This window comes from bacterium, assembly GCA_020444325.1.
GTDB lineage: Bacteria > Bacteroidota > Ignavibacteria > SZUA-365 > SZUA-365 > BM516.
The window spans coordinates 115,344-173,014 of the sequence record JAHLLD010000009.1; the positions used below are offsets into that span (position 1 = coordinate 115,344).

The 57,671-nt window shown below is 55.7% G+C and carries 43 protein-coding genes (2 of these 43 cut by a window edge); 14 read left to right on the forward strand and 29 right to left on the reverse strand.

Annotated elements, in window-relative coordinates; translation table 11 throughout:
* On the reverse strand, window positions 1-775 hold the 5' portion of the coding sequence (locus tag KQI65_12650) for a hypothetical protein (protein MCB2205585.1). 389 nt of this gene lie to the left of the window's left edge; 775 of the gene's 1,164 nt are visible here — the first part of the coding sequence; its start codon is at window positions 773-775; its stop codon lies off the left edge, out of view.
* Window positions 776-1,027: 252 nt separating this feature from the next.
* Here KQI65_12650 and KQI65_12655 point away from each other — a divergent pair, with 252 nt between their 5' ends.
* The gene (locus KQI65_12655; protein ID MCB2205586.1) at window positions 1,028-2,998 is read left to right on the forward strand and encodes a TIGR03790 family protein; all 1,971 of its coding nucleotides are present in this window, start codon (window positions 1,028-1,030) and stop codon (window positions 2,996-2,998) included.
* A gap of 27 nt (window positions 2,999-3,025) precedes the next feature.
* Here KQI65_12655 and KQI65_12660 read toward each other — a convergent pair whose 3' ends face one another.
* A complete protein-coding gene (locus KQI65_12660; protein ID MCB2205587.1) occupies window positions 3,026-3,622 on the reverse strand; it encodes a DUF2179 domain-containing protein in 597 nt (198 codons plus the stop codon).
* A gap of 155 nt (window positions 3,623-3,777) precedes the next feature.
* Here KQI65_12660 and KQI65_12665 point away from each other — a divergent pair, with 155 nt between their 5' ends.
* From KQI65_12665 to KQI65_12685, 5 genes are all read left to right on the forward strand, one after another.
* A complete protein-coding gene (locus KQI65_12665; protein ID MCB2205588.1) occupies window positions 3,778-6,006 on the forward strand; it encodes a TonB-dependent receptor in 2,229 nt (742 codons plus the stop codon).
* A gap of 8 nt (window positions 6,007-6,014) precedes the next feature.
* Complete coding sequence (locus KQI65_12670; GenBank protein ID MCB2205589.1) at window positions 6,015-6,887, forward strand: hypothetical protein; 873 nt, start codon at window positions 6,015-6,017, stop codon at window positions 6,885-6,887.
* A 128-nt stretch (window positions 6,888-7,015) separates the two neighbouring features.
* Window positions 7,016-8,953, forward strand: a complete 1,938-nt coding sequence (locus KQI65_12675) for a CocE/NonD family hydrolase (protein ID MCB2205590.1) — start codon at window positions 7,016-7,018, stop codon at window positions 8,951-8,953.
* Between the two features lie 49 nt (window positions 8,954-9,002).
* A complete protein-coding gene (locus KQI65_12680) occupies window positions 9,003-9,611 on the forward strand; it encodes an antibiotic biosynthesis monooxygenase (protein ID MCB2205591.1) in 609 nt (202 codons plus the stop codon).
* A 206-nt stretch (window positions 9,612-9,817) separates the two neighbouring features.
* Window positions 9,818-11,560, forward strand: coding sequence for an amidohydrolase family protein (locus tag KQI65_12685; protein MCB2205592.1), 1,743 nt, complete (start codon window positions 9,818-9,820; stop codon window positions 11,558-11,560).
* Window positions 11,561-11,573: 13 nt separating this feature from the next.
* Here the strand turns inward: KQI65_12685 and KQI65_12690 are convergent, their stop codons facing one another.
* From KQI65_12690 to KQI65_12725, 8 genes are all read right to left on the reverse strand, one after another.
* Window positions 11,574-12,527: an alpha/beta hydrolase gene (locus tag KQI65_12690; GenBank protein MCB2205593.1), complete on the reverse strand. Its 954-nt coding sequence runs from the start codon at window positions 12,525-12,527 to the stop codon at window positions 11,574-11,576.
* A 33-nt stretch (window positions 12,528-12,560) separates the two neighbouring features.
* Complete coding sequence (locus KQI65_12695; GenBank protein ID MCB2205594.1) at window positions 12,561-14,126, reverse strand: hypothetical protein; 1,566 nt, start codon at window positions 14,124-14,126, stop codon at window positions 12,561-12,563.
* A 123-nt stretch (window positions 14,127-14,249) separates the two neighbouring features.
* Window positions 14,250-15,032 (reverse strand): IPT/TIG domain-containing protein, encoded by a 783-nt coding sequence (locus KQI65_12700; GenBank protein MCB2205595.1) that lies wholly within the window; start codon window positions 15,030-15,032, stop codon window positions 14,250-14,252.
* Window positions 15,033-15,099: 67 nt separating this feature from the next.
* Window positions 15,100-15,519 (reverse strand): MaoC family dehydratase, encoded by a 420-nt coding sequence (locus KQI65_12705; GenBank protein ID MCB2205596.1) that lies wholly within the window; start codon window positions 15,517-15,519, stop codon window positions 15,100-15,102.
* Window positions 15,509-17,035, reverse strand: a complete 1,527-nt coding sequence (locus KQI65_12710; GenBank protein ID MCB2205597.1) for a long-chain fatty acid--CoA ligase — start codon at window positions 17,033-17,035, stop codon at window positions 15,509-15,511. The genes KQI65_12705 and KQI65_12710 overlap by 11 nt, the downstream gene beginning before the upstream one ends.
* Entirely contained in the window at window positions 17,032-18,510 is a 1,479-nt protein-coding gene (locus tag KQI65_12715) for a sodium:solute symporter family protein (protein MCB2205598.1), read from the reverse strand. Before KQI65_12715 ends, KQI65_12710 begins: the two co-directional genes overlap by 4 nt.
* A 12-nt stretch (window positions 18,511-18,522) precedes the next feature.
* A complete protein-coding gene (locus KQI65_12720; GenBank protein ID MCB2205599.1) occupies window positions 18,523-19,566 on the reverse strand; it encodes a ketoacyl-ACP synthase III in 1,044 nt (347 codons plus the stop codon).
* The gene (locus tag KQI65_12725) at window positions 19,544-20,038 is read right to left on the reverse strand and encodes a MarR family transcriptional regulator (GenBank protein ID MCB2205600.1); all 495 of its coding nucleotides are present in this window, start codon (window positions 20,036-20,038) and stop codon (window positions 19,544-19,546) included. The genes KQI65_12720 and KQI65_12725 overlap by 23 nt, the downstream gene beginning before the upstream one ends.
* A 149-nt stretch (window positions 20,039-20,187) precedes the next feature.
* Between KQI65_12725 and hutH the strand changes: the two genes are divergently transcribed.
* Both hutH and KQI65_12735 read left to right on the forward strand, forming a co-directional pair.
* Window positions 20,188-21,720, forward strand: a complete 1,533-nt coding sequence (gene hutH, locus KQI65_12730; protein MCB2205601.1) for a histidine ammonia-lyase — start codon at window positions 20,188-20,190, stop codon at window positions 21,718-21,720.
* Window positions 21,721-21,747: 27 nt separating this feature from the next.
* A complete protein-coding gene (locus KQI65_12735; GenBank protein ID MCB2205602.1) occupies window positions 21,748-22,326 on the forward strand; it encodes a CBS domain-containing protein in 579 nt (192 codons plus the stop codon).
* A 77-nt stretch (window positions 22,327-22,403) separates the two neighbouring features.
* Here the strand turns inward: KQI65_12735 and KQI65_12740 are convergent, their stop codons facing one another.
* From KQI65_12740 to KQI65_12790, 11 genes are all read right to left on the reverse strand, one after another.
* The gene (locus tag KQI65_12740; GenBank protein ID MCB2205603.1) at window positions 22,404-24,278 is read right to left on the reverse strand and encodes a glycosyltransferase family 39 protein; all 1,875 of its coding nucleotides are present in this window, start codon (window positions 24,276-24,278) and stop codon (window positions 22,404-22,406) included.
* 28 nt (window positions 24,279-24,306) lie between these two features.
* Window positions 24,307-25,530 carry a T9SS type A sorting domain-containing protein gene (locus KQI65_12745; protein MCB2205604.1) on the reverse strand — a complete coding sequence of 408 codons (1,224 nt, stop codon included), beginning with the start codon at window positions 25,528-25,530 and terminating at the stop codon, window positions 24,307-24,309.
* Between the two features lie 160 nt (window positions 25,531-25,690).
* On the reverse strand, window positions 25,691-29,467 hold the full coding sequence (locus KQI65_12750; GenBank protein ID MCB2205605.1) for a T9SS type A sorting domain-containing protein: 3,777 nt from the start codon (window positions 29,465-29,467) through the stop codon (window positions 25,691-25,693).
* A 303-nt stretch (window positions 29,468-29,770) separates the two neighbouring features.
* Window positions 29,771-31,507 carry a T9SS type A sorting domain-containing protein gene (locus tag KQI65_12755; protein ID MCB2205606.1) on the reverse strand — a complete coding sequence of 579 codons (1,737 nt, stop codon included), beginning with the start codon at window positions 31,505-31,507 and terminating at the stop codon, window positions 29,771-29,773.
* 42 nt (window positions 31,508-31,549) lie between these two features.
* Complete coding sequence (locus tag KQI65_12760; GenBank protein ID MCB2205607.1) at window positions 31,550-32,047, reverse strand: NADH-quinone oxidoreductase subunit I; 498 nt, start codon at window positions 32,045-32,047, stop codon at window positions 31,550-31,552.
* A 27-nt stretch (window positions 32,048-32,074) separates the two neighbouring features.
* A complete protein-coding gene (nuoH, locus tag KQI65_12765) occupies window positions 32,075-33,100 on the reverse strand; it encodes an NADH-quinone oxidoreductase subunit NuoH (protein MCB2205608.1) in 1,026 nt (341 codons plus the stop codon).
* Between the two features lie 14 nt (window positions 33,101-33,114).
* Complete coding sequence (locus KQI65_12770) at window positions 33,115-34,818, reverse strand: (2Fe-2S)-binding protein (GenBank protein ID MCB2205609.1); 1,704 nt, start codon at window positions 34,816-34,818, stop codon at window positions 33,115-33,117.
* Between the two features lie 9 nt (window positions 34,819-34,827).
* On the reverse strand, window positions 34,828-36,039 hold the full coding sequence (locus KQI65_12775; GenBank protein ID MCB2205610.1) for a pyridoxal phosphate-dependent aminotransferase: 1,212 nt from the start codon (window positions 36,037-36,039) through the stop codon (window positions 34,828-34,830).
* A gap of 144 nt (window positions 36,040-36,183) precedes the next feature.
* Window positions 36,184-37,479 carry an insulinase family protein gene (locus tag KQI65_12780; GenBank protein ID MCB2205611.1) on the reverse strand — a complete coding sequence of 432 codons (1,296 nt, stop codon included), beginning with the start codon at window positions 37,477-37,479 and terminating at the stop codon, window positions 36,184-36,186.
* 23 nt (window positions 37,480-37,502) lie between these two features.
* Entirely contained in the window at window positions 37,503-38,354 is an 852-nt protein-coding gene (locus tag KQI65_12785) for a PAS domain S-box protein (GenBank protein ID MCB2205612.1), read from the reverse strand.
* Between the two features lie 154 nt (window positions 38,355-38,508).
* Window positions 38,509-40,719, reverse strand: coding sequence for an ATP-dependent RecD-like DNA helicase (locus KQI65_12790; GenBank protein MCB2205613.1), 2,211 nt, complete (start codon window positions 40,717-40,719; stop codon window positions 38,509-38,511).
* Window positions 40,720-40,735: 16 nt separating this feature from the next.
* Between KQI65_12790 and KQI65_12795 the strand changes: the two genes are divergently transcribed.
* Window positions 40,736-41,149: a secondary thiamine-phosphate synthase enzyme YjbQ gene (locus tag KQI65_12795; GenBank protein ID MCB2205614.1), complete on the forward strand. Its 414-nt coding sequence runs from the start codon at window positions 40,736-40,738 to the stop codon at window positions 41,147-41,149.
* A gap of 12 nt (window positions 41,150-41,161) precedes the next feature.
* Here the strand turns inward: KQI65_12795 and KQI65_12800 are convergent, their stop codons facing one another.
* From KQI65_12800 to KQI65_12835, 8 genes are all read right to left on the reverse strand, one after another.
* Complete coding sequence (locus tag KQI65_12800) at window positions 41,162-42,529, reverse strand: OmpA family protein (protein MCB2205615.1); 1,368 nt, start codon at window positions 42,527-42,529, stop codon at window positions 41,162-41,164.
* Between the two features lie 141 nt (window positions 42,530-42,670).
* Entirely contained in the window at window positions 42,671-44,392 is a 1,722-nt protein-coding gene (locus KQI65_12805; GenBank protein MCB2205616.1) for a hypothetical protein, read from the reverse strand.
* A 14-nt stretch (window positions 44,393-44,406) separates the two neighbouring features.
* Window positions 44,407-46,434: a hypothetical protein gene (locus tag KQI65_12810; protein MCB2205617.1), complete on the reverse strand. Its 2,028-nt coding sequence runs from the start codon at window positions 46,432-46,434 to the stop codon at window positions 44,407-44,409.
* 66 nt (window positions 46,435-46,500) lie between these two features.
* On the reverse strand, window positions 46,501-48,105 hold the full coding sequence (locus tag KQI65_12815) for a hypothetical protein (protein MCB2205618.1): 1,605 nt from the start codon (window positions 48,103-48,105) through the stop codon (window positions 46,501-46,503).
* Window positions 48,106-48,150: 45 nt separating this feature from the next.
* Window positions 48,151-48,987, reverse strand: coding sequence for a hypothetical protein (locus KQI65_12820; GenBank protein ID MCB2205619.1), 837 nt, complete (start codon window positions 48,985-48,987; stop codon window positions 48,151-48,153).
* Between the two features lie 239 nt (window positions 48,988-49,226).
* On the reverse strand, window positions 49,227-50,735 hold the full coding sequence (locus tag KQI65_12825; protein MCB2205620.1) for a hypothetical protein: 1,509 nt from the start codon (window positions 50,733-50,735) through the stop codon (window positions 49,227-49,229).
* A gap of 50 nt (window positions 50,736-50,785) precedes the next feature.
* Entirely contained in the window at window positions 50,786-51,550 is a 765-nt protein-coding gene (locus KQI65_12830; protein ID MCB2205621.1) for a hypothetical protein, read from the reverse strand.
* Between the two features lie 413 nt (window positions 51,551-51,963).
* The gene (locus tag KQI65_12835) at window positions 51,964-52,893 is read right to left on the reverse strand and encodes an NAD-dependent epimerase/dehydratase family protein (protein ID MCB2205622.1); all 930 of its coding nucleotides are present in this window, start codon (window positions 52,891-52,893) and stop codon (window positions 51,964-51,966) included.
* A gap of 110 nt (window positions 52,894-53,003) precedes the next feature.
* Here KQI65_12835 and KQI65_12840 point away from each other — a divergent pair, with 110 nt between their 5' ends.
* The 5 genes from KQI65_12840 to scpB form a co-directional block, all read left to right on the forward strand.
* Window positions 53,004-54,476 (forward strand): polysaccharide biosynthesis C-terminal domain-containing protein, encoded by a 1,473-nt coding sequence (locus KQI65_12840; GenBank protein MCB2205623.1) that lies wholly within the window; start codon window positions 53,004-53,006, stop codon window positions 54,474-54,476.
* A 120-nt stretch (window positions 54,477-54,596) separates the two neighbouring features.
* Complete coding sequence (locus KQI65_12845; protein MCB2205624.1) at window positions 54,597-55,100, forward strand: HNH endonuclease; 504 nt, start codon at window positions 54,597-54,599, stop codon at window positions 55,098-55,100.
* Window positions 55,101-55,183: 83 nt separating this feature from the next.
* A complete protein-coding gene (trpS, locus tag KQI65_12850; GenBank protein MCB2205625.1) occupies window positions 55,184-56,176 on the forward strand; it encodes a tryptophan--tRNA ligase in 993 nt (330 codons plus the stop codon).
* A 2-nt stretch (window positions 56,177-56,178) separates the two neighbouring features.
* Window positions 56,179-56,952, forward strand: coding sequence for a segregation/condensation protein A (locus KQI65_12855; protein MCB2205626.1), 774 nt, complete (start codon window positions 56,179-56,181; stop codon window positions 56,950-56,952).
* A protein-coding gene (scpB, locus tag KQI65_12860; GenBank protein MCB2205627.1) for an SMC-Scp complex subunit ScpB crosses the window boundary here: on the forward strand, window positions 56,936-57,671 show its 5' portion. It continues 659 nt past the right edge of the window; 736 of the gene's 1,395 nt are visible here — the first part of the coding sequence; the start codon lies at window positions 56,936-56,938; the stop codon falls past the right edge of the window. Before KQI65_12855 ends, scpB begins: the two co-directional genes overlap by 17 nt.

The following is a 57,671-nucleotide window of genomic DNA, read 5'->3' on the forward strand; positions in this document are numbered from 1 at the left end:
CTTCATACGTCAGGGCCATGACCGACTCGCCGTAATTGCGCCAGAACCAGCTTTCGGGATAACGGTCGGGGGTACCGCCTGTCCAGCTCACAAAATAATCATATGGCTCGATTCCCCCGGGAAACGCTGTGCGCACGGCATTGATGAACTGCTGCTGCAGCTGTGTAAAAAGTATGGAACTCCCCTCGGCGGCATGATAGACGAAATACCGTTTGCAGTCGTACGCGGAATGAAGATTCAGCGCAATCTCGATCGGCATGTCTGATTGCATCAAGCTGCGCAGCCGGTTGCGAAGCGCATTCACTTCCGCCTCGGGTGTGGACGAGCCCCAGTTGCTCTCGAGGTCAACTCCATTTGCATTTTCCCGCGGGTAACGCAGCACGACTCCATCCGGATTGACCATGGGAAGGATGTCGATAACACAATGGTCCAGCACCCGCTCCGCGAGCGGCGAATCCGACAGCAGCTCGTCTATGAGCGCGCGAAGTACTTCAGACGATTCACTCTCGATGGGATGCGTGCGAGCATGAAGCCAGATTCGGCGTTTCGGGATGTGAGATGCGGGATTCGTGATCTGCAGATGGAACAGAGGACGACGCTGCACGCTGTACCCGAGCAGCTGCGCATCCACTGACGGATGCAGGTTCCACGCCTGCACATTCGCCAGCATATCCGCAAAATCATACCCCCAGCGCTGAGCCTCACTTTTACGACCGAGCCCCTGTTCACTGGCAAAACCACACGGGTCCCGTTCCTGCGCCTGGAGTCCTAGCATCGGAAACAGGTAGGAAAGCCCCACAAATAAGAGGAAAGCAGGTATTGTTTTGTACGGATACTGATGTTTCATGTGTATTAGATTACAAAATTTTCATGATAATCAGGGATGAAAAGCGCGTCTATTTTTTGATCCACGTACAGGAATACGCTACTTTTTCTGAGACCGCTGCAGGAACAACTCATCTCTACCCTTCCGCCTGAATACCCTGTTGCGGCATTCCACTTCGCCAGCCATATTTGGAGCGTCGTTATGAAGTTGCTGCGTCTGCTTTTCCTCGTCAGCCTGCTGCCCATCACTGTTTTCGCCCAGGCCCCTGTCAACTATGACGATGTGGGACTGATAATCAACACGAACGATACGAATTCAGTTGCGATCGGTGAATATTTCATGCTCAGACGGGATATTCCACAGCGCAACGTGATCTATATCGATGCGCCGGCGACGGAAACCATCACAGGGGAGAAATTCACCGATGTGCGCGCACAGATTGAGGACTATCTTGCATCGAGCGGACTGGTCGACACACTGAATTACCTGGTGACGACGAAAGGCGTTCCCCTGCGCGTGACATACGGTGGAGACCTTTACAAACCGGATCCGCGGAATGCAGCGTTTGACGCTGAAATCATGTTGGTGCTTGGATATTTCTCGGCGCATATAGGACGTAATACGCTCATCATCCCTCCCGGCTCGATCCGCACGCAGGCCTATTTCATGAAGGACGAACACTACAACCGGAAATCCATTATCCCGGGCAGCAGTCCCGCCCAGCCGTATGACATGTTCCTCACCACCAGGCTGACGGGATTGACGAAGGAGGATGTGTTCAGCATGATTGATCGCAGCGGACCGTTTACGTTCGTGAACAAAGACAGTGCGCTGTTCGTTTTCGACCGGGATCCGATTCCCATCACGCTCGATCCGTATGACAACAATCTCGGCGAGGCGGGAACAGTCGTTGAAGGATTCGGCTGGAATGCACTGGTCAACACAGACTCCGTCTATGTAACCGAACAGCGGAATGTCATGGGCTATGCGAGCTGGGGATCCAACGACCATTTTGATCATTATTTCACCAGCCACGCCCGCCCCCAGAACACCTGGCTCCCCGGTTCACTCGCGGAAACCTATGTATCGACGTCCGCTCGTAATTTTACTCCCGGACAAACCGGGGGACAATCCCGCATCGCCGACCTCTTCGCGGAAGGCTGCACCGGGGCGAGCGGGTACGTGTTTGAGCCATATGACATCGCACTGACATGGGTGAACGTGCTGTTCAATCGCTATCTGCGCGGGTACAATCTCGCGGAGAGCTATTATATGACCAATCCGACGATTTCCTGGATGGCCACCATCGTCGGGGACCCGAAAACTTCCATCATTACGGAATATCCTCCCCTCCCCTCTCCCACCGTCAGTGGTCCGGATGTAATTTGCGAGGGCAGTAATCTCTCCCTTACCGCAGCCGATTCTGAAGAGGGCTGGATGAACTGGTTCGAGGGTGATTCGGTCTCAGTGAAAGCAGCAGGACCTCCCTTTGACGACACGCACCCGCTCTGGGTCGCAGAGGGAAGCGACTGCCTGCTGCAGGCGGGCGATGCCGGGACAAAAACCTGGACTTTCGTCAACGAAAATTTTGTCGGCAGAGGCTTTGCCGAGTTCACGGCCGAGGTGCTTCCCGGACTCCAGGCTGAGATTACGTCTTCCGCTGATACCGTCTATCTCGATACCGATCCTGAAGTGCATTTTTCCGTCTCTGCACAGGGAGTCTACTCCTGGGACTGGGATTTCGGTGACGGTGGAAATAGCAGTGATCCCTCTCCGTTGCATCGCTATACGGCAACCGGTGAATACACGGTGACGGTGGAAGTCTCGAACGGAACCTGCACTGCAACAGCACAGACCACCGTGGTCGTTCTCAACAGCACGGGCACAGAGAATTCGCGACCGCTGGCAGGTCGTATCCAGCTGCTGCAGAACTATCCGAATCCCGTCGCACCCACAACGGCAATTCCCTTTTTCCTGCCATCCCGCATGCAGGCGCGCATCACGGTCACCGATCTGCTCGGGCGTGTCGTGGCGACAGTCTTGGATGCGGAAATGGATGGCGGGCAGCACACCGTGCTGTGGGAGAGCGATGGACTGGAGCCCGGGACCTATCACTGCGTTCTTGAAGCTGACGGCCAGCGGAGCATCCGGCGCCTGCAGATTCTGCGCTGAGGCAGCTGCTACTTCCCGACGCTGCTGCTACTTCCCAACGCGCTTCATCATCCCAAAACGGGATGAACGGCGACCTACACGCTGTGTCGGGAATGTCGCCTGACTGACGGAGCGGACATCTTCGACAGTGTAGAACGCGTCATGGTCAATTTTCCGTATGACAGTGGTGATGTTTCGCACGTCCTTGCGCTTGACAACAGCGAAAACGATAACGCCCGGTCCCTTTTCCCCATGCGCTTCCACATATGTCGTTCCGTATCCCATGCTCTGAATGGCGATTACGATTTCCATGAAATTGTTCTGCGTGATGATACGCAGAATGGCGAGTCCCATCGCCAGGCGATTTTCAATCCAGATCCCGACATAATTTCCGACGGCGAATCCGCTCGCATATGCGATGTAATTGATCGGATCCGTAAGACGCTGCATGATCTGTCCCAGCGCAATAAGCCAGACGAGGATTTCAAAAAATCCCATGATGGAGGCGACGAGCTTGAGTCCGCGGGAGATCAGGATAATCCGTATGGTCTCAAGCGTCACGTCGATCACGCGCGCCAGAAAAATCAGCAGCGGAAATACAATGTATTGCAGTACCGAGTCGGACTGCAGGAAACCAAATTCCATAATTCGTGTCTAGTCAATAACCCACATGCCGTCAAAATAGAGCAATCGGCGTTATGGACCAATGTTCCGTCGTCAGAAGATCACACAATGTTTGTAAGCGTACGGTTTATCGTGTAGATTCCGGCATGATGCCTGCATCACATCATAGGGCATTCATGGGGCTGAGGATTTTTGGGCTCACGCTGTTTCTCCTCTGCACTGTTCCCCCGCTGTTCGCACAGAGCATCCTGCTCGAGGGAACGGTGAGAGACAGGAACTCGTATCGACCCATCCCCGATGTCGCAATCACCGTTACGGGGAAGAACATTGGAACGACGACGGATATCTCCGGGAGGTTCTCCCTGCGCCTTGAAGACCTCCCGCTCAATACTGATCTGATGTTCCGGCATGTCTCTTACGATGAATTGCATATCACACTCAAGGACCTTCGCGGGAAGAAGGAGGTGCTGCTCCAGCCGCGTATCATTCCCCTTCAGAGCGCAGAAATCACCGGGGAACGCCGTGAGGATCTCGCGCATCGCGAGCTGCCGCAGCGCGTGGAGACCATTGAAGCACGCGAATTTGAAATCCGCGGGTATGTGGATGCAGGGGATTTGCTCCGTACCGATCACAGCGTGCAGGTCGATGAAGAGATCAGCGGCACGAAGCGTATCTCCATCCGCGGTGGCAACACCGACGAGGTCATCATCCTCTACGACGGCATCCGCCTCAACAGCAACTACTCCAATACCTTCGATATGTCGCTGATCGATCTGGCCGACATCGAGCGCTTCGAGATCATCAAAGGAAGCAATACGGTGCTCTTCGGTTCGGAAGCTTTTTCCGGGGTGATCAACATCGTGCCGAAAGAGGATCGGGATTATTCGCTGCGGGCAACGCAGCAGATCGGCAGCTACGATTCCGGAATCTGGGGATTGCAGCTGTTCCAACGCTACGGCCATATGACCGGGAGCTACAGCGTGCGCAATGGTGGACAGAAGCGCGCCTTTTCGGACATGCCTGAGTACAAGCTGACGAACAACAGTCTGCACCACAGCGCAAATGTGGGATGGACCTTCGGCGGCAGTGATGGAACGAAGAATGAACTGCGTGCACAGTGGCGCTACTCCTCCGTTGAATATGTCAACGAACGCGATGTCGAAAACCTCGACGACCTGGATCAACTTGCCGGATTACAGTACAACGGAAGCATCGGGGGCGTTGACGACCTGACACTGGCACTCTCGTGGAATAACCTGTCGCAGGATATCACCATTCGCGATCAGGCAGTCGCGCTTGCGCGCAGTACTGCGGAAGATGCGTTCAACGTTCGCCTCGAAAAGGGGTGGGACACGGGATTGCTCGACTTGCGCTTTTCCTATCAGTTCAGTTCAGCGGACCTCGATCTGGAGGATCAACTCCTGGCGTACAACATGGAACCGGTCGGCGTCGCGGCTGCACGCCTTCAGCGGGAACGACATGGTTTCGTCGGCATTGGCAAGATGCATGGCGAAACGGGTTCGGATTTCTTCCAGACATTCAATGTGGATATGAGCCTGCGCCAGGATATCGTCACCGATGCGCGTGTCGATGCGACACTTCGCGAAGACTCCCGTCTCGATGGACTATTCGACAATCATGATTGGAGCCACACGCTTTTCAAATTCGCCGTGAACCTGCGTGGACTGAAAGAGGATTTCTTGCTGGACGTCTTTCTCACCTACGGCAATAATATCAAGTATCCGACCCTGCAGCAGCAGATTCTTACACCCGCACTCCTGTACGACAATCAGGAGTACAGCAGCCTCGACCCGGAACGCAACCGCAGCGTGGAACTCGGGGCGACACTCGCACGCGAGATATCCTCGGGCGCCGTCAGCGGCTGGGAAATTACCGGCAGCTTCTTCCAGAACAGCTACGTGAACAAGTTTCGTCCGATCGCCTCCCCGGGCATTCCCCTCATGATTTATGACAATGTGGACGACGCCCAGATTTCCGGACTGGAGGGCAGCATAGGTGTGTATTTCTTCGGGAAAAAACTGCTGGCAGAATTCGGGAATTCCCGCTATTTCATTTCCGAACAGGCGGCGTTTCCGTTCAAGAGCGACAGTAAACAGACACTGAGCCTGTCAGTCGACCATGAAGGATATTCCCTGCAGCTGTTTCACTTCAGTGAGAGCGAACAGATCGGCTTGCTCCGCAGCACCGATGGAGGATGGACGGAAGTGACCCTGCCTTCATTTTCCAACCTGGATATCCATGCCAGCAAGCATTTTCCGATCGGCAGGCTGCGCTTTTTCCTGAACGTGAGCCTGCGCAATATTCTCAATGACAGCGAAACGACACTCTCCGGTCTCGCCATTCGCGATAGAAGATACTATGTCACGGGAGGCGTGCAGTTCTGATGGAAAACATGAAAACAAGACGTGCACCCGCGCCACATCGCCTGATACTTCTCGTCCTTCTACCCATGTTTCTCGTGGCATGCACGGACAATCCCTTCGAGAGCGAAGCAGAAATCGCACCCACGCAGCGCACGATCAAAGGCAAGGTTCAGCTCAGTGACGGCAATGACAACAGCGGCGTATACCTCTGGCTGTCGGGATTCAACCTTTCGACGTATTCCGACGCGGATGGCGCGTTCAGCTTCACGCTGCCTCCGGCAGCAGTACAGGGGGGAAATGGCGGCCTGAGCGGCATCTTCACCCTGTACGCATTCCTCGGAAATTACTCGCTGCGCTCGGTTTCACTCGCCGTGCGTGATGGACTCTTCGTTTTCGACAACGATGTCGTTGACAGGGACGGCGCACTTCGACAGAACCTTTACTTGCAACAGCAGTTTTCCATCACCACGACGCTGAGCAGAACCGTCATCGAAGCAGACAGTCCGCGCGTGCTCACAGTGGTCGTCGAGCTCCAGGCCCCCGGCGCACCGACGGAAGTGTATTTTCCCCGCATGCTCGACGGGGTGGAAGGTCCCATGTTTCTGCACAACATCGATACGGACGGGGTGGAGTTGTTCTCCACGACAGTCACCGGGATTGAGCTGAGAGATTTCGTGCAAATCGGTCAGATTCCACATACACGATCGTTCATACTCAACATCCCCCAGTATAAGCTCAAAGCAGGTCGATACGAACTCATCCCCTATATTCTTCCTCACGGCGTTACCATCCCCCTGCCACTGCTTCGCAGCCTGGGAAATGAAGTATCCGGACTGAACGCCGAGTATGTCCGGTACCCATTCCGTCGCCGGGGAGGACGTCTCGACGTAATTCCAAATTGAGCGGTCCCAACCTGATACGTTCAGCGTTTCAGTGCCTTGAAAAGATTCGAACCGCCTGATAAACCTTGCCGCCACCGCGGTGTCTATGTACCAGAAGTGCATCCCCATCGAACATTCACAGAGACGCCATGCGATATAGATACATCTGGATCCTTCTCGTTATTCTCTTTTCCACAGGACAGCTTTCCGCGCAGCTCCCCTATGTCGAAACCGCTGTCACCATGCGTGACGGGAAAGAAATTGCCACGGACATCTACCATAACGGTGGAATAGCAGCAAAACCTGTGATCCTGGTGCAGACACCGTACAACAAGCGGTTGTACAGGGTGTCGCTGAATCTCCCGAAAACTGTTTTCCCCCTCGATACCAGTGCGTATCACTATGTTTTCGCGGACTGGAGAGGATTCTACGGTTCAAAAGACGCGGCGGCTGGTACGTATGATCGTGGGCTCGACGGCTATGATCTCGTTGAATGGATAGCCGCGCAGCCGTGGTGCAATGGGAAGGTCGGCACCTATGGGGGATCGGCACTGGGAATGATTCAGTTCCAGACCGCCAGCCACCATCCACCGCATCTCGTCTGCGCGATGCCGATGATTATCGATTACCGTACCGACTACAACGATTACTACTACGGCGGTGTGCTGCGGCGTGAGCATGTCGAGAGCCTGTCCGGGCTCGGTTTCGTCACCGTGGGCATCATCACCTCGCAGCCGGTGGAAAACGCGGTCTGGGATATCATCCGGGAGCAGAATGACTATCCTGACGAGATCGCCGTTCCTCTGCTCATGGTCAGCGGCTGGTACGACCACTACCCGACCGATGTGCTTCGGGCCTTTCACGATCTCAGGGAGCGCAGTGATGTGAATGTGCGCTCTCAGCACAAACTTATCATGGGACCCTGGCTGCACAGTACTGTCGATCACGAAAACCAGGGAGAAATGACGTACCCGGAGAGCGCAAACGTGGCAAAGGAAGCAGCCCTGCAATTCTTTGCCTATCACCTGCTGGGTGCGAAGAATGGATGGCCGCTGCAACCTGTGCTTCGATATTATCAGATGGGCGACAATACCTGGCAGACAGCTGACAGCTGGCCTGACGTCGCGTCAGCAGAGCAGTCGTGGTATCTGCACGACGATGGCAGCCTCACACCTGCTGCTCCTGCTGCCTCCGAACAATCACGTACTTTCAGTTACGACCCCCGCGATCCCTCTCCATCCCACGGCGGTGCCAGGTTCAACCCCTTCGACAACACCGTTGATCCCGGTCCTATCGACATCCGCACACTCGTTGAGCAGCGTGATGACGTCCTTCTCTACACCTCGGCAGAGCTCACGCAGGCTGTCCGTGTTCAGGGCGGCATGCAGGTAGATTTACACGTGCAGTCGGATCGAACAGACACCGATTTCAGCGTACGGCTCTGTGATGTGCAGCCTGACGGACGCTCCATCATCCTCACTGATGGCATCATACGTGCCCGGTTTCGCGAGGGCACGGACAAGGAGATTCTGCTCACCCCCGGTGAAACGGTGGGAGTGACGATCACGTTGCAGGAAATGGCGCACACGTTTCTCCCCGGACACCGTATTCGTCTCATAATCGGCAGTGCAGACTACCCCCGTTTCGACATCAATCTCAATGACGGCGGAGAGCTGTACACCGACGGGGATACATTGGTTGCCACGAACAGCATCATGCACGCGCTGTCCACTCCTTCACGTCTGCTGCTCGAAACCGCCTCCCCCGTCTCCTCTGCATCGGGTATCGCGCAACCCACGGAGCTCCGCATCAAAGCCATCGCCCCGCAGCCGTGGACAGGCAATTCGCCTCTCACCATTGTGTGTTCAGGACGCGAGTTGCTGTCCGGCGGGGAAGTTCGCATATACGATCTGCTCGGACGCGTGCGGCAGCGCATCGCCGTCCCTCCTTCCAATGGCAACGTGACGCTTCAATGGAATGGATTGAATGCCGATGGCACCCCCGCGTCTGCAGGGATATATCTGCTGCAGCTGCATACCAGATCCTCATCCCGTTCCCGGCAAATTCTGAGGCTTTCAGCACACTGACAGCCGAAACACATGGAATTTTCCCAGTAGACTGGATGTTGTATTGCGTATGAAAAACGCGCAAGCCGTCTCCGAAATAGATCATCACGATCCGCTGATAGCGAATCCTCCTGAAAACACCGAAGGTCCTTTCACCACCGTTGTACGTCGTACCGTGCGCAAGGGGAAAGAGGAAGACTTCGAATCCTGGCTGAAGGGCATCATGAACGATGCTCTCGGTTTCGAGGGACATCTCGGAACCGGCATCATCCGTCCATCGAAAAAATCACGGCCGGAATACATCATTGTGTTCCGCTTCGATACCTACGAGCATCTCATGGCGTGGGAAACGTCCGACGTGCGACGCCAGTGGGTGCAGCGCGTGCAATCGCTTATCACCGGGGAAACCAAGGTGCAGCGCCATACCGGGCTCGAATACTGGTTTACCGTTCCGGATCATCCCGGCAGTGCACCGCCCCCACGCATCAAAATGGCTTTCGTCACCTGGCTGGCCCTCTTCCCGCTCGTCCTCATCGTCCCCCCCCTCCTCCTGAATATTGTCGGTGCCTTGCCGAACTGGGGCCAGGTCATGATCATTGCTGCCGTCATGGTTCTGCTCATGACATATGTCGTCATGCCACAGATGACCCGGCTGTTCTCCCGATGGCTGTATAAGTAGTGCCATTGCATCCCGCTCCACGCGAAGGTGCGGAATGCTGGCACCCCATCGTTCCCGGGGACGTAGGCGTCTCTGACTCCTTCATAGGCGTATGAGTTCGGCTATGTCCTCTTGCATTCGACGCCGCGGCGCGAGTGCACGTACTGGTGAAACAATAGTGTATTATGGCTATGTTCAGATATCCCTTCACAGAGTACGGAAGATACATGCGTCTTGTCACCGTCACGATATTTCTTCTTGCCTTTTCCACCTCAACTGCATCCAGTCAGACATCCAATACCGCGCGTGAGGTGGTTGCCATCACGAATGTGCGGGTTGTGCATACGCATGAAAAACGGGTCGTGGAAGATGCGACGGTGCTGCTGCGGGAGGGTAAAATCGCATGGGTGGGAAAGGCGGAGGAAGCGCAGCTTCCGGGTGAGGGCAAGGTTATAGATGGGACGGGAAAATACCTGATACCGGGGCTTGTTGATGGACATATCCACTTTTTTCAGTCCGGCGGACTGTACACACGACCTGACGCCCTTGATCTCCGCTCCAGGGTACCTTACGACGAGGAGCTCGATTCCATACGTGCGAATTTCAGGGATGTGTTTCGCCGCTACCTGCGGTGTGGAATAACAACTGTGGCTGATGCAGGCGGTCCGATGTGGAATTTCGATGTGCGAGCTCTCGCACGAAGCATGCGCGTTGCACCCAGGGTTTTTCTGACAGGACCGCTGATTGCATCCTATCAACCGGACGCCCTGACCACGGATGATCCGCCAATCATCAAGGTCACTTCCCCCGAAGAGGCGCGTGCGCTGGTTCGCAGGGAAGTAGAAAAGCAACCGGATTTCATCAAAGTCTGGTACGTTGTATCGGAAAAGCTCGGCCTCGATGTCGAACAGTTTCGACCCACCTGCGAGGCCATCGTTGACGAAAGCCGGAAGGCTGGACTTCCCGTCTGGGCGCATGCAACGCAGCTGGAAACTGCACGCGCGGCGGTTGAAGCAGGGGCGGATGTCCTGGTACACGATATCACCGACGAAGAAGTCGACAAACAGTTCCTGGAACTGGCACGCGAGCGCGGGGTCATTCTCGTACCAACGCTATGGGTGTTTCAATCATATGCACTGGTGTTCGCCGGACAGTTTACGCCGACGAAGGAGGAACTCGCCTTTGCGGATCCACGCGTTCTCGGAAGCCTGTTCGACATTCGTGGGCTTGATGAATCAGCGCTGCCAGAACGAGCGAAAGCGCTGCAGGGGAAAAGCGGGCTGGACATTCCAAATCCGGTCGCTCTTGCGAACGTCCATGCGCTGCATGACGGCGGTGTGCGCATCGCTGCGGGCACGGATGCCGGCAACATTGGCGTTTTACACGGCCCTTCCCTTTTCCGTGAACTCGAGTTGATGCACGAAGCAGGAATGGATGCGCATGACGTTCTGATCTCCGCAACATTGCAGGGCGCTGCACTGGTCGGCCGTGAGCAGCAGCAGGGGTCCATCCAGGCAGGCAAGGCTGCGGATCTTGTCCTTCTCAACAGCAATCCCCTCGACAACCTGGAGAACTGCGCGGACATCTCGCTGGTGTTCAAAGATGGATATGTGTTCGACCCGGACACCCTCCTTCCGCGTACTCCCGTGCATCTGGCACAGATGCAGCTCAACGCGTATAACGCGCGTAACCTGGACGCCTTCCTTGAGCCGTACGCAGAGGATGTGGAAGTCTATACCTTTCCATCCACTCTGCAGTACACCGGCAAGCAGCATATGCGCGAACTGTACGGAGAGTTTTTCAGTGAAGCGGAAGCATTGCACTGCCGGCTGGTGGGACGCATCAGCTATCAGAATACCGTCATCGATCGCGAATATGTCACAGGTATTCCGGGGAGGGATAACATTGAAGCCGTCGCCATTTACGAGATGGCGGACGGCTTCATTCAGAAAGTCTGGTTCATCCAGTAGTGCAAGAGGTGTGCTACCGCATGTTGTTGATGATCAGGCGATTGATCACTTCGGGTTTATCGATCTGAAGCATGTGACCTGCATGTGAGACCATTTCCAACCTCGCATCTGGCATTCGTGCAACGCCGTCGCGAAACACATCAGCCGTATATCCCCCGTGGAGATATGGATTGGGGATGAGATTATCATTCTCGCCTCCAACGACCAGGATCGGAACGGTAAGCTTTTCAAGATCCTTCCACACCGGTTCGTCAATCATTGCAGCAACGCAACGTGACACCGCATAAGCGAAGCGCTCGAACTCCGGCACCTTCGCCATACGGACCCGTTCCTCTACCATCCACTCAAGCTCATCGCGCCAGCAGGAGAAGTTCGACGCCAGGTTCGCCCGAATTGCTGCTTCATCCGTTGCCATGACAAACTCAGGAGTCACCGCTCCCTTCATCCAGCGTCCCTCACCGTCCTTGAATCTCTCGATGCCAGCCGGTGAGAGCAGGATGAGGCGCTTCACATGCGAACTGCCATCGAGTACCATTGTCATTGCGATCTGTCCGCCCATCGAATGTCCAACCACTGTCGCCTTTCCCACATTCAGATGCTTGAGCAGCGCGTCGAGTGTCTCGGCGTAGTACTTCATGCCGTACGGTGTACTGAAGGACTTCCCGCTTTTCCCGTAGCCTGGCAAGTCAACAGCGATGACACGAAAGCCAGCGGCCGTCAGATCGGCGACGTTGTACCGCCAGAAACCAGCGTTGCTCGCGAGACCATGGACGAGAAGAAGGACCTCACCTTCACCGCCGCTGTCATGCCAGGCAATGACGGAACCATTCACCGTGGCCGATTGCATTGAAAATGAGTAATCGATGTCCTCAAAAGGAAGTGGCGCGGCATCGTAGTAAAACCGTGCGGAGGAACAACCGGCAATCATGGGAAGAATCAGGATAAGTGACAGATAAAGACGTGTCATAATGCAAACCGTTTGCTGTGTTCGTCCACTCAGTTAAAACATCATCCATGCTATGGTGGCAAAGACGATCCATGGGTCGTTTGGCCGCTGTTCGCTGTTACGGACAAAGGGACTGTCGTAAAAATCTCCCGGCACCATGTATGCCATGTGTAGCCCCATGGTGAGGAAAACGGCGTACTGGTATTTGAACTCTGCGTTGACCTCGTATCCCATGAAATTGCCGCCGAGATCGGGAGCTTCGTTTGCGAGCGCTGCCGCTGCTCCGAGTTTCATTGAGAACTTGTGCGGGATGAGATCATTGAAATAGTTGAGAAAGAATGCGGACGTTCCGTATCCGAGGTTTGAGATGTCGTGCACAGCCGAATAGTAACGGTTGATCACCTGGGCATCAGGGAAAAGCAGAAAGGCGCGATGCGAGCTGTAGATCCCAACCGGGGACCCCCAGTAGTTGCCTGTCACAACGCCGCTGTAGTGATTGTCGGCCGTGTTGTCGGCATCGCCTGTCGTGTACAGTCCTTCCACACTGATCCTGTCATCCAGTGTCTGGCCATATTTATACGCCAGCGACGCATGGGCCGTCACTCCGAAAATATCCACTTCCTGTGGAGTGCTCCCGTCTTCCGGAAGCGTGGTGATATTTCCGAGATTTGCCATCACGAGCCCGCTGGCCCACAACCGTCCCCCGGTGAATTCTCTGTTCCACGCAGTGTTTGCGCCCAGCCAGAACACATCCGCTTTGTATTTTGGATCCTGCAGCTGCAATCGTGCGGCACCGTTATAGTTGGCAAGTGATGAGTTAAACCCCTGCCCAAGAATGGATACACCACCGCTCCCTGCACCGCGGTCACGCAGATACCAGGCACTACCACCGAGTTCCCACAGAGGGTTCACGCGCGTTTCCGCATCAGCCATCCAGAGGGTTACATCGTCATCGATCTGAATCTGGTTTTCATACAGCTGATAGTATGCCAGTCTGCCCTGTGTCACGGGGGAAAGCTTCATGAAGCTGCTGATACCGACGCCCTGCGTGCCCCAGAACATGAGACGGTTTCCACTGGTCTGATTTGTCCACAGCGTGTTCACGTTTGCATCGCGCACATTGTCGAAAAGCCGCTGCAAACCGATAATGACATTGAAATCATCTGCCGGTCGCAGTTCGAGGTTTGCCATGAGTGTCTGAATATTCACCGTACCGCCGCTGATTGCGCCACCGGTGTTGTTCCCGACGCCATAGTTCGTGTCGCCCCAGGTCATGTCAACTTTGAACAGGCTGCGAAACACTGCGGCGCCGTCGACGATCTCGGGACGATAGACAAACAGCGGTACAAAGCGCGATGCACCGAACACAGCAGTCTGGGGGAAAGTCGTCGTGGAATTGGCACCGAACAGTCTCCCGATGATCTGCGCGCGCAGCAGTTCGTTTGTTGGCGCGATATTCGTCGTCGCAAATCGGTTGAAAAGGTACCCGATGAACTGGAGTTCGGCGGGAGGTTCTCCCGGGACACCATCTTCGCGCGCATCGTCAACCGGATAATCCGGCATCTGGGCGAGCGCCGGGGCGGAGAAGCACAGGGTCAGGACAATAATCAGCGTTCGCATGGAAGCCCTCTGTAATAATCGGGAATACTCTGAGCACGGATATGCACATTCTGCATAATCATCGGCGATGAAATATGCAGAATGTGCATATTCCCGGTTTCTTTACGTACTGGTCACAGCGACTTACTGCACCTTGACGTACTTCTGTACGTTTGCCGTTCCGAGTAGCCCGCCTGCACTGCTGCCGAAGCCACCTTCCGGTGTCGGCTTCGTGACGCCAATCGAGGGCTCGGTCTGCACGACCTCGTATTGCATGGTGACATCCTGCTGTCCGACGCCGACTTCATAGATACCCTCGGCGGTGATACTCGTAGGCTGTCCCTGCTCGGCCGTGATCATCCGAATATTGTCATTGGGAGCTGCGGCTCCTCCTTCGACGGCGGTATACACACCGGTGAGCGTCGTGCTGACACCCATCGAATCCGTCTGCACGACGATGTAGGATCCGTCAGCCTTGAACGTCGCGACAATCTTCCGTACGAGGAAAGGATCGCCATAGAGCAGCGGTGCGACATGGTCCTCTCCTTCCGAAATCCACTCTCCCACGATGGGATCGACGACCGTAAACTGCAGCGTCTTTTTGTTCCCTGTCATGCGCTGAATGACGATGTTGACAGTACCGATCGGCAGCTCCGCAGGAACGCGAAGCAGGATTTCTGCGTCCGTGACGCTTTCTGCTGTAATATCGATACCACCAAATGTGATGTTCAGATCTCCGACTTCGGTACCAAAGTTTGAACCTTTGACGCGGACATACGAACCGATGGGACCCGAAATGGGAACGAGGTTACTGATCGAAATGGTGTAATCGTCGGGTGTAACGCCGTTGTTGTCGTCGTCATCGGAACACGCCACGAATACCATCATGGCCGCAACAAGGAAAAACGGGAGTAGACGAAATTTCATTACAGTGCTCCTGAATATGAGTGAGTGAAGTTGATCTAATCTACATGTGTAATAAGATGAAGGCAACTCATTCTACTGGCGGCATGAGGGTGGATTCCCCTTCTGCCACAACGCTGCCGTCCTGCTTGACGCAACGCGTGGAAAACCGTACGCGATTTTTCACTGCGTCAATCTCTGCCACTTCCACTTCCGCGGTCACGGTATCTCCGAGGAAGACGGGTTTGCGAAAACGCAGGCTTTGCGAGAGGTACACGGCGCCGGGACCCGGCAGTTTCATCCCGAACACCGTCGAAATGAGTCCGGCACAGATAACCCCATGTGCCACTCGGGCACCGAACATGCTCTTCGCAGCGGCTTCAGCATCGATATGGACGGGGTTGAAATCCCCTGTGATGCCAGCGAATGCGTAGACATCGTGTTCGCTGATTGTCTTCGAGAAGCTGGCCGTCATGCCGACCCGCAGTTCATCTGTGCGTTTACCTTTCATCATGCATCTGTCTGAGCTGTTTCTTGAGGATTTTACCACTATCGCTGACAGGCAGCGCTTCCAGGAAGGCTACATGCTGCGGGATCTTATATTTCGCAAGCTTGCCATGGCAGTATGCCAGAATATCGTCCTCCGAGAGCGCAGCGCCTTCACGCAGGACAACCCACGCCTTGCCGACTTCCCCCCAGCGCTCATCGGGCACGCCGGTCACTGCGACGGCTTCGATGTCGGGATGCTGCCGAAGAAAGTGTTCGATCTCCGCGGGATAAACATTTTCCGCTCCACTGATGAACATGTCTTTCTTCCGGTCAACGACGTAAAAATATCCTTCTGCATCCCTGCGAACGAGGTCCCCCGTGCGCAGCCACCCCTCATGCAGGGCAGCCGCCGTTGCGTCAGGATTGTTCCAGTACCCCGGTGTACACACCGGACCGCGCAGCAGCAGTTCCCCGATTTCATCGTCGGCGCAGTCATTTCCCTTCTCATCCACCACGCGCGTATCGATATAGAAGTTCGGGAAACCGATGGAACCGATTTTCCGTTCTGCATCCGTTTCATTGAGCGAGAACACGTTCGGACCGAATTCCGTGAGGCCATACCCCTGGCGAATTGGGACGCCCTTTTCCTGCCAGGTGCGGATCAGTGCGACTGGCATGGGCTCTCCCCCGACAATGGCGTAGCGCACGCTGTCGAGCTTCACGGCATCGAAGTTTTCGGCATGGGCCATCATATCCATCATCGTCGGCACACCAAACAGAATACTTATCCTGGCGGTATCACAGAGGGTAAGAATATGCGCGGGGTCGAATTTCTTGAGCAGAATAACATGCGCACCCCGATGCAGAAATGGCGTGGTCAGCACGTTCCAGCCCCCGGTATGGAAAAAGGGAGCGAACGTCAGGGTGCGGTCGGCCTGCACGATATTCAAGCGCATACTGGTGTTGATGGAATTCCAGAACAGCATTCCATGTGTGATGATGGCGCCCTTGGGCACACCAGTCGTGCCGCTGGTATAGAGGATCATGCATGGACTGTCGAAATCGGTTTTCTGTTCGATGTGCTCAACTGGAATGGACTCGTTGAACATGCGCGTGATAATGCTGTCATTCCCATCGAAACGCACTCTGGAAATATGCTGCACATCCGCATCGAGCGTATCTACTGTTTCAGAAAAACGTTCCTGCCATATCAGCAGCGATGGATCTGCGTCCCTGAGCTGCTGCGATACCTCGCGTGCAGCAAGGCGGAAATTGACCGGTACCAGAATGGCCGAACATTTCTGCAACGCGAAAAACACAAAAATGTATTCGATTTCATTGGCGGCCAGGACAGCAACACGCTCCCCCTCCCCGATCTTATACTCGTCCCTGAAAATACCCGCCAGTCTGTTGATAATGGTATTCGCTTCACCATACGAAAAGCTTCTGCCCGAAGCTTCATCGGTCAGTGCGAGGCTATGCGGTGTATACAGAGCCCAGCGCTGAAACCAGTCGGTACGCGGGGATACGCCGATCATGCTGTCTCCTCCTGCACAGATTTCTGCAACAGCAATCCAGCGAACATTACCAGGAGACTCGCAAGCAGGGCCACCGCGGCTGTCACGCCGGGATTATTGTGGTACACGGTAATTTTCCCGTAATACATGCCGAAGTGCACAAGGAGCGCCGTCAGTGACGAGGCGAAGACAAGTCCTTTTCCTGCGCGTTCAAAAAATACACCACAGAGTATTGGAACGAATGCGGCGGAGAAAAGTCCATAGACCCCATTCTGCGCAAACATCGCAACAGATAGCGAGGGATGCTGTATCTGATCCCACGACAGCAGCAGTGTTACGGGTGCGAGTAGAACGAGGAAAATCTTCGCGGCGCGAAGCGAACGCTTTTCCCAGCTGTCCTGCGCGGTAATCCTGGCAGGCAGAACGCCGCGAAGAAAATCGTTTGCGAAAATACTGGAGAGCGCAACGAGAATACCTTCCAGTGTCGAGAAGCCTGCAGCAAGGATACCGAGTCCGATAAACGCACGCATTACCGGAGGGAACTCGTGTACGATATATGTCGCCATGACAATATCCGGCTTCAGCTCATCGCCGCCGAGAGCGAGTCGTGCAAACAATCCTGTGAGCAGCACGGCGAAAAAGAGCGTCGCCACAACGAGCGCCGTGACGAGATAGCGATTGACATCCTTCTCCGTCCTGAGATACAGTGCTTTCGAAATGATATGCGGCTGCAGAATGATTGCAATGCCGATAATGAAATTGGCAACAAAGGTTTCAAACCAGTCGCGGAACAGCAGGCTGTCCGGATTCACGGGGGAGGCGAAATGTGGTCCGACACTGGCGAGCCGTTCAGCGAAACCGCTGAAGCCGCCTGAGAAATATTCAAGACCGGACGCCAGAAAGATAATGGCCACAAGGATCATGATCACCGCCTGCACGCTGTTCGTCAGGATATGCGCACTGGCACCTCCGAGCAGGATATAAGCAAAGGTAAAGCCAACGATAATCAGCAGCGCGGCCGTTGTACTGATACCAAGCGTGCTGTGCAGGACGAAAGACAATCCCACAACGATGAGAACGAGAAAAGTAATCTGCAGAAGGGAAAGTACCGCGAAATACACCTTGAGCAGCGGTGCACCGAAGCGGTCCCCGATCCACTGCGGGACGGTAATCACACTGCTGCGGTCACCGATACTTCGGAATTTCTTGCTGAATACAACCAGGCCGATTCCGATGCCCAGCGGCGTCGCAACGGCGTACCCGAGAATCCCTGACCAACCATAGAGGTACATGAGCCCGGGATTGATCACGAATGTCGCCGCACTCGTCATGTTGGCAGCGAGCGAGAGTCCGACGAGATAGGGACTCACCGTTCTCGTGCCCACCGAGAAACTCGCCATCGAACGGGCACGCGAACGGCTCCACAGCGCGATACCCGACACGGTCGCGGCGTAAAGCACGAATGCAATCCAGGCATATATGGAGCCATCAGCCATGGCGATCATTCCTCATGTGTCATAATGCCATTCAAGGAGCATCGCCGCCATGGAGATGCCGCCGCCCGAGCCCATGAGTACCACGAGATCACCTTCGTGCAGCACATGAGCGTCGGCCGCATCGGCAATGGCCATCGGAATGCAGGCGCTCCCGGTGTACGCGTAGCGGTCCATGATATTGTGTGCCCGCGCATGCGGAACACCGAGGATATCCAGGGTTTCGTTGATGCTGTTAATGTTGATCTGTGTAAAGAAGAAATGCGCGATGTCTTCAACGCTGCGATCAGCGCGGGCAAGGACGTCATGGATGAGACGCGGCCAGTGTCGCGGATTGGTTTCAGGAGGAATTTTCTTCGCGAAACGCAGCAACGTATCCCGCGCATCCACCGCCTCATGCGTCGCGGGCTTGAACGTGCCTCCGGAGTATATGCCCATGTAATCATGGTAGCTGCCGTCGGCATATAAGGTCGATGCGAGTATTCCATGTCCGTCATCATCCGCGGTGACGACCACAGCTCCCGCACCGTCCGCGAAAAGGGATGCGATCTTGTAATCGTCGAAGTCGAGATACTTGCTCATGCCATAGGCGCCAGCGACGAGGATGTGACGATAGCGGGTGTCGGACTGCAGGTACTTCCACGCAATGTCCATCGCGGTGACGAAGCCGGCACAGGCGGTATTGACATCGAACACACCGGCATTGATCGCTCCGAGCTTATGCTGGCACACTGCGGCCGTACTGGGAGAAATATAATCCGGTGTATCCGTCGCGATGATGATCAGGTCGAGATCTGTTTCCGCTACACCTGCTTCCTCAAGCGCCTGCCGGGCCGCCGGTACGATCAGATCAGACGTTGCCTGTTCCGCAGACATGTAGTAGCGCTGATGGATGTTTCGATTTTCACGCAAAAAATTATCGATACCTTCACCGTGCCGACGGTCAAATACCGAATTTGGAACCGGTTCTCCCGGTGCGTGAAAGCCTGTACCATGAATAAATGCCGTCCTGCTCAAAATGCTCCTTCTCCTTCGTTCACTGTGATTTCTCTTCCTCATGGCGACGCTGTTCTCCCTGCCAGTGCGCGCTGAAATCGCTGTAGAAGCTCTCCATCAGTGTGTAGAACGCGTGCATGCGGCGAAGATTGTCGCGCATTCCTTCAAGGTCGACTGAATCCGCACTCCGCTCCAGAAATTGCTCAGCGATCTGCCTGTTCTTCTGTACTACGAGCATGTTTCGCAGGTGATTCTGATGGAATACTTCCGAATCGACAGCCCAGTATGCGCGGCGGTTCTCGCGACCCGGCATTTTTCGTACCAGCCCTTTCTCAGCCAGCTGACGAACGGATTCCGAAATCGGTCCCTTACTCCTGCCGAGTGCAGTGCAGATGTCATCGAGAGAAAGTGTTTCCGCACGTGCGATAAGTAACCCGAGAATGAGCCCATCAAGACGTTTCCATCCGTACGTAGCGTAGAGGTTTCCGAACGCCTCAATAAACTCGCGTTGAATGGACTCTGCCTGCTTCTCCATGAGGATTTGCTGTGTTTGGAATTTATCAAATGTTTAGAACATAATACGTTTGCGAATGAAGAGATGCAAGTACCGCGGAAATTGGAAATACATGGAAGAGGTGCTAGCTTGCAGGATGGATTTTTCTGCACACAATGCTCCAAAAGATTATGCACACGCTCTATATTGATGGAAATTCCCTGACACTGGAAGATACCGTTGCGGTTGCCGAAGGCACGCTTCGGGTGGAGCTTGCCGATGAGGCACGTCCTCGCATGCAAGCCTCGCGGGAACTGGTGGAACAGTGGGTACGGGACAACAAGGTGATGTACGGAATCACCACGGGTTTCGGTGAATTCGCCAACGTTCATATCGGCAGGGACAAGCTTGCGGAACTGCAGCGGAATCTGATCGTGAGCCATGCTGTTGGCTGCGGGGATCCGATTCCCAGACATATCACGCGTATTCTCATGCTGCTTCGCGCCAATGCCCTGGCGAAGGGGCATTCCGGCATTCGCATCAGCACCGTCGAACATCTGCTCGCGATGCTCAACGCGGACATCATTCCCGTCATACCGTCGCAGGGGTCTGTCGGCTCGAGTGGTGATCTCGTACAGCTCGCGCACCTGGTCTGCGGGATGATGGGACTCGAGCAATGCTGGGACGATAAGATGGGAGAGCGTCCGAGCAAGGAGGCGCTCGCAGGAGCGGGTCTCGAACCGGTCGTACTTGACGCCAAGGAGGGACTGGCACTCATCAACGGCACTCAGATGATGACAGCCTACCTGTGCTGGACTACCGCGCGTGCGAAGGCGCTGCTGCGCACTGCGGATATTTCAGGGGCAATGACGCTGGAGGGCTTGCTCGGCACCACGAATGCCTGTGATCCTGAGCTGCATGCCGTTAGACCGCATCCCGGTCAGCAGGCCACCGCACGCAACATTCTGCGTCTGCTCGAGGAGAGCGAAATCCGTGAATCCCATCGTGAAGGCCACGACGCAGTGCAGGACGCGTACTCGCTGCGCTGCATGCCACAGGTACACGGCGCTTCCCGCGATGCTGTCACCTATGTCGAAGGCGTACTGCTGCGTGAGATCAACGCCGCAACCGACAACCCCCTGATCTTTCCCGAAAGCAAGCGTCTCATCGAAGGTGGAAATTTCCACGGTCAGCCGGTTGCGCTGGCTGCTGATTTCCTCGGTATCGCCCTTTCCGAAATTGCGAATATTGCCGAACGCCGTATCGAACGCATGGTGAATGGCAAGCTGAGCGGACTTCCCCGCTTCCTGACCGAACAGGGTGGCCTGCACAGCGGACTCATGATCGCCCAGTATACGGCAGCTTCACTCGTTTCGGAAAACAAGGTACTGGCACATCCCTCAAGCGTCGATTCCATCCCGACATCTGCAAACCAGGAAGATCACAACAGCATGGGCTCGATCGGAGCACGTAAAGCCTGGCAGATTATGCGAAACGTGGAGAACGTGCTTGCGATTGAATTCCTTACCGCCGCCCAGGCGTTGGATTTTCATCCACAGGGTATGGGACGCGGAACGGCCGCCGCGCATGATTTGATTCGCAATGAGGTCGCGCATCTTGATGAAGACCGCCTCTTGCATGAGGACGTGCGGCGAATTGCGCGTCTCGTGCAAAAAAATAGTATCTTGAACATCGTCGAACAGGTTATCGGTTCGCTGGAATAACAGTCCACAGGCAGGAAAGCAGACCCTATGAGCACAGAGCACGATATGGACTCGGCCCTGGACGCCGGAGACGAGCAGAATCCACCCGCACTCGAGGTATCCGATTTACGCATGTCCCTGCGAAGCCTCATGAAGCCCGCCATCACCGTGGAGATCGATACAACGGTACAGCAGGCGGTGCATCTCATGCAGACGAAACGAATCGGTTGTGTGCTGGTGACAAGCCATGGTAAGTTGCTGGGTATATTCACGGAACGGGATGTGCTGAAAAAAATTCTTGGCGCAGCCTTCGATCTCCGCAGCACACCGATTACAGAGGTGATGACCATCAATCCACAGGCGCTGAACGAGGATGATACCATCGCGTACGCCTTGAATTTCATGGATCTCGGTGGATACCGCCACATTCCGTTGGTAAACGATAATTTTGAGCCTGTTGGACTGGTTTCGGTCAAGGACATCGTATCCTACCTGGTGGCGCATTTTGCGGACGAAGTGCTGAATCTTCCTCCGCATCCGCTCGCGACATCGGAAGAGGACATCCCCATTCCCGATGATGGACTTGCTGATCCTGATGATGCCGGGGACGACGACGTCGAGGCCTGACGGCATACAATTGCTGAGACACAAAAACGCCACATCATCGGGATGTGGCGTTTTTTTTTCAACATTATATACCCGTGTTACTCCTGTGACGAGGAGCGTGTCAGCAGCTGCTCGATTCTCACCAGATCCTGTCGCACCGCAGCACGCGCATTTTCATCACGCTCGAGCTCAAGGTAAGCCCGCAGCTGTTGTGCGGCTTCCTGCAGTCTGCCGGCGCGAAAGAGAAGCAACCCGAGGTTGCGATGTGCCGCGGCCAGTCGCGGATCATGTTCCAGAGACTTTTTCCAATACCCGTAGGCATACTGCGGCTTATTCGCCTGCATCCAGAGGTTGCCGAAGTTGAAAAACGCCAGCGCATACGTCGAATCCTTCCGTATCGCGGCACGATACTGTGCCGCAGCTTCATCTGATCGCTGCTGCGCCGCGAGCGCATTTCCCAGATTGGTCATTCCCTCTGCGCTCTGTCGTTCTTCGACCGCATGCCTGAATTCTTCCTCCGCCCTCGCATAGTTTCCCTTCCCGAACGCCGACTTTCCAAGCTTGATATATTCGAGTGAGAAATCCTGTGGCTGCGCAGGCTGCAGAAGCAGAAGCAAGCCGCCAGCCAAAACCGTCGCAGCAACGGGGACTCGATACGTGCGCATATCTACTCGCTTCCGGATGCCTTCATACAGCAGCATCGCAGCGGCTCCTGCATAACAGAACAGCAACGGCATGACTGGCAGACGCATACGCGTGCTGATGAAAAACACCGCTGTCACCAGCACAAACGTCAGCAGGAACAGGGCTGGCAGCCAGGAAGATATCGGCGGAGCTTTTCGAAACAGCATGCCCAGACCGGCAGCACTGAAGAGGAACAGGACGGGGAACGCCGCCTGTGGCAGCGCCGGCAACGCCCCGTACCGCGTCACGAAGAACTGCAGACTCATTCCCAGTTGATCAATCTCATGCGGATAAAAGAAGAGGATGAGCTTCCGCAGGTAAAGTGTAATGGCGTCCACCGGATGCTTCCCCATCCACGACAGTGCCCGATCCCGCCACCAGGCGGACAGTTCAGATGCATTGAGTTCCCTGCCTGTCTGCTGCTCCGCCCACGCCCTTCCTCCCAGATCCGCATCCAGATCAACGGGCTCAGGCATTGTGTACTGTCCCTCCGCCTTCGCATTGTTCCCGGCGTACAGGTTGAATCCGAAAGATGCGGTGACAGGGAGGAACACACCTTCCGTCGTTGCATTATGGACTGTTGTTGGAAGCAAACACAGCAAAACAAGAGCCGTGTATAGCAAAACGTTGACCTTCTGAATTTTCTCTCTGAGTGCAGGAAGGAACATCCATGCCAGCAGAAACACAGGCAGAAACAGCAGGACGCTCGCACGCGTCATGCCCGCGAAACCCAGTGCGAGCGCGGCAAATATCCAGTCCCTGCGCTGGTGCAGGTCGACGGCTCTCAGAAGAAAAAACACCGCGAGCATGACGAGCAGCGTCAGCAACGATTCCGTCAGCAGCAATCCGTCAAAATAAATCAGTGGTGCATATATGGCTGTGAGTGCGCCAGCGATGATGCCGGCTCCTGCCGAGTGCATCCTTCGTCCAGCAAGCGCAGCCAGGACTGCCGTCATTGCCCCAAAGCCGGCCTGGAGAATGCGCATCCAGAGTTCCATGTTCCCGGTAACTGCAGATACTGCGGCCAGCAGGTAGGGATAAAGAGGCGACATGAAAAACGCCTCCCGTATTCCACCAGCGGAAAGAATATCCGCAGAGAGTTGTACGTAGAGGCGAGAATCCGAAAAATGCTCGAGGTAAAACGGAGTTTCCTGCAGACGCAGAAGGAAGATCAGGCGAAGTCCGGCACCAAGCGCAGCTATCGCGATCACGGCAACAAGGAAGCGCTTCCCTGTCCCGCCGTTGTGCTCGGAAGGTTTCCGCTTCGTTCCTGCAGGTGCTGTTCCCATATCCAGGTATTACGCGTCTAACGATGTCTTATCGCGTCAACGACATGCGGCGCATTTCCATGTGTGCACCGGCGCTGAGGCGATAGAAGTACGTACCCGGAACGAGGCCATCGAGAGAGACCTCGATGAAATGTCTTCCTTTCGCATACTGTCCCTCGGCAACGGTTCGAATCTTGCGGCCCAGCGCGTCATAGAGATCCAGTTGCAGCGTTCCGGCGTCCGCCATTTGCAATGCGACAGTAGTCATACCGGTCGCGATGGAGGCGGGATTCGGGTAATTCTGTGCCATAAGAAAGCCAGTACTGCGCGGGACATGAATCTCTACGGTCGGTGAGAGCTCATTCGTCCCATCAAAATCAACCTGTCTCAACCTGTAGACTACACTCCCATCTTCCTGCGCCGCAAGATCAGGGTGCTCGTCAATGAACTGATAATCCTTCCGCATGCTTGTACTGCCATGTCCCTGCACGAAGCCAATCTGCTGCCAAATCCTTGGGCCGGCTGCGGATGAAGCAGCGAGGCGCTCAATATGGAAGCCCATGTTATTTTCTTCTGATGCTGTAGACCATGACAGCTGTGCCTGGCCTTCAGTGTACCTGGCGGTGAAAGACTGCAATTCCACGGGATAGCCATCAGGGTAGCACACCCGGGCTTCCGCCCAGAGGTCCACACTATCCTGCCGAGCCAATCCCAGCTGATTCTTGACAACGAGTGTGGCAAGCGTCGTATCTCCCGCGCTCCCAATGGTCACAGAACGACGGGGGTTATCGGCGGGAGTTCTGAGAAGGATGCGTGCCACATCGCCGGAAGGACCGCGCAGTCTCCAACTCAACCAGAAATCAGCAGGTGTGGGATACACACGTGCAGTGGGATCGTCTACCTGGAATTCGACGATGTAGTATGCATCAGGGACATTCCCCTGAAGGTTGGGTGGAATGAGCAGAGAGAACTGATCGAGAATGACCTGCTGCGGGAGCTGGTCCTTCAGTACGCGAAGATCCAGTGTATCCGGGGTCAGTCCGCTGGTCGTCGCACGTGCTACACCAAACCCGACAAAGGCAGAGTCCACGTCCGTTTTGTAACTGACAGACATACGCACGGCCCACCATGACGTCGGCATCGCCTCGGTGTATGCAAGCGTCTGTCCCGTAGGATTGAAATAACGCAGGGGTTCACAGGGTGGCAGTGTCTGCGCAATGGCGGTGGACATGAATACGACAATCAGGAAGGGGTACAGCGTATACAGGCGCATAGATATCATCCAGTCGGGTTCAGAGGAATAGTTCAAAGTAAAAAGAATGTGGAAAACTTCCCACAATCCGCGGCAGGTGCGTTACAAAAACAACCCTCCCCGCAATGCGGGGAGGGTTGAAGAACGGACTGATGTCCGAGTAATGCGGGGAAACCTCCGCTTACTTGGACAGCATCATCTTCTTCGTGCTCGTGAAGGTGCTTCCGCCATCGGCGGGGATAGCATCGAGACGATAGAAGTAGCTGCCGGACGGAACTTCGACGCCGCTCTGGTCCACGCCCTTCCAGCTGATAGTGTACGTACCGGCATCCTGCGCCTGGCTGACGAGCGTTGCGACCTCGCGGCCGAGCATGTCAATGATGCGCAGAGAAACGGTGCTGTTCTTTTCAAGCGTGTAGGAAATGGTCGTGGAAGGATTGAACGGATTCGGGTAGTTCTGCTCGAGAGCAAATGCACCTGCGACAGGCGGCTTCTCAGTCGGAATCTGCTTGCGGACACTCGGCACGGTGTAGACAATGCCGAGGTTGCCGTTGAACTCATTCACGAAAGTGATGTCGCCGTATGCACTGGTCTTCGCGACCGGCAGTGCGTTCGCAAACGCTTCGTTCACCGGACCATCCTTCTTGAAGGAATGTTTGGTCGGCTTGAGCGTAAGATCCTGTGAAGCGATCCAGGTTACGAGTTCTTCCTTGGAGGAAACCTCGGGGAACTCAACCGTCGGCTGCGGGGGAGCAGCAACAACGGTGGGAGCGTTCGGATTCACAGCACTCGGAGCAATCTCGAGGCTGCTGTAGTCCGGCGTCCATGCGCGTTCGATGTCATAAAGAGCATCGATCTTCTGGACGAGCGCTCCGAATTCGGCATTGCGCTCGTAAACGAATGCAACGTCGTTGCCCTTGGCAACTGCGGCGGACAGCTCAGCATCGGCGGCAGCGTTCATGTCGCCGGCGAAGTAAATCGTGCTGTTCTCGCAGGTGGCGAGGCTGGCTTCGTCGAGGTTGACCAGTGCCGGCTCGATGCCACGGCTGCTGACGACATCGATCAGCTCGTTGAGCTGGTTGCGATTGGTGTTGTCGTCGAATGCGATAACCGGGGTGGCCTGGACAAGCAGGTCGTATTCGATGAGGTCATTAACCGGATTCTGATCGTCAGGGTTACGCGTGAAGTATGCCTTGATGTGATAGATACCGCCATTGGCAGGCGTCCACTTGGCCATGTTAATGGTCAGCGTCTGGAAGCCCTGGATGCCGTTGTACGGCGCATTGGCGATGTTGATCATATCACTGTAAAGCAGGTTGTTTCCAGCGTCATAGATACCGAGATAGACGTTGCAGTCCTTGGTAAGACCACCCTGGTCGGAGTTCGCGGTAATGTTGACGGAAGGAGTGACTTCCTGACCAACGGCAATGGCTTCCGTCGGGGAGTTCTGGCTGCTGAAGCGCACCCAGTTGACGGAGAAGTCATTGAGCGTGGTCATGTTCACGCGCATCGGGAAGGTGTGGTTCGAGTAGTCCTGCGCTGCGGACTGTGCGGAACCCCAACCCACCGCCGGCGGAGCAGTGTTGTCGAGCGACAGGTAACCAAGCATGGTACCGGTGCTGCTGGTCGGACCGAGAGGACCGAAGTTGTCACTGAACAGATAGTCCCAGTAACGATCAGTCAGTGCAGGGATGGCGCCCCAGGTGTAGGGATACAGCAGGATGCCACCGGTGCTGACCTGATCAAGTGTGAAGACATACGAACCCTGCGGGAGATCCACCGAACCACCGGCGGCCACATCCGGATTGCCATTGGCATCGACCGGATAGATCGGGAAGGTACGCCAGTTGCCTTCGACGTATGCTTCCTCGAGAACCGTGGTGGAACGACCGACGAGCGTCAGCGGGGCTCCGGCGAAACCGTTGGAGGTCTTCCAGATACTGATGCGGGCGTCAGCCTTCGGGGTAATGGGTGCGGTACCATCGTCGAACTTGTAGTCAACGCTGGAAACCTTCGTCGTCGGGACACCGAAGAGCGAGAACGTCACACCAATACCCTGTCCGTTACCGAGCACGGCGGTGGCGACTGCGTTCACGTTCTGCGGATCAATATACTTGTTCCACTGGGTGAGCTTGTCACCGAAGTAGGAAATCGAAATCGGATTGACGTCAATCGCGGGGGACTCAAACTGATTGTCCGCCAGATCGTCGTCGTAACGCGCCTGCATGAGGTTGACGCGAAGATTATAGGTGCCCTGCGGGACCTGAATCACGTCAGCATTCACGAAGGAACCAGGCACGGCGGCATTCTCATCGAGCGTACCGGGGTATGCATACGGACCATGATAGTGCGTTGCCGAAGGCGGCGCGTAGTTGTTCTGATCCACGGCCATGATACGCTCGGTACCGACGGCATCACGCGGATACATTTTCTGCGTCGACCAGAAAACCAGCATGGGATCCTGGACCTGCGCATGCTCCTTGTGCGGCGGAATCACACCGATAACATCGGAGAGATAGCCAACCGGCGAAGCAAATTCACCCGGGATCTCAACACCGGCCAGAGGACCGACAAATCCCTGATGACGCTCGGGATCGGGCACTTCACCACCACCGACCACGTACTCAACCTGCAGATAGGTGACGCGGATGTGGCCGTAAAGCGGACCGTTCTCGTTGAAGGCATCATAGACGGTCACATAGTAGAGACCATCGACCGGGAATCCATCGAGCGAGCTCAGCGGCTGCATCGGCTGGAAGTCACCGGTGAAAATCGGCGGCGCTGCGGGTGCGGGGGGCACGCCGACGCCATTGTCGATCTGTGTGGTGGCGAGATCGTCGAAGGTCACACGGTCATAACCGGTAAGGTCAGCCGGCGACGGGGAGATGCAGGCGGCCAGACGGACACCACCAAAGGCGCCGGAAGGACCCTGCAGGGCGGATGCGACAGCATTACCCTGACCGGAAGGCCAGCCACCGATATACTGCTTTGCCTTGTAGCCGGGATCACCCATGCCAGGAGGTGCAGGCAGCGGAAGATTCAGATCGCCATCGGGCACGCGACCGAAATAGATCGCGATATCCTCGGTCAGACCCTGGATGGGGCTGGCGGGATAGGTCGGCTCGACAGTGATGGTGACGCGGAAACGGCCAGAGGGGTAACCATTGGCTTCGGTTCCGATGAGTGCTCCGGGATGTCCGGAAATCAGCACGGGGAAGCAGTCGCCGTTAAGACCCACAAGCACACTGGGGTCGTTCGGGTAGTTGCACTGGCTGCCCGGGCTCTGCGCACTTCCGTCATTCGGAATCTGCGCGAGGTTGTTGGGATCGCCGAACTGTGCGGCGACACCGTTGATCTGGCCAAACAGGTTTCCACCACCCGGCCACAACACGTTGATGGCGGGGTTGAAGGGCTGAATCGGCTCAACGATCTGCTCGTTGAAATACAGCACCCATGACTCGAGGAAACCATCCTGAGGAATGGCATTGATCGAAGCGTTGCGCTCATCCTTGATCTCGATCTGCCACCAACCCTGTGCGATCACACCGTTCATCTGTGAGAGCGGGGTTTCAGGAGCAATTGGACGATCATTGGGCTGGTCGCCCCAGGAGTTCGCCCGATCACGGAAGAGGAGATGGGAGCGCTCGGATCCGATCGAGCCGTAAAGCGGCGTGGAACCGAGATTCCCGCTCTCCGCTTTCAGCACTACCTGCACACCCTTGGGCGAGGTAAGCGTGATGCGAAGGGTCGAGTACATGACGACCTTGGCATACATGGAAACGCGCACATCCGAAACCGGAACGGCCGCGGGAACATAAATCGCGTCGAGCGTTGTCTGTGCGCTGCGAATCGGGAGATGGGGATTGCTGCTGTACTTATACGTACCGTTCGCAAAACCCACCTGCGTCAGCAGTATGCCTAGAAGAAAAACTGCAGAAAGAAGAGTCAACTTCTTCATGAAATACCTCCTAGCAGTTGGGGAATAATTGAGCAGTTATGGTTCATCAGCTTCTGTTGTATTTGTAAGCGTGATTCAGAAAGCCTGTAGAAAAACGACGGTCCAACGGACTCCGGGAGCGACAGTCGCGTGCAGAGATTTTTTCCAGTTGCTCCAGAGTGGTATCCGTGTAACCAATGCGTTTCTTAATAGATAAGAACAAGTTAACCATGGGGTGTACGAATGTCAAGCGATTCCAGCGCCGTTTTTCAGGGGGAAATGGCCGCTTTAAGGTGATGGAATGACCGGCATCCCGTTCGTGAGTCAGCGTGCAAGATACATTTTTTTTGTTTGCGAACCAGCGCCCGTACGCATTTTGTAAAAATACATTCCGGCCGGATAATCCCCGGCTTCGAAGACGGCGGAATAATCGCCGGGATCCTGTGATTCCGAAACCAGCGTCACCACTTCGTTTCCCATCATGTCGTATATCGTGAGCTGCACCCGGGTGCGTTTGCTCAGTGTGTACGGGATCTCCGTGCTTTCACTGAAGGGATTGGGGTCATTGTCTCCGAGTGAGAAATTCAGGATGGCCTCCAGGCCGATGGGGACTTCCTCCGAAAACAGGGCCGTACCATCGGTATTGACCTTGCGGAGACGGTAATACGCGACTCTGCGTCCTCCCCAGGCATCGGTGAGCAGATAAACCTGATGCCGCTCGAGGAGACGCAGCGGTTCAACCCTTTCAAATACGGTGTATTTCCCGGATGCACTCCGTTTTTCCACTTCGTAATATTCCACCTTTGATTCATCGAAGGTTTCCCAGTTCATACGCACCGTATCATCAACCAGCTCCGCATTGAACGCGAGGAGCTCGATGCGCAGAGGCGTGGTCGAAACGACAAGACGAGGTAGATTGTATGCGGTCAGCGCGAGACTGTCTCCCTGCGCCTGGGCCGGGATTCTGCCATCGGCCCCACCGTCAAAAGAGAAAAGTGCAAGCAGCGAGGTTTCGTAGCCGCTCAGTGCAAGATCCTTGTAATACGCGATCTCCTCTTCACTGCGGCAGCTCTCCCATACGCGAAGCTCTTCGAACTGTCCGCGCGCAAAAACGCTGTGCGCGAGGTTGCTGCCGAGCAGCAGCTGATCAGCGGAGACAAGGCGCATGCGTGGAGGCAGATGCAGGGTATCGGCGGCAATCCCGTCAATGAACAGCATCGCCTGCAGGCTGTCACTGCACCAGCTGGCGGCAATGTGGTGCCACGTCCCATCGGCGACGAAGGTCCGTGTATGGGTGGAATACAACCGGTCACCATCCGCCGCCATCAACTGCACGGCCCCTCCCGCATCCACATCCATCGCGAAGGGGAATGCGGTCGTGAAGTCGTCGGGACGCGTACTGAGCAGCGGGAAATCGAAGGCGGAAGTGCGAAACCAGAATTCATAGGTAAAATCCCTGCGCAGCTGCGGAAGCAGACTCGCCACCGCCGGGAACGAACAGAACTGCCGCGCCCCTGAAAGCTCGAGGGCAGCGGTGCCGTTTCGCTCCGGATAGATGACATGCACAGGATGTGCACGTACCGAACCGAGGCTGTCCACAAAATTACTGGCTTCGGCAGGATCGGTGCTGCGCCAGACAAGTTTGCCGTTGACCTCCGTGGAAATCCCTGCAATAAACTTCAACTGGTACTGCCCTGTCGTCGCCGGGGTCATGCGCAACAGAACGCGAACGTCCGCATCCGTATCCCTGCTGTAGCGGATGCTGTCGACAAATGCCATGACATAGTGGCCCGCTTCCGCTTCATAGTGTGATGCGATCTGCGCGTTGCTGCGCAGGGGACGACGCGCACGATCGGAGACGTAGAATGCGCTGTTGACTTCGAAACTGTCGGGCAGCTGCACGACGAGTCCGACCATTCCCCCTCCTCGCCCGATGACCGACCCGTCCACCGATACAGTGAATGCCTCGCCTACCGCAACTTCAGCGGGTACGTGGATGTGATCGATGAGCGACAGACAGCCGGATAAAAGGAATATCGCCCCGAGAAGGGGCGATATCACATTCATTCTGCCGACGCTGCGTACCATGAATGGGGAGAGAAATCAGCGGTGGGCACGGAGAAATTCAAGACGCGGACGCAAGGTCTCGACGGGAGTCAGCAGCTGTTCTTTTCCGAGCACGGCGTCCTCGTACCTGGTAAACACCATCTCGTATCGCTGGCTCATGACGATCGCTTCTTCGGGACAGACTTCCTCACAGAAACCGCAGAAAATGCAGCGAAGCATGTTGATCTCAAAAAGCTCTGGATAACGCTCTTTCTCATCCTCGGTCTCCGCTGCCTGCACTTCGATGGCGATGGCGGGACAGACTCTCGAACAGAGTCCGCAAGCGACGCAGCGCTCCACACCGTTTTCCTCCAAAACGAGCACCGGGGCACCACGATAGGATGCGGGTGGAATCCATTTTTCCTCCGGGTACTCACGGGTGTCCTTTTTCTTGAGCATCTGCTCGAGCGTGAGTTTCATGCCCTTGAGGATTTCGGGGATGTAGATCTTTTCCCAGAAACTGAGATTGTATTTATCCTGTGACTGCACTTGCATACTGTATTCCTTTCCTCTCGTTGCTTCTTAAATCAGCAGAATCACGATACCGGTGATCACGACGTTCGCCAGTGCAATCGGCAGCATGACCTTCCATCCGAGATCCATGAGCTGGTCGTAGCGGAAACGCGGTACGCTCCAGCGAACCCACAGGAACACGAAGAGGAAGAAGCCGACCTTGAGCACAAACGCGAGAATCTGAAGGGCAACATTCACGCCTGCCGGGAGCTGCAGGAGCTCGAGGTACGGGACCTGCCATCCACCGAGATACAGCGTCGTCATGATGGCGCTTGCCGTAATCATATTGGCATACTCGGCAAGGAAGAACAAGGCAAATTTGAAGCTGCTGTATTCCGTGTGATACCCGCCAACCAGCTCGGGTTCCGCCTCGGGAAGGTCGAAGGGCGTCCGGTTGGTTTCCGCGAAGGCGGCGACAACAAAGGTGATGAATCCCACGGGCTGCAGCACCATGTTCCACATCCATCCATGCTGATGGGAAACGATATCGGTCAGCTGCAGCGAACCGGTAATCATGACAACGCCGATCACGCTGAGACCCATCGAGAGCTCATAGCTGATCATCTGCGCCGACGAACGGAGTCCGCCCAGCAGCGAGTACTTGTTATTCGATGACCAGCCGCTCAGTGTCAATCCGTACACCCCCATTGACGTCAGCGCCAGTACGTAAAGAATGCCGATGTTCACATCGGCGATGATCATCTTGACCTCACGCCCGAACATGTGAATGGTGTCGCCCGCGATGGGCACGACGGCAAGTGTGCTGAACGCCACGCCGATCGAAATAATCGGTGCCAGGGTGTGGATGAAACGGTTGGCCGCTGTTGGGACGATGTCTTCCTTCAGCAGCAGCTTGATCACATCGGCATACGGCTGAAGCAAGCCGCGCCATCCGACGCGGTTGGGTCCGAGGCGATTCTGGATGAATGCACTGACCTTACGCTCCGCGTACACGAGCTCAGCCACCGTCAGAAGCACCACGGTCAACATGACGACGATTTTGATAAGTATTATGAGAATGTCGGTGATATCCATGATCTCAATGTGGCTTATGAACGAACATCGCTGTACACGTACGGGAGAAGATGCTCAGGCGTTTCACCGGAGAGTCGAACGCCCCAGCGGCCAAGCTTTTCATAGTCCAGACCGCGCAACGCGTCGATGCGGCTGGCCATGTCTTCAAAAATATCTTCAGGGTGATTGAATTTCCACGATGCACCCATGAGCACGGCAAGATTGGTCAGAATCTGACCCGTGGATTTCGCATCGTACTTCTTCATGCGGCCCCAGCGGTCGAACTCGCTGGCGAACTTGTCGAGACGGCTCATGGCGTAGGGTCCCATCCAGCGCTCGTTTTCGGCTGTCACGATGGCCGGATGAAGCAGCTGCAGCTGCTGTTCGAAATTCAGGAGGCTCCCGAACTTCTCTGCAAATGCCGCCGCTGGCAGTACAACATCGGCATGCTCCGTTGCGGGGGACAGGTTGCTGACGATGGCCAGCGTGAATGCAGCTTTCTCCACCGCACTGGTGACACCCTGCACTTCATCCGCCCTGTAGTCGGTAAGCACGAGTGCCTTGATTTTCCCCTGCTGCAGCAATTCGAGAATATGCGTGTAGCCGTGTGCCTCATCCGCAGGCACAAGCCCGACAAGACGGGCACCTGCGCTGTTAGGAGTCTTGTCCGCACGAAGCAGAAATTCGTCCTGGTCCTCCTCCACGACATGAGGCAGGATATCCAGGTACGGCGTTTTCAGCACCTCCCGTGCAAAGCGGGATGCGAGGTAATTATCTTCACACGTATCGAATGCCGATCCGATCAGGGCCGACTGCTCGCCTCTGTAGGTTTTCAGCTCGGAGGACGCGGCAGCAAGCGCTTCGTCCCAGCCGACCGGCTTCAGGCTGCCATCTTTTCGCAGCATCGGCTGCACGACACGGGTTTCCGCGTTGACGTGCTTCCAGCTCTCAAGCCGGCCCTTGTCGCACATCCAGAAATTGTTGACTTCCTGATTCTCACGCGGCGTCAGACGCAAGATTTCGTTCTTCCGCACCCACACGTCAATATTGCAGCCACGCGCACATCCGTTACAAACGCTTGGCGTTTCCGACATGTCCCACGCCCGCGCCTGGAAGCGGAATTCCTTGCTCGTCAGGGCGCCCACGGGACAGATGTCAATCACGTTCATGGAATACGGGTTGTCAAGCTTCTTTCCGGGGAAGGTCTCGATATTGACACGGTCACCACGCTCGACGAAGGTCAGCTGCGGGTAGCCCACGATATCTTCGCAGAAGCGGATGCAGCGGGAACAGGAGATGCAGCGCTCGGCATCGAACATGACATGGGGACCCAGTTCATGACGCTTCGGCTTATGTTCCTTGTCTTCGTCGAAGCGGCTCTCCCCTACCGAAAAGCGATACGCATAATCCTGCAGCTTGCATTCCCCTGCCTCGTCGCAGATTGGACAGTCAAGGGGATGATTGATGAGGATGAATTCCATAACCGCTTCCCGTGCCTGCACAGCTTTCTCACTGTTCACATGCACAACCATGCCGTCCATGCAGCGGGTCGAGCAGGCGATCACCTGCTTGGGCATCTTTTCAACTTCCACAAGACACATGCGGCAGTTGCCGGAAATGGACAGTCCGGGGTGCCAGCAGAAATGCGGCACGTAGATGCCGTTCTCGAAGGCCGCTTCAATAATGGTCTTCGAAGGATCTGTCTGGATTTCCTTACCGTCGATCGTGATGGTAATCATAGACGATCTCTAATCCTTTCTGGTCACATGATTATACTGCTCGATCCCTTTCGCGACGAGTTCCACGGCGCGCCTGCAATCGGGGGCATTGAGCACGTATGCGAGTCGTGCTTCATTGCTTCCCCGCCCCTGCGTGGCGTAAAATCCGGGACCTGGTGCGATCATCGTCGTCTCATTGTTGTCGCTGAAATCGGTCAGCATCCAGGCGGCAAATGCCTCGATGTCGTCCACAGGGAACTGCGCCATGATATAAAACGCCCCGCTGGGCTTGCGGCACAGCAGTCCGGGAATCTTCTGCAGTTCATCGAAGGTCTCATCGCGGCGCGTGCGATATTCACTGATCATCGGATCGAAGTACTTCGCGCCCTCGGCCACGAGTGCGGCTGAACCCACCTGTTCGAGCGTGGCCGTGCATAGCCTGGCCTGGCCGAAACGCAGAACGACATCCATGAAACGCTTGTTTCGGCTGATCACCGCACCCATGCGGCCCCCGCAGAGACTGTAGCGCTTCGAAAGACTGTCCATAACGATGGCATGCTCCTCGAGTCCATCGATATCAAGCACACTCTTCGTTGCACCTTCATAGACGAATTCGCGGTACACCTCGTCCGACAGCACAAAGAGGTTGTGCTTGACGGCGATGTCCCGCACGAGCATCAGTTCCTCATCCCGCAGCACCGTTCCGGTAGGATTATTCGGATTGCAGATGATGATGCCGCGCGTGCGCGGTGTGATATGCTGCTCGATAGCCTCCGCGGCAGGCAGGTGAAAACCGTCTTCCGCCTGCGTGGCGATCGGGACGAGGCGCACGCCTGCCATGATCGCGAACCCGTTGTAGTTGGTGTAAAAGGGTTCGAATACGATGAGCTCATCGCCGGGTTCGGCGACAGCCATCATGGAAAACAGAATCGCTTCACTGCCGCCGGTGGTGATGACAATGTCGTCGTAGGCAAGCGGGATACTGAGTGAATCGTAATACTGCTGCAGACTTTCGATAAAAATTCGTATGCCCTGGGAATTCCCGTAGGCGATGACTTTTTCTTCGTAGGCCCGAACCGCATCGTAGAATTCAGGCGGCGTCGGGATATCGGGCTGGCCGATGTTGAGATGATAGACATGGGTTCCACGCTTCCTGGCTTCGTCCCCGAGCGGTACGAGTTTGCGTATGGGAGAAGCCGGCATGATGGAGGCGCGGTGGGAAAGCTGAGGTGCGGATATCATTGTCAGGTCGTCGTAGTAAAAAACGGTTGAAACGCTTTTATAGACAGCCATTTCAGCATTGGAACGCGTGAAATGGTCCGAATTGGTATAATCCTAACAAATGTAAGGACATAAGCAGCAATTACCAAAAGGACGGGGTGCGGCTTACGTGGCGGGATGCAGACGCATTTCCGTCAGGCGCCGCGGATCGAACAACTGCGCACAGAGGATGCGAAGACTTTCGGGATTCACCTCGTGTACACCGGCGAGCAGCTCCTCGACAGTGATGTCACGCTGGTACACGAGAGCATCTTTCCCGAGACGCGACATGCGATTTGTCATGCTCTCCAAGCCCATCAGCATTCCCCCGATCACCTGCTCCTTGGCCCTGTTAAGCTCACGAACGGAGACCTGGCGCTCAGCCAGTGCCATAAGCTCTTTCAGGATGTGCCCGCGGGCACGTTCGGTCTGTCCGCTCTCCAGTCCGGCATACACACCGAACGTGGAAACGTCATGATACATGGAAAGGAAAGAGTAGATGTTGTAGGCATAACCGTATCGTTCACGCAATCGCTGGAAAAGCCGTGAGCTCATCCCCTCACCAAGCAAGGCGTTGAGAACGGCAAGGGCATGGCGCGTCTTCCCGTGATATCCCTCCGCCATGGCGCCAAGAACGAGGTGTGTCTGCTGGATGGGACGGGGACGTGCATCAGTGCGCGCAGCATGACGCCTGGGACGCGGCCGGACGGCGACAGTTCCGTGCGGGACGGATGAAAATTCCTGTTCGCATATCGCGACAAGTCTGTCATGGTCCACGGCACCTGCCGCGGCAACAACCATATTCTCAGCCGTGTAATGCCTGTTGACAAACTCCTGTAATTGCGCACGCGTGTAGGATGCAATGTTCGCTTCCTGGCCGAGAATGGTCTGCGCAAGGGGATGCTGGCCGTAGAGCAAGGCTTCGAACTGCTCGTGTACAAGATCCTCGGGGTCATCTTCCGCCCCGCGAAGCTCCTCGATGATCACCTGTTTTTCCTTGGCGATCTCCACATCAGGGAATACCGGATGCAGCACGATATCCGCCAGCAGATGAACGGCGCGTGCGAGGTGGGGACGCAGGACACGAGCGTAATAGCAGGTCGTATCCTTTGTTGTAAAGGCGTTGATATATCCACCCACCGCTTCGAGATATTGCGCAATATGATGCGTACGTCGGCGCTGCGTCCCTTTGAACACCGAATGTTCGATGAAATGGGAAATCCCGTTTTCGGCTCCCGTTTCATCACGGCTGCCCGTATTGATCCACACCCCGAGCGCCAAGGAATGCACGGAAGGCACCTGCTCGGTCACGATGCGCAACCCGGAGGCAAGTGTCGTACAACGGTATGCCGTGCCGCTTCCGCTGAGCGTTTGCGCGACTGGCGAGCCGTCTCGAACGCTGTTTTTCCTCTTCGATCGCATGGGTGTCGTATGGAAAAATGTGGTCAATCGGTGGGACGAAGCAGGCAGGTGACCTGATGAAGATGGCCATCCCTGTCACAGAGCGGCATGAGGGTGACACGCAGTGAGACCGTACCGCCGTCGCCGCGCTTCAGCGGGAGAATGATTTCCCGCCGCTCACCGCATTCGAGTCCTTCAAGCACGGCGGTTGTCGACGACGCATGATCGTCGTCAAGAAGAAGCGCAATCGGCTGATCCAGCATCGACTCCCGGTCCCGGCCAAGCATGGCCTCTGCCCCGGTGTTCCAGGTTTTGATATGCAGATCCGCTGTCACGGAAATAATTCCGACCTCGCTGAGTTCGTTGGCGATGCCGCGCATGAGAGATTCATATGCGCTGCTGAAATGCTGACAGCGCTTGAACTCGGTGATGTCCCGGATACTGATGCGGATGCCGATCTGCTTGCCTTTACGCGTCTGAACCGGTTTCCACGAAGCCTGCACCCAACGTGTGTCTCCTTCCCTGGTATGCAGTTTATACTCGACGCCATCATCCGCTTCCCCGTTCAGCGCACGACTCCGGTCTGCGCGAAACTGCTCGAGACTGTCGTCGTGGACCAGATTCTCGAGATGCGCCACACCGTTCATGAAATCCGCGGGTGTAAACCCGAGGATATGTTCACTTGCAGGACTCACGAACTCGTAACTGCCATTGACATTGTACCAGAATTCCAGACTGGTGGTCATGTCCGCGATAATGTGCAGCCGTTCATGCGTTTCGTGCAGAAGTTTCTTGTACTTGTTCTTCTGCGCGGTAAGCACACGGCTCACAGCAGCCCGTTGCGGGTTGGAGAGATTGAGGTTATCGAGGCTTATCGAACGTTTTTTTCGAATCATGGGAATATTGGGCGTGGGGAATTTGTACATCAAATTCTGCGCCTGGCATTCTTGCTCTGCGAGGGACCATCTAATGTAAAAAAAAGCGCGGAGACTACCTATAACGAAGTCTGTCCACGGCAAGCCGATGACGACCTGAGCAGAAGCGCGATGACTAACGGAGCACTTCCTTCAGTCTGTCGCGAAGGCGTCCGTGTCGTGGCTTTTCGAGCGGAGATTGCACCGCAGTGGCAACCGCGGATCGGTGCCCGAGCATGATGAGCATGTCTCGCGCACGTGTCATGGCGGTATACAGCAGGGTTCGCCGCAGCATAATGCGATGCTGCATCACCATGGGAAGGATGACGATCGGATATTCGCTTCCCTGGCTTTTGTGGATGGTGATGGCATAGGCAAGCACCAGCTGCTGGGTTTCATCGGCGGTGTAATCGACATCCCTCCCGTCGAATTCCACGATGAGGCGGTTTTCTTCTTCATCGAATGTGCGGACATACCCGATATCCCCGTTGTACACGTCTTTCTGGTAGTCATTGCGAATCTGCATGACCTTGTCGCCGGCGCGAAATGTCCTGTCGCCGTGATGATATACCACGCGTCCCCCGCCATTGATCGCCTGCTGCAACACGTGATTGAGATGCGTGACGCCAGCCGGCGTATTGTACATGGGCGAAAGCACCTGCACGTCCCTGCGAAGATCGCAATCCACAGCGGTGGGCAGCCGATCGATGATGAGATCACGGATAAGCTGGGCAATATTTTCCCCGGTGCTCACCTCGCGGAAAAACGTCTCCCCTCCCTCGAGCAGCTTGCTGTCGAAGGTGGGCATGAAGCCTTCACGCACACGGTGTGCGTTGCTTACAATACTGCTCTTCTCTTCCTGGCGAAAGATGAGTTTCAGAGTCACGGAGTCGATTTCTCCGCAGCCGAGCATATCGCGCAGCACCGCGCCCGGTCCGACAGACGGCAGCTGGTCCGCATCGCCGACGAGTACGATACGACAGCCCGGGGGACGAGCACGCAGCAGGGCCGCCATCAGTCCCACATCCACCATGGAAACTTCGTCCACGACGAGAATATCAGCCTCGATGGGCGTGGTTTCGTCACGCTGAAAACCACCGGTCACGGGATCGAACTCGAGCATGCGGTGTATGGTCTTGGCTTCGCAGCCTGTTATTTCTGTAATTCTTTTTGCTGCGCGTCCCGTGGGAGCGCAGATGGCCGCACGCCACTTCAGCCTCCGGGCAACATGCAGGATGCCAATCAACGTCGTTGTCTTTCCCGTGCCGGGACCACCGGTGAGGATGCATAAGGGACCCGCGAGGCAGCGGTGGATGGCATCGACCTGCTGGGCATTGAAACGCAGTGCACGATCCTCTTCGACTTCGGTGAGGGATTCGTCGAGGGCGAGATGATCGAGCCCGTTCCACTGCTCGGAAAATGCATGTGCGATGGCTTCGGCAATCTGTACTTCCGCGGCAAAAAGTGCCGGCAGAAAAAGCAGTCCCTCTTCCTCGAGTATGCTCCCTTTCTCCCTGCACTCCGACAATGCTGCGGAGACGGTGGTTTCGTCGACTTCAAGCACAGTAGCAGCGTGATGGAGGAATTGCTCGTAGGGAATGGCACAGTGTCCATCTCTGTTCGCCGCTTCATGAAGCACCCAGCTCAGTCCGGCCTCCACCCGGCGCTCATCTGCGCTCTCCACTCCCATAGACCGGGCGATGCTGTCGGCCACGGTAAATCCGATGCCCTCGACATCCTCAACCAGCCTGTAAGGATTTTCCCGCATTATCGCGACGGCCTCTGTTTTCCATGTATGGAAAATCCGTACCGCCCACGAGGTGCTGATATCATGCTGTCTGAGAAAGAGCATTACCTGCTGCACCCCGCGCTGCTCGTCCCACGATTTCTGAATCGTTTCCAGCTTTTTCTCACCTATCCCATCGATCTCCCGCAACCGGCCAATATCGGTATTCATCACTTCAATAGTGTTCATGCCGAAACGGTCAACGATTTTTCCTGCGGTGCTTATCCCTATCCCCTTGAGGAGGCCGGAAGAAAGAAAACGAATGATACCGTCTTCTGTAACCGGCATCTGCACATCGTAGGAAGTGAACTTGAACTGTTTCCCGTATCGGGGATGCTCATCCCAGCGGCCGATCAGGACATACCTGTCCCCCGGTGCCGGGGATAGCATTTCACCGACGGCGACGATGGGAAAGAGCTCGTTCTCAACCCGCACCCGCAAAACGACGAAAGCGCTGTCAGCCGCAGACCAGGTCACCCTGTCGAGCGTGCCCTCGAGTTTTACCGGCGGTTGCGATTCACCGCGACTGCGATTATCATGTGCGTTCCGTGTATCACTCATGATTCTGGAGCGGGAAGTGAAGTTTCACACTGAATATCTCTGGTTCAATACCCGCACAAAGCGGGAGTACATCAACATCACACGCGACGTCGAGGAAATCCTTGCCAAAAGCGGAATTCGCGAAGGCATGATACTCGTCTCCGCCATGCATATCACAGCTGGCGTCTGGGTCAATGACGCTGAATCGGGGCTGCTGCAGGACATTGACGACTGGCTCGAAGGACTTGCACCGTATAAGGACGGTTACCGGCACCATCGCACCGGGGAAACGAACGGCGATGCGCATCTTAAGAACCTGATCGTGCATCACCAGGTCATCGTCCCTGTCACTGATGCTGCGCTCGACTTCGGGCCCTGGCAGCAGATTTACTATGCGGAATTCGACGGGATGCGGCGGAAACGCCTTATCGTGAAAATCATGGGCGAATAGTACCGCAGGAGGTCATTTCCGGGTGATAATCACTTCCGTCCTGCGATTAAGCCTGCGTCCGAGCTCGGTATCATTCGGTGCAATGGGTTGTGATTTTCCCATGCCGCGTGTCGTAATCCGCGATGCATCGACACCCCTGTCTACGAGATATTGTTTTACCGCGCGCGCCCGGGCGTCCGAAAGTGCAATGTTATACTCGTCACTGCCGATGTAATCGGTATGTCCGCGAATCTCGATGTGAATGTTTTCATACTTGCGCAGCATAGCGAGGATGTTCTTCAACTCCTCCACATAGGTCATGTCGAAGGTCGCGCGGTTGAAATCGAACAGGATATTCTCGAGGACGAATTTCTTATCCACGTCGAGGACGGTGACTTCTTCCTCAAGGACGATTTCATCCGCCGCGTTGCGGATTTCCAGCTTCATCTTCTCGGGAGGAATCTCCTGCGGAATGCGATAGCGTATCGCATACAGGTTCGTCAGGGACTCACTGAACTCGTCGAGAATGGAACTGAAATCTTCGATGATGTTGAACCTTTTGCCGCGCGTACTTTCCGTCAGCTCCACATATTCCGGGATGTCGGGTGGCGTGATGGCGAAAAGCTTGATATTCTGTTTGAGCAGGAATTCTTTCATGCTCTGCGTGTTGAATTCCGTCTTCCCATCCCCGCGGTCCCCTCTCTGATGGAACATAGCGTCCGTAATGAGGATGAAAATACGCTGCGCACTTTGCCGGAATTTAAAGCTGCTCGCTTCGAATAAACCTTCCAGAGCGTTCTCATTATCGTCGCCCCCGCCGCCGATTTTCAATCCATCGATCCAGCTGATGAACGTTTTCACATCCTCGGTGAAGTCCTTGTACCGCTCAATTCTGTCGCTGAACGTGATCAGGGCGAGACGGTAATCGACGCCACGTGATGCCAGGCGCTGTGTGAATTCAATGATATTGCTCTTCACTTCGTAGACTTCCTGCTCCATGCTCCCGGTCTGATCGATAATGAATGCGATGTCGACGGGGAAACTGTTGGATGCGGAAATCTTGTCGAGTGCTTCGATTTCGACAGGTGAGCCATCCTGATAGATCACCATGTCTTCTTTCTTCAGCTTCGCAAAGTGATTCCCCGTCGAGTCTCGCGCATCAAGAATGACGCTGACCTCGGGATACCGGCTGATATCGACGGCGCGAATGGATACCGTGACGGATTCCGGATGCTTGCTGCGGGCGGAAATGATGGTCGGCTTCCGCAGGCTGTCCGGTCCTGTTACGTCCTGCGTAAAGGTGGGACAGGCCGATACCGGTGCAGGCGTCATGCGCGCCTCACCGTTGAACGTCAGTGCTAGCAGAAGGAGGAAAGGAATGATGAGAAAGTAGCGTTGCATAGATTTGCTGAACACCTGAGGCTGACTGAGAGCTCACTGGGAAACACTGATGTCGGAGCCGCTGATGCGTGGAAAACATGTGCAGGCGATGGTACGCCCATCGCCTGCACAGTATCCGTTATGAATGCACGCGCGTACGCGCTAGAATGCAAATCCGAAGCGAAGTCCGGGAACGATCATTTCATCATGTTCCCATTTCTCGGCATCGCGGATGAGGCGCGAGTACTTGACCTCTGCACGCATCCAGCTGAAGATGTTCAGGTAGACTTCACCCATCAGGCCGCCATTGAAATACTGCACGGCGACACCATAGGTGGTCTTTCCAAAGTGATCGTAGGAAAGGCGTGCCCAGAGATCGAGTGTGCTGTGATCAGCAACGGTCTTGACGCTGTCTACGAAGTCGTAGGCGTTCACACCCGGAGGAATGGCATCTTCCCACTGATTCTTGCGTGCGGCTTCGACAACCTTGAGGTAGCCGAGACCGGCATGCAGGCGCAGTCCCTTGAGCATGAATCCGAGATCCCGCCAGTAGAACAGGTTGGCGGAAGAGGCGATGTAGTAGAATCGCTGCTTGAAGAATTCCTCGGATTCCGGATTCTCGGGACTGGGTTTTTCAATCTCGTCGCCATTGATGATGGTTCCATCCGGCGTCGTGATTTTCTTGCTGCCCAGCTTGTTGAGACCGAAGCTGACGAATGCGGCGGCGCCAAGACCGTCAGCATCCGAACCCGGTGCTCCGGAGATGTTGGAGAGCTGCTTGTAGTACTCACCCGATGCACCCCATGTACCATTGATGGTACGGGGCTTGAAGATGGGGAAATTGTCCTGGATGCTCTTGTCACCCCAGGTGAAGGGGATCGAAGGACCGATCTTGATGCGCTCGGTTGTCGAGGGCTCGTAGACGAACAGCGTGTTCCACTGTGCGCCGTAGAGGAACGGCAGGTTCACCCAGTCGTTTCCGATCTTCAGTTCAAAGCCGGCGCGGATGCGCGAGGGCTGCAGGGCGACACCATCAGGTGCGCGCTCCGGTGAGTCGAGCGTCCACATGAAGCCGCCGCCGAAAGGCACACTGATGGTGGCTTCGGCAACGTACGGCTGCGGCTTGAGTGCGCCGGTCTCATCGAGACTGGCATACTGCTGGCGATCAACCACGGCTTCATACAGGTCGGGCGTGAGGATTTCACGAAGATTGCGGCGGCCAACGATACGGTAATCGTCGAAATCACTGTTGTCCTTGTTGGGACTGAATCCGGCGGACAGGTTATCAGGATCGTGGGGACGCGCTTTCTCAATAATGATGGCGATCAGGTTCTGATCGTCTTTGGGGCTCTGGATGACACGCATGCGGGCTTTGCCCATCAGTACGCGCTCTGCGACATCCACGGCTTCCGCATCAAGCAGATCGTCGCGATTGTCACGCACTTTGCGCATGACTTCGAGAATCATGGGCTCGTCCTGGATTATCCACTGGGGGAAGTACTTGTCTACCAGCGGATCCAGCGTCGTGAGTGCACGCAGAAGCACGCGCAGCCTGTCATTTTCGTCCTTGTAATGATCGATGGCGATATCGAGCAGTCGCAGATAATTCTGACGATCATCCTCGGAGGCGCGGAAGTTGACCATGTCATTGATGAGCTGGTCACCCCAGGCCATGCGGCCCAGGAGGTCTTCCTCCGAGTAATTCGCGCTCTTCATGTATCGCATGATCTGTTCGACGTTCGTCAGCGCGTCATCCGCACTCTGGGCCTGCAGCGCCTGCGGCGCTACAAACACCACGAGAAGGAGGGCGGCGAGAATCGTGAGAAGTCGGTTTTTCATCTGCATGCTGAATTTATCCGTGCTTGTAACATTGTATTTCTTCATGATACTGCCTCCCGTCAATTAAAGATGGAAGGAAGCCCGATGCGAAGTCTCGGGGTGATCAGGAAGTAATTGCTTTCGGTCTCCCAGATTTCCTGGTCGCGGAGAAGGAAGGAATACTTCGCTTCGACGCGCAGCCAGTCGGTCAGCTCAAGGAAGGCGTCAGCCATCATGCGACCGGCGAAATACTGGATGCCCATACCGTAACGGTTCTTCGCACGGAGATTGATGAAGGACATGCGTACGTAGATATCAATCAGGTCCTTCTCCTTCTCGAGCGTGAACATGCTGCCGATATCCTCGGCCTTGAACTCATGACCCAGCTTCTCACCGACGGCGGTCACGAGATGGTCACGCTTGATCTGCATGAAGCTACCACCGATGTTCAGACGGAACGCGAGGTTGGGATTATGCACGTTGTCTTTGAACATGATCGGATAGTACACCTGCGCAATCGTGGAGATGTGGAAGAAATCATTGTTGTAATCCGCTTCGCCTTCCACCGGGGTCATATTGAGCACTTTCAGGTGGTCGTACGCTTCCTGTCCGTCAAAATCGTTCACAACGGTCAGATTACCGCCGAGGGAGAAGGGGAAACCAAACGTGAAATCAAATGCCACGTTGTAACCACCGTTGGCGGAAAGCAGGTCCTTCTTATAGGCAAGCGGCGACGGAAGGTCAGGTGCCGTCATGTTCATCGGAAGCACGATACCCACGCTCATCTGGTTTTTATAGCCGATGCCGAGGGAAGAAATGCCCGATGTCCAGCGTGGCAGACCGATTTCGTCGTTGCCCATGTTGTAGCTCAGCTTCCAGTCCGGTGCGAAGCCGGAACGGCTCGGTGAGCGCAGTTCAACTCGGTCGAGTGACGCATCGATGATGGCAAAGTCCGCGGGATAGATACCCGGGTTCGCAATCAGTTCGACGGTCTGCTCCATGCTCGATTCCTTCGCTTCGATGTACAGCATCGTACGCACCTCGTAGGGAGAATCGCCAAGGTATTCGAACTCGATGTTCACCTTGTCGTTTTCACCGCCACGCGGGTCAAGCATTTTCGGGAACTTCGTCTTGATGGCGAACTGCTCGGCATTGTCACCAACGAATTCAACGCGTGTGATTTTCAGGGGACGATCACGGTCAGTATTCCGCACCGGGATGCGCTGGTATTCAGGGTAGAACACGGGAATGCTTCCAGTGTACAGCGGCCCGGCAGCGTCAAACTGCGGGATGACGACTGCGCTGGCGAGCGTGTCCCGTTCGTTCCAGAAATCACGGAAACGGCTGGTCGTCGTTTCCAGTTCTTTCTGTGTCATGACGATGAACGGTCCCACCTTGCCGGGCATCCAGTCGCCACGCTCGGGGAGCGGGATCGAGTTGGACGTCGCGCGCTTGGCGAGAATGTCATCATACAGATTTTCGTCGACCATGTTGAGCACGCTCAGAAGGTCGCTGCCTGCGAGGGAAAAGCCCTTGGCAATCGGCTCACTGCTCGATGCACCGAAACCGATACCGAGACCGGACTCTTCCTGGCCGCCACCCATATCCTCGGGAGGAAGGGTTTCAAGCTTCTCGACATAGACCTCGATCACCTGGTAGGGATCGATGTCGTAGAGTTCCTGCTCGTCCGGGGTGGCCTCGACATAATACACTTCAACCTTGCGCATCTGCGAGCTGCCATTCCCCTTGCGACCGGGAACCGGGAAGGTACCGTCTTCGTGGTACTCTTCCTCGAACATGCCAAGATCCGCGGCGCGGGTGAACACCTTGTCGATGCGCTCGTAGAACTGCCGCAGCTGATAGCCCTTGACCTGGGTATAGTCATACCCGGTAGTGGCGGAACTGCGACGGCGCCCTGTCGTGGCGCGCGGCTTGTCCTCGGCGGCCGACTTGATGATCTGGTTTTTCTCCTGGGCGTCGTTGTACTCCGTTTTCAGATCCGTCTGCTTGTTTTTGACTTCGCGGTCGGTCTGAGCAAAGAGCTGCGGCATGAAGCCTGCAACGAGTGCCACCATGAGAAAGGCACGTAAAAAGAATTGTTTGCTCATGAACTTACCTCTATTGTCGAATTTGTTTGTTCCACTTCGCGATAGTTGCCCTGGGGCGACGACCGGTTATTCCTGATAAAGCAGGACGTTGACCCGTTCGTTGACAGCACCGAAACGGATGCTGATCGTTGCTTCGGTTCCATCACGGTTTACTTTTCCGCGCAGCCAGAATTTCACCAGGCTTCCCTGATCCGCACCGTTGTTCGGGTTGGTCCGGGGAATGACATCCCAGTCATCGAGAAGATCCTGTCCATCCTCGGATTCAACCTCGATACGGATGGAGGACCGGTCGATATTCTGAATATTCTCGGCAATACAGCGGCCACAGCGTGCAGCGACAAACTGGAACACATTGTTAATCGGATACTCGCCACCGTTAGCAAAGGATTGTGCACCTATGCGATCGACAGGAGAAGTAATATTAAAGATGAATTCAGACGGGGTCATGGCCTGTGCAGCCGAGTCAGGCAGCACCTGGTACGTGCGGCCCCTGTACGTGGATTTGACCGTCATCGTACCGCCAAGTGCATCAAGGGGCACTTTGTACTTGAGTACGTTTCCGGAACCCTTGTCCACTTCGCTGCCGTCGATTTCAACCGTCCAGCGGTACGAACCGACATCCTCAAGACCGGCAACGTTGAGATACATCTCAAAAATCTCACCGGCGAAGGCGCCGGAAGGTTTGCGGCGCGCGAGATATGGCTGCTTGACTTCGACATCGAAGTTGATCGGCCGCGAAACGCTCTTCGGTCCGGCCGCGCGGCTGTCACGCGCATCGACGGTCACCGTCTTCACACCGGGCTCGTTGTAGGTATTCGACCACACCCACTTGCCGCGCTCGGGATCGGGACTGTAGTACGGGTTCCGGTTGTTGTCCGGACGCAGCGCGATACCGCCACCGATGATGTTCATATTCGAAATCTTGTCCACGGTCGTACCGCGCACCTTGATTTCGTTGTACGTCGGGAAACCGACGGCAGTGACGATCGGATCTGCCTGAATCTGCAGCTGATCGTATTCCTCGGAAACGACCTCCACGACGAATTTGTCGGGATTGAGGTTTTCGGACTGCTCGATGAAGTGCTCGACCGGGGTTCCCATCAGATCGGGATCAGAGTCGAGCGCGTTGCGAATTTCCTTGCGCGAGAACTCGAGCGTTCCCACCTTGATCTTCGCGGCACCTTCTTCGATGTCGGGCGTGAGGGACACACGGTTGGTGCCCGCCTGCACCCAGAGTTCATACGTTCCGGGGCCGTTGTCGGCCTGCCAGGTAAAGCGGTAGAGCCGCTCGCCCGTGGCGCCGTGTACGATTGAATCCTGAATCTGCTCGGGGTAACGCAGGGATGAAATCTCCGTACCGTCCTTGAAGACCTTGACTTCCGGCGGCGTGGTCACCTCATCCTGCTCGCCCAGACCCTTGACGTTGATGGTGAATTTGCGTTCTTCACCGACCTTCAGCTGGTTGTCACCGGCTGCGGCAACGGCGGGCATGTTCTTGAGCAGCTCAAGAATGATTTTTCGGTTTTTTTCTTCCAGCAATCTCTGCTGCATCAGCAGGTCCGCCTCGGCATCATCGCGTTCGACGATGATGATCAGCAGCTCGCAGATAACAGCCAGATACAGGAAGAAGTAGACCTGATATTTTTTATAATGGTCGGCAGATTGTGCCATAATGGATACTCCTCCTTTAACTGATTGGCTTCATCCGTGAACTGCTTATGGACGCATGCCGGATTCGGCGCGCACGGAAGCTTCGAGCTCTTCCTTGAGTGCGTCGAGACGGCGCTGCACCTCGGAAACGGAAAGCTGCTTGCCGGGCATTCCTGCGCCTGCGCCGGGCTCTTCTTCTTCCTCTTTCTCGTACCAGGTGGTGAGTCCGAGGAGGAGAAGCACGGTGATCTCAACAATGATCGCGATGACGATCAGGTCAGGCTGATGCGCGACCATGAACTTCACACCGCGAAGACCGATGTTGAGGATCAGGAAGGCCGTACCGATAAAGGCGATGGCGGTGATGTTATTTTTATACTCGGGGATGAATTCGTTGTGCATGTACAGCGCGAACGCCTGGCGCACACTCTTCTCTTTCTGCAGCCACTTCTTCGGCTCTTTCATCAGGTGCTCACCGAACTTGTTGGAAATGCCGGTTGCCTTGAGAATAGCACCGGCAAATGCATGGAGGCTGCCACGGAAGAGAAAAAGACCGATTGGCGTGAAGAAAAACACGACCACGGTGAACGCGATCAGAATAATGAGGAAAATCGCCAACATGTTCACGATGAACGTCGAGTTTCCGATTTTGAACACGTACTCGGTGCTGAACAGGTTGCTAAGCATTCCACCGGGGGAAGGCTTGATCATTCCAAGCTCCTGATGCGTGAGCTGGCTGAGGTCGCGTCCGCGGCCTTCGTCGCGCAATTCGCGCTTGATTTCATCGAGCGTCTTCATGTCGGAATCGCCGTGCTGCGCCAGGACGGGCGCTGCGAAAGCGAGAAGTACGGCAAACAACAGCATACCGAACGTGAGGTGGCGAATGAATCCACTACTCTTCATAAGGATAACCTCCTAACAAGACATAGGATGAGCGGTCTCCGCACGAGGCGGGACACAGTTAATTTGAATATCGTACGTAGTTTCAATTGGCGTCGTATCGCTAATCAAGCAGAAGAGGGACGTGATGATCTTTGGAAAGGCGCAAGAGCGGTCGCTGAATCTTGCTTGCAGATCATAACAACTTCGCACAAAGTGCCTATTCAATGCAAATCCGGCAGGCATCTCTTTTACCATAATCTTCATCGGTACAACTCCAGGATTGCCTGCGCGGAGGCGTCTTCCGCATACACGTGAACAATAACGCGTTCGCCGGAAGCGCGAATTTCGTTCTTGTCCTGGATCACGAACGTAAACTCCCCTTTCCTGATCATGGAGACGTCTGTCCGAATGAGGTTGTTTTCCTCATCGTAGATGTCCACACGCACGTCCGCCAGCCGGTCAATTGGCTGTTCGCCGCGGAATCGCGGATCGATATAGCGGGAAGCGCTGAAGCTGAAATTTCCGGTGACCGGAGCTTTTTTGGGGAAATTGAGCTGAATCTGTGTCGGGGGATTCAGCACGGGAAGCACAAAACGGGAACGGCCTGCGGCGTAGGTCTGCGAGGATATGAAGGTGTAGGGACGTCCCCTGTAACGGGCTTCGACCACAAGCTGTTTCCCGGCGTAGGAGTTCGGGATACGGTACTGCACGCGCGAACCGCGGCCTTCCGATTTGAGCAGGAGATCATCCTGCCCGACGGCCTCATACAGCGACCAGCTGTAAAGCTCGTCCTGCTCAAGCCCTGCAATACCAATGTCCAGCTGCAAATCCTCACCGGCATACAGCTGCGCGGGCGGGGACTGACGCAGATAGGGCTCGATGCCCGAAACCGCAAAACTGCAGCGCGCGATGTCCTTTCCTCCTGCTCCCCGCTGCAGTGACGCTTCGACCACCACGGTGTCGGGATACGGCGCCACGCTGCCGGTCCATCGATACACGAGGCTGCGCTGATTCTTCGAGATATCCTCGAGCGTCCCACCGCCGCGCACGATACGCAGGCCGGGAGACGACCATCCGAGATTTCCTCGAATGACATTCATCTCTTCAAAGCCGATGGCCGAACTGATGCTGCTGCGCTCTGCTTCGATCGACAGCGCTTCCACCGTCCGCGGCGTGGCAACAGAGGTGTCGATCACATCAACCGTCAGTGTCACGCCATTCCGTTCCAGGCTGGCGATGGTCTCACGGCTGACAAGAGTACTGTCGAAACGTATGCCGTGATAATCGAAAACCCCGTTCGCAATCTCCCGCACACGCCGTGCGCTGGCGAGCAGGTTGATATGATACCGCCCGGTACGCGGAAATGCCGCCGTGACAGGGAAATACACCGTATGTTCATGAATATTGCCGAATGCCGTGCGGCCGCCGACACCCACAATATCAGGTGAAGTGAACACGCCGTCACGGATCACACTGTGCAGGCGCACAGCGATATCATCCTCTGCCTGAATATCATGCACGAACACCTTGCGTCGCATCAGCGGAATTTCTCCACTGACGATGCCGCTGGAATCAGCACTGACATACCACCGCACGGTGTCGCTCGCCAGGGAAAGCGGCACTTCCGGAAGGAAGGTGCGAATGATATGTTCATTGTGTTTGGTCATACGTTCATCACGATGCTCACGGTCTTTCGAAATAACAATGAAACCGATAACGGCCGTAAGGTAGAGAATGAAAAAAATGTGCAGCTGCCGGCGCCTGCGCATAACGCTTCAAGCCTCCGGACTTTCCAGGTGCCGCTCGTTGGCCGGACGTCTCATGAGACATCCTTCTGCTGGCGAATCGCTTCGAGAAGCTGGGCTGTCAACCTGTTCTGTTCCTCCTGCTGCCTTTGCAGTTCCTCGAACTGCCTGCGCGATGCTTCCAGTGCCTCGCGCAGCTGCAGCCCGCTCTGTTCGAACTTCTCGACGATCTTGCGTGTATTCTCTGCATTCTGCTTGCCGATGTTCTCTGTCAAACGCGTCAGCAGAACATCCTGCCTGATATCCGTCTGTGAAATCAACCGGAACAGATCCGATACCGCGTTGGTCATCTCGTTGATCGGTGTATGGAGGCCTGCAAGCGGGTTCTCTCCGGGCAGATGTCCGCCCTGTTTCGCCGCACCGTCATCGACAGCGGAAAATGCCGTCACCACGGCAAGCAGAAGCAGAAGCAGTGCTTCCAGGCCAAGACCTGCCAGCGCGAACCAGATGGAATATCCACCGAGATAAAGCGCCGCCGTGATGAGGACGACCGTGGCACCTGCGTACACCATGCCCTGCACAGTGTTGTAGTAGTACGTGCCAACGATTTCTTCGAGGAAAACGCGCGTTCCGAGACGCACGCCGAGATCCGTTTCAAACCGTACGCGCCGGCCATCACGAAACTGCAGTTCTGTCCCTTTCCGGGCAAGCCGCCAACACTCCAGCAGCGTCTTCAGCTCAAACGCATTTTTTACTCTCCTGTCATGAAAAAAATCATGCAGAAGCCTGCGCCCTTCCAGTGTCTCGAGATCTTTGACTGTTTCCGAAGTGTTGAGCAAAAGTGCACTGTTTGAAGTGTAAGAGGGCCAGGTTGGCGGTATCACTACCTCTTGCGCACAAATCATGCCAAGAAAGTACGTGAAAAAGTCCACAAAATGGGTTGCGGTGCCGGATTTTCGCCTTCACGGAGTGAAATATATTCACGTCCAGTGAGAATGATTCACTATGCGAAGAAGCGGGGCACGCCTGTGGTGATGGATATCAAAAAAACCGGAAAACGGCGCATTTTGGCGAATTCAATGCGCCATCCAGACAAAACTGAGACAGTGGTATCTGCTCGTGGATGGAGCCGATGAAGCGGTGGTCGCAGCAGCGGTGGTCGCAGCAGCGGGAGCCGATGCAGTGGCGGTCGGGAGCCGTGATGCGCGCGGAAGCTGTTCATGGCAGATCGCCCGCGACACACGGCAACGTATCATTCCTCGCCGTGCCGTTCGCGGAACCAGGCGAGCGTATTGCGCAATCCTTCCTCGATGGGAACGGTGGGTTCCCAGCCGAAGGACTGCTTGATCTTGTCGTAAGAGCATACGCTTCGCAGCTGTTCGCCGGACTTGGCGGGACCATGTTTCTCCGATGCGGGAGAACCGAGGCCTTCATTGAGGACGCGGAATATCGTGTTCACGGTGGTTTCCACATTGGTGCTGACATTGAAGGTGTCGGAACCTTCCATGTCGAGCGCCATCACGTTGGCGCGGACGACATCGTTGACGTACACATAATCGCGGGTCTGCAATCCTTCACCGTTGATGACGGGGTTGTCACCCTCAAGCAGCTTGTCGCAGAAAATCGCGACCACACCTGCCTCACCATGAGGGTTCTGCCGCGGACCGTACACGTTCGTGTACCGGAATACGGTGTATGTCAGCCCGCGCACCAGATGAAAATAGTGCAGGTAGCGTTCGACCGTCACCTTGGTGATGCCATACGGGGAGCACGGCGCGATGGGATGCGCCTCGTCGGCGGGAAAATACTCCTGCTCTCCGTATCCGGCGCCACCGGAACTGGCGAAGATCACACGCTTGACATCGTTGCGCAGCCCTGCCTCGATCACATTGAGGGATCCAAGAACATTCACCGAAAGATCGTACCGCGGGTCCTCCACCGAACGGCGCACATCGATCTGCGCGGCATGGTGATTGATCACGTCGATATTATGCTCGGCGACAACATCGGCGAGTCCTTCATCGCGAATGTCCATCTGGTAAAACGCCGCGCCTTTGGGGACGTTCTCCAGAACGCCGGTCGACAGGTCATCGACGATGACGATGTCATGCCCGCGCTCGCGGTAAGCATCTGCAATACTGGATCCGATGAAACCGGCACCGCCGGTGATGAGAATGTTCATGCGCTGCGTCAGCGATGGTGATACATGCCGTAATGTAGTGAGAAAGCGGAAAAGGAGGAAGTACAGAATCCGTCTTTCTCCCTTTCTGCCAATCTCCGTACATTGCGGTCGTGAAAGCACAGTTCAAACGGCTCACCTCGGACTCCGCGGTGTACGGCGTCAGCAATGTTCTCGGACGCTTTATCACCTTTCTGCTCGTCCCCTTCTACAGTCATACTCTCCCGCAGGGAGACTATGGCATCGTCGTCACCGTGTATTCCGCCATCGCCTTTCTCAATGCCGCATGTACGTTCGGACTCGAACCGGCATACATGCGTTTCATCGCAGGAAAGGACGATGCCGCCCGCAACCGCATTTTCACCAGCAGTATGCGTTTCATCGCCGTGGCGTCCCTGCTCGTATCGGCAGTGGTACTGCTGTTCCAACAGCCGGCCCGCGTGTTTCTCGAAATTTCTCCCGCCAACAGTCCGATCATTCCTCTCTCTCTCGCAATGATCGTCCTCGATGCCGTGAACGTCATACCCCTCGCTGCCCTTCGCATGGAGCAGCGTGCACGCATGTTCGCCTTCGTGCGCATTACATCCATTGTCATCAATGTCGGCCTCAACGTCCTTTTCATCTATTTCCTGCACTGGTCCATCGTCTGGATTTTTGTCTCCGGTGCCATCGCTTCCTTCAGCACGACGGTGCTGCTGCTGCCGGTGTTCATCAGTCATTCGGGACGTAATACCGAAAAAGGACTGTTGCGCGAGCTCCTGCACTACGGCCTCCCCACCATGCCCGGGGCCGTCGCCATCATGCTTGTCGAAGTGATAGACAAACCGTTGATGCTGAAACTCACGGATGCGGCGACTGCAGGCGTGTACAGCATGAACTACAAGCTGGGCATTTTCATGATGCTCGTCGTCACGGTCTTCCGATATGCCTGGCAACCCCTGTACCTGCAGATGACAAACAGTGACGAGACGCGCCGCTTCTTCGCACGCGTCCTTACATACTTCGTTCTCCTCTCCTCCGCCATCGTACTGCTGCTCACACTGTTCATCGGCGATATCGTGCGCATTTCCATCCCTCTGCTCGATCGCAATCTGATCAAGGAAAGCTATCTCGGTGGACTCGGCATCGTCCCCATTATTCTCTTCAGCTACCTCTGGGCAGGCGTGGCGCAAATTCTGAATGCCGGGTTGTACATTGAGAAACGCACACGCATCATCCTTTACGCCACTACCGCAGGCGCGGTGGTCAACATCATCACCAATCTGCTGCTCATTCCGGTCTGGGGCATGTACGGCGGCGCCGTGGCGACATTCGCCGCCTACGCCACCATCTCCGGCGTTTACGCCGCTGCCGTGCGGCGCATCTTCCCCGTGCGCTGGGAGTACGGACGCCTGCTTCGTATAGCGGTCGCCCTCACCGCGGGTGCCTGCCTCTGGTACCTGGTCCCTCCACCCGCGCAGATTTCCTTCGCCCTCTGGCGCATCGTCATTTTCCTCACCTTCACGGCCGTGATCTTCCTGAGCGGATTCTTCCTGCGAAGCGAATTGCAGAGCCTGCGCCGTTTCCTCTTCCGCCGTGCCGACTGACGCTCCCCATACATCCGGGACGAATGCAGGCATTGCCTTTCATCCGGGCAGGCGGTATTATGCGGTATTATTGACCATCCGGAGGTCGTCTTCGAATTAAGCGACAAGAAGAAACCTGCCATCAGCGGCCGCGTCCTGGTCCTCAACCAGAGTTACGAACCGCTCACCGTCTGCTCCGTGCAGAAAGCCGTCATCCTGCTTTTCCTGGAAAAAGCTCAGATCGTGGTGGAAAAAGCCGACCGGAAAATCCGCAGCGTAAGCTGTGCCTACCCCTTCCCCAGCGTTATCCGTCTCAACAGTTACAAGCGCGTCCCGTACAAGGGCATCATGCTCTCGCGGAAAAATATTATTCGTCGCGACGGACACCGCTGCCAGTACTGCGGCCGAACTGGTACGCAACTGACGGTGGACCATATCATTCCGCGTGCCCGCGGAGGCAAAGACAGCTGGGAAAATCTCGTGACCGCCTGCCTGGCCTGCAACAATAAGAAGGGAAGCCGCACGCCGGAACGCGCAGGCTTCACCCTGCTCAGTGTACCCCGCCGCCCGTCGCACGTCTCCTTCATCCGTCACTCCGTGGCACGCGTTGACGAACTGTGGAAGCCCTATCTCTTCATGCGCTGACCTCGTCGCTCCCCCTGTTTCATCTCTACCCCGCGCTTTCATATCTTAGTGGGAATGTATCTTTCTCTCACAAACACATTCCCATGACTGACACCGCAAAGAAAACCATCCTCAGCGGCATGCGTCCCACTGGCAAGCTGCATCTCGGACACTGGACCGGCGCGCTCGAAAACTGGGTCGCCCTTCAGGATGAATACAACAACTATCACCTCGTGGCTGATTACCATGCGCTGACCACGAATCTCGATACCACGCATCTGTATCAGAACACGATCGACATGGTGATCGACTGGCTGGCAGGGGGAATCGACCCTGAGAAAAGCCCGGTCTTCAGGCAGTCCCAGATCAAGGAACACACCGAGCTGCACCTGATTTTTTCCATGCTGATCACGAAAAACAGGCTCGAGCGCAATCCCAGCATCAAGGAACAGGTGCGGGATCTCGACATCGAAAACATCGTGTACGGGCACCTCGGGTATCCCGTTCTCCAGGCGGCCGATATCCTGCTCTACCGCGGAGACCTGGTTCCTGTCGGTGAAGATCAGCTTTCGCATGTGGAAATCACACGAGAGATCGCCCGGCGCTTCAACGCAGCCTGGGGCGAAGTATTCCCCGAACCGCAGCCGAAGCTCACGAAGTTTGCACGTCTGCCGGGGCTCGATGGCAAGGACAAAAAAATGTCCAAGTCCATGAACAATACGATCCTTCTTTCCGACGACCCTGATGCCGTCTGGCAGAAGCTGCGCAAGGCGCCGACGGACGTGCAGAAAGTGCGCCGCAACGATCCCGGGCGTCCCGAAGTGTGCCTGATCTATACGTACCATGAGAAATTCAATCCCGCCGAAACCACGGAGATTCATGCAGGCTGCACCTCCGGTGAACTCGGCTGCGTGGACTGCAAGAAACGCTGTGCGGCGCAGATCGACGCCTTCCTCGCTCCGCACCGGGAAAAGCGCGCTGCGCTCGAAGCGCATCCTGCCCGCGTCGAGGAAATTCTCGTCGACGGGGAAGCACGTGCACGCAGCCGGGCCCGGGAAACGATGTCCGCCGTACGTGATGCAATGAAGCTGGGTTAGGTGTGGGCACGTTCAAAGTCAGAATACCCGATTTTGAGGGTCCCCTCGACCTTCTTCTGTTTTTTATCCGGCGCGATGAGCTCGACATATACAACATCCCCATCGCGTATATCACGCAGGAGTTCCTTTCCTACATCCGCGTGATGCAGATGCTCGACCTCGAGCTCGCGGGTGAATTCATCGTGATGGCGGCAACGCTGATGCAGGTCAAAGCCCGCATGCTTCTGCCTCGCGTCCCCACAGAGGAAGGGGAAGACGAGATCGACCCGCGCGCCGAACTCACCCAGCGCCTGCTCGAATACAAGCGGTACAAGGAATCTGCCGAGCAGCTGCAGCAGCTCGAGCGCGATCAACGCGAACGCTATTTCCGCAGCCTTTTCAAATACGATGTAAAAAAAGCCGTCGTCGAAGAAGAGGAAGACGCGCTCGAAGATGTGACCATGTACCAGCTCATCAAGGCGTTTCAGCACGCCATGATGAACATCCCGAAGAAAACCGTGCATGAGGTGCGCGCCATCCCCTGGTCCATCGAAGAACAGGGTACCTGGCTGATGCAGCGCTTCGGGGCGCGGCCGAAATACAATTTCCTCGAGATCATGCAGGAAATGAAAGAGAAGGTACAGGTTGTCGTCACCTTCATCGCGCTCCTGGAGCTCATACGCGCCCATCGGCTGCGCGTCGAGCTTCACGGACAGTTCAATGATTTTGAAATTATCAGGACAGAAGATGCGGAGGGCAGCGCCCCCGCTCCAGAGGAACATGCAGGACAGCAATAAACCCATAGATGAACAGAACACCCCGCAGGCGGAGGAAACCCCGAAAGCGGAAGAAACCCCGCAGGCGGAGGAAACCCCGAAGGCGGAGGAAACCCCGAAGGCGGAAGAATCTACCGACACCGCGGCAACGACCGCGTCCGACGAATCGGATGAGGACTCTACCTCCGACGAGGGAATAACTGACGTGGACGAAGCAACGGACGCGGACGAAGCAACGGACGTGGACGAAGACTCCGATGCGGAAGGCTCCGCGGAGGAAGACGAAGTATTCGAGGACGATCCGGATTTCCGGGCGGCGCTGGAAGCGCTCATTTTTGCATCCGACGAGCCACTGACCTTCCGGCAGATCAAGGATATCATGGCGCCGGAAAGTGCCGTGGACAAAGAGGAAAAGGAAGATGCGCCCGGGAGACGCCGCCGCAGGAAAAAGAGTTTCACCATCACCCGCGTCAAGCGCGCCATCGACGTGCTGAATGGAGAATATGAAGAGACGGGACGCGCGTTCCGCATCGCGGAGGTCGCGGGAGGGTTCGTCTTTCAAACAACCGCGGCATATGGAGCCTGGGTTGGCAAGCTGTTCGCAGAGCGCTCCCGCCGCCGTCTGACGCAATCCGCACTCGAGACTCTCGCGATCATCGCGTTCCGTCAGCCGATCAGCAAACCCGCCGTTGAAGGAATCCGTGGCGTCAATGCGGAACACGTCGTCAAATCACTGCTGG

Excerpts from the sequence above, each read along its gene's own strand:
- KQI65_12655 (MCB2205586.1), top strand. The coding sequence starts at position 1,028 with ATGAAGTTGCTGCGTCTGCTTTTCCTCGTCAGCCTGCTGCCCATCACT.
- KQI65_12660 (MCB2205587.1), bottom strand. The coding sequence starts at position 3,622 with ATGGAATTTGGTTTCCTGCAGTCCGACTCGGTACTGCAATACATTGTA.
- KQI65_12665 (MCB2205588.1), top strand. The coding sequence starts at position 3,778 with ATGGGGCTGAGGATTTTTGGGCTCACGCTGTTTCTCCTCTGCACTGTT.
- KQI65_12670 (MCB2205589.1), top strand. The coding sequence starts at position 6,015 with ATGAAAACAAGACGTGCACCCGCGCCACATCGCCTGATACTTCTCGTC.
- KQI65_12675 (MCB2205590.1), top strand. The coding sequence starts at position 7,016 with ATGCGATATAGATACATCTGGATCCTTCTCGTTATTCTCTTTTCCACA.
- KQI65_12680 (MCB2205591.1), top strand. The coding sequence starts at position 9,003 with ATGAAAAACGCGCAAGCCGTCTCCGAAATAGATCATCACGATCCGCTG.
- KQI65_12685 (MCB2205592.1), top strand. The coding sequence starts at position 9,818 with ATGCGTCTTGTCACCGTCACGATATTTCTTCTTGCCTTTTCCACCTCA.
- KQI65_12690 (MCB2205593.1), bottom strand. The coding sequence starts at position 12,527 with ATGACACGTCTTTATCTGTCACTTATCCTGATTCTTCCCATGATTGCC.
- KQI65_12695 (MCB2205594.1), bottom strand. The coding sequence starts at position 14,126 with ATGCGAACGCTGATTATTGTCCTGACCCTGTGCTTCTCCGCCCCGGCG.
- KQI65_12700 (MCB2205595.1), bottom strand. The coding sequence starts at position 15,032 with ATGAAATTTCGTCTACTCCCGTTTTTCCTTGTTGCGGCCATGATGGTA.
- KQI65_12705 (MCB2205596.1), bottom strand. The coding sequence starts at position 15,519 with ATGAAAGGTAAACGCACAGATGAACTGCGGGTCGGCATGACGGCCAGC.
- KQI65_12710 (MCB2205597.1), bottom strand. The coding sequence starts at position 17,035 with ATGATCGGCGTATCCCCGCGTACCGACTGGTTTCAGCGCTGGGCTCTG.
- KQI65_12715 (MCB2205598.1), bottom strand. The coding sequence starts at position 18,510 with ATGGCTGATGGCTCCATATATGCCTGGATTGCATTCGTGCTTTACGCC.
- KQI65_12720 (MCB2205599.1), bottom strand. The coding sequence starts at position 19,566 with ATGAGGAAGAGAAATCACAGTGAACGAAGGAGAAGGAGCATTTTGAGC.
- KQI65_12725 (MCB2205600.1), bottom strand. The coding sequence starts at position 20,038 with ATGGAGAAGCAGGCAGAGTCCATTCAACGCGAGTTTATTGAGGCGTTC.
- hutH (MCB2205601.1), top strand. The coding sequence starts at position 20,188 with ATGCACACGCTCTATATTGATGGAAATTCCCTGACACTGGAAGATACC.
- KQI65_12735 (MCB2205602.1), top strand. The coding sequence starts at position 21,748 with ATGAGCACAGAGCACGATATGGACTCGGCCCTGGACGCCGGAGACGAG.
- KQI65_12740 (MCB2205603.1), bottom strand. The coding sequence starts at position 24,278 with ATGGGAACAGCACCTGCAGGAACGAAGCGGAAACCTTCCGAGCACAAC.
- KQI65_12745 (MCB2205604.1), bottom strand. The coding sequence starts at position 25,530 with ATGCGCCTGTATACGCTGTACCCCTTCCTGATTGTCGTATTCATGTCC.
- KQI65_12750 (MCB2205605.1), bottom strand. The coding sequence starts at position 29,467 with ATGAAGAAGTTGACTCTTCTTTCTGCAGTTTTTCTTCTAGGCATACTG.
- KQI65_12760 (MCB2205607.1), bottom strand. The coding sequence starts at position 32,047 with ATGCAAGTGCAGTCACAGGATAAATACAATCTCAGTTTCTGGGAAAAG.
- nuoH (MCB2205608.1), bottom strand. The coding sequence starts at position 33,100 with ATGGATATCACCGACATTCTCATAATACTTATCAAAATCGTCGTCATG.
- KQI65_12770 (MCB2205609.1), bottom strand. The coding sequence starts at position 34,818 with ATGATTACCATCACGATCGACGGTAAGGAAATCCAGACAGATCCTTCG.
- KQI65_12775 (MCB2205610.1), bottom strand. The coding sequence starts at position 36,039 with ATGATATCCGCACCTCAGCTTTCCCACCGCGCCTCCATCATGCCGGCT.
- KQI65_12780 (MCB2205611.1), bottom strand. The coding sequence starts at position 37,479 with ATGCGATCGAAGAGGAAAAACAGCGTTCGAGACGGCTCGCCAGTCGCG.
- KQI65_12785 (MCB2205612.1), bottom strand. The coding sequence starts at position 38,354 with ATGATTCGAAAAAAACGTTCGATAAGCCTCGATAACCTCAATCTCTCC.
- KQI65_12790 (MCB2205613.1), bottom strand. The coding sequence starts at position 40,719 with ATGAGTGATACACGGAACGCACATGATAATCGCAGTCGCGGTGAATCG.
- KQI65_12800 (MCB2205615.1), bottom strand. The coding sequence starts at position 42,529 with ATGCAACGCTACTTTCTCATCATTCCTTTCCTCCTTCTGCTAGCACTG.
- KQI65_12805 (MCB2205616.1), bottom strand. The coding sequence starts at position 44,392 with ATGAAGAAATACAATGTTACAAGCACGGATAAATTCAGCATGCAGATG.
- KQI65_12810 (MCB2205617.1), bottom strand. The coding sequence starts at position 46,434 with ATGAGCAAACAATTCTTTTTACGTGCCTTTCTCATGGTGGCACTCGTT.
- KQI65_12815 (MCB2205618.1), bottom strand. The coding sequence starts at position 48,105 with ATGGCACAATCTGCCGACCATTATAAAAAATATCAGGTCTACTTCTTC.
- KQI65_12820 (MCB2205619.1), bottom strand. The coding sequence starts at position 48,987 with ATGAAGAGTAGTGGATTCATTCGCCACCTCACGTTCGGTATGCTGTTG.
- KQI65_12825 (MCB2205620.1), bottom strand. The coding sequence starts at position 50,735 with ATGCGCAGGCGCCGGCAGCTGCACATTTTTTTCATTCTCTACCTTACG.
- KQI65_12835 (MCB2205622.1), bottom strand. The coding sequence starts at position 52,893 with ATGAACATTCTCATCACCGGCGGTGCCGGTTTCATCGGATCCAGTATT.
- trpS (MCB2205625.1), top strand. The coding sequence starts at position 55,184 with ATGACTGACACCGCAAAGAAAACCATCCTCAGCGGCATGCGTCCCACT.